This window comes from Streptomyces flavotricini (assembly GCF_020639365.1).
GTDB lineage: Bacteria > Actinomycetota > Actinomycetes > Streptomycetales > Streptomycetaceae > Streptomyces > Streptomyces flavotricini.
In genome coordinates, this window is the sequence record NZ_JAINUL010000001.1 from 1,231,265 (window position 1) to 1,278,058 (window position 46,794).

The window sequence follows — 46,794 nt, forward strand, 5'->3', positions numbered from 1 at the left end:
GGGCGGCACCTTCTCCGGTTTCGACGTGGACGTCTCGACGTACATCGCCAAGGAGCTGGGCTACAAGCCGGAGCAGATCGAGTTCAAGAAGGTCGACAGCTCCGACCGCGAGCTGCTGCTGCAGTACAACGAGGTCAAGTTCGTCGCGGCCAGCTACTCGATCAACGAGAAGCGCAAGGAGAAGGTCGACTTCGCCGGCCCGTACTTCCTCGCGCACCAGGACCTGCTGGTCCGCGCCGACGACACCACGATCACCAGGGCCGAGGACCTCAACAACAAGAAGCTCTGCTCGGTCACCGGCTCCACCTCGGCGCAGAACGTCAAGGAGAAGCTCGCCCCCAAGGCGAGCGTCCTGGAGCTCGACGGGTACTCGGAGTGCGTCGTCGCGCTCCAGGACGGCCTGGTCGACGCCCTCACCACCGACAACTCCATCCTGGCCGGGTACGCCGCCCAGAAGGCCAACGCCGGCAAGTTCAAGCTGGTCGGGCTGAGCCTGAGCAACGAGAACTACGGCATCGGCGTCAAGAAGGGCAACAAGGACCTCCAGACCAAGATCAACGCCGCCCTGCGGAAGATGGTCCAGGACGGCTCCTGGGACGCCGCGGTGAAGAAGAACTTCGGCCCGGCCAACTACAAGAACGAGCCGGCCCCGCAGATCACGACGGGCAGCTGACGATCGCACCCCAGGCCCTCGGCTCCGATCGGTCGGAGCCGAGGGCCTCGTCGGCTCTCGCGTGCGTCAGGCCAGCGGGGCCTTGGCGCGCAGCACCTTCAGGAACTCCCGCATCCAGGCGGAGTGGTCGGGCCAGGCGCGGGCCGAGACCAGTGTCCCGTCGACCACCGCCTCGGAGTCCTCGTACGCGGCCCCGGCGGCCTTCATGTCGAGTTCCAGCGCCGGGTACGCGGTCACCCGGCGGCCCTCCAGGGCGCCGCTCGCGGCCGTGATCAGCGGGCCGTGGCAGATCTGGGCGACCGGCTTGTCGGCGCCGGTGAAGGCCGCCAGGATCCGCCGCACCTCGGGATCGTTGCGCAGGTACTCCGGCGCCCGGCCGCCCGGGACGACCACGGCCGCGTACTCCTCGGGCACCACGTCGGCGAACGCCACGTCGGCGGGCCAGGTGTAGCCGGGCTTCTCCGTGTAGGTGTCGAAGCCCTCCTCGAAGTCGTGCACCACGAACCGCAGTTTCTTGACCGCCGGCGCCGCGATGTGGACCTCGTACCCCTCCTCGAGCAGGCGCTGGTACGGGTAGAGGACCTCCAGCGACTCCGCCGCGTCGCCGGTCACGATGAGGATCTTCACTGCCATGGGCTGCTCCCGATAGGGGTGTTCACGGTGTACACGGTCCACGGCCCCGGCCGGGGCCCCCGCCACCGTGCCCGCGGCGGAGCGTTCTGCCAAGGGGCACTCACCCGTTCGGCCCATTGGCCGCCGGGGTCAGAATCCGGCCTTCCGACACATGGATTTTACCTGTAGGGCACATGACAATGTGAGCCTCGGCTCTGCCACCTGACACCCCGCCAATTGCCGTGGCGGGGGCGGTGCCTGCGAAGAGGTATCCCCCACATCATGAAAATCTCCCCACGCGCCCCCTGGATCGCCGGCCTCGCCGTCGCGACCCTGACCCTCATTCCGGCCACCGCGTCGGCCGGCTCCCCGCGCACGGCGGCTCCCCACGCCGACGCTGCCGCCACCACCGGTGCTTCCGTGGACGCGTACTACGCGGCCGCCGAGGGCAAGACCGGAGCCGCGCTGAAGACCGCGCTCCACGACATCATCAAGACCCAGTCCAAGGTGACCTACGAAGGCGTGTGGAACGCGCTGAAGGTGACCGACCAGGACCCCGCGAACCCGAACAACGTCATCCTCGTCTACTCCGGCCGCTCCCAGTCCAAGTCCACCAACGGCGGCGGCGTCAACGACTGGAACCGCGAGCACGTCTGGGCCAAGAGCCACGGCGACTTCGGCACGGCCACGGGCCCGGGCACGGACCTGCACCACCTGCGCCCGGAGGACGTCACGGTCAACAGCACCCGCGGCAACAAGGACTTCGACATGGGCGGCAGCCCCGTCGCCGAGGCCCCGGGCAGCTTCACCGACTCCAACTCCTTCGAGCCGCGGGACGCGGTCAAGGGTGACGTCGCGCGCATGCTGCTCTACATGGCCGTGCGCTACGACGGCGGCGACGGCTTCGCGAACCTGGAAGTCAACGACAAGGTCGACAACGGCAGCGCCCCGGCGATCGGCCGGATCAGCGTGCTCAAGCAGTGGAACCAGCAGGACCCGCCGGACGCCTTCGAGCAGCGCCGCAACCAGGTCATATTCGACCAGTTCCAGCACAACCGGAACCCGTTTGTCGACCACCCGGAGTGGGTCAACTCCATCTGGTGACCTCCTCCCGACAGCCAGGGGACGGCCCGCGAGGGTTGGGCCGCCCCTGGTCGGGTATTCGCAGGCCAGAGGCTGTGGTGCGCGCCGCCCGGCGACGCCGGCCGATGGAGGTCGCCATGGACGGAGCCGGACTGTCCGACCACGAGCGGCGCGCCCTGTCGGCGATCGAGGCCGACCTCGAAGCGGACCGCTCCCTGCAGCGGATCCTGCGCGCCGCGCACACCCGTCCGCGCTACCGCGTCCTGGCCGCCTGTCTCCTCGCCGCGCTGACCCTGGCCCTGCTGGTGGCGGCCTCGGTCACCGTGTCGCTCCCGCTGATCTGGGGGTTCGCCGCGGCCTGGACCCTGACCGTGTTCCTGGCCCTGCCGCTGGTAGGCCGGTGGGTCCGCCGCCGCTGGCAGCGCCGGGAGCACGCAGAGCGCTCGTAGCGCGACCGCCGCGCTACTGCTCGCCGAACAGCATCCACTTCTCCGTGTCCGCCAGGGGCTCGAAGCCCACCGCGGCGTAGACGGCGTGCGCGTCGGCCGTCGCGAGCATCACCCGGCGCAGCCCGTACGGGGCCAGGTGGTCGCGGATCGCGGCGACGAGGCTCGTCCCCAGGCCCTTGCCTCGTGCGGCGCGGTCTACGTACACGTCGCACAGCCAGGCGAAGGTGGTCCGGTCGGTCACCACGCGGGCGTAGCCGAGCTGGGCGCCCGAGGCCGTGTCGTAGACGCCGAAGTTCAGGGAGTGCGCGATGGCCTCGTCCTGCTTCTCCCTGCTCCGGCCGAGGGCCCAGTACGCGTCTTGCGACAGCCAGCGGTGGATCAGCCCGGCGTCGAGCCGGGCGGGGTCGGTGGACAGCTCGCAGCCGTCCGGCAGCTCCGTGTTCATGCCGGCATCCAAGCAATGCGGACGAGGCTCTGGCCAGCGATTTTCCGGAACGTCCGGCCGGGTCAGCCCGGAGGCTGGAGCCGGTCGGCGAGCGCCTTGAACTCCGTCCAGGCGGGCTGCGGCGGGCGGGCGTCCCAGACCTTCTGGGCGAGCGCCGCGAGCGGCAGCCGTATCCCCTCGGCGACCTGCGCCTGGGTCTGGGCTCCGGCCAGGTCGGCCCACACGGCGAGCCGGGCGCCGAGGACCTGCGCCGCGTACCGTTCGGGCACCGGGGTCGTGCCGCGCAGCACGAGCGGGGTCCACTGCTCGTAGATCCGCTTGCCGGTGGGGTAGGTGAACTGGTTCGGCTGGCCGAGCACGTAGTAGAGGTACTCGTCGTTCAGGTTGACCAGTTTGCGGCCCTCACGCAGGTACTCCAGCGGCGGCCGGGCCCCGTTCTCCTTGCCCGTCCAGTACTCGACCTGGATGTCCTTGGCCGCCTGGACCACTCCCGCGGTGAAGAAGCCGTCGTTCCACGCCTTGGGCGTCTTGCCCGCCGGCCGCACCACGTCCGCGCGGTCGTTGAGCCAGCCCTCGGCCAGGTCCTGGATCCGCGCCGAAGGGCCGTACTCCTGCCGGGCGGCCCGGGCGAGCTGCGGGAAGGAGGCCTGCGGATCGCGGTAGACCAGCGCCTGGTACTCGTCGGCGCCCAGGTGCCAGAAACCGCCGGGGAACAGGGGCAGGTACTCGCGGAGCAGTTCGTCGATGAGCTTGGCCGAGGCCGGGTTCGAAATGTCCACGGCGCCCTTCACCGCCCTGCCCTGTACGTCGCGCAGCTGGAGGGCGGGGTGGGCGCGCAGCACGGCACCGAGGTGGCCCGGCGAGTCGAGCTCGGGGACGACCGCGATGTGCAGGCGGGCGGCGAGGGCCGTGATCCGCCGGACGTCGGCCTTGCTGAGGTGGGGCGTGGAGACGATCTCGGGGTGGGTGTCGGACTGGATCCGGAACGCCTGGTCGTCGGAGAAGTGCAGGCCGAGCTGGTTGAGCTTGAGGTCGGCCATGCGGCGCAGCTCGTTCTCGATCCAGCCGACGGTGAAGTTCTTGCGGGCTATGTCCAGGTTGAGGCCGCGCTGCGGCTTGGCCGGGGCGTCGCGCACGGTGCCCTCGGGGGCCGAACCCGCGGACTTCACCGCCTGTTTGAGGGTGCGCGTGCCGTAGAAGACCCCTGCCTCGTCGGGACCGGTGACCTTGACCCGGCCGCCCTGGACGGTCAGCGTGTACGACTCGGGCGGTCCGGAGTTCTTGGCGCCGAGGGCCAGCCCCACGTCTCCGGGACGCGGGTCGGCGGTCTCGGCGAAGCCCATGCCCAGTTCGTCGGCGAGCAGCTTTCCCTCGTCGGCGAGGGCGGCCGCGTGCGCGGGCGGTACGACGACACGCGCGCCGGCGGCCGGCTTCCAGCCCGGGCCGCGGGCCGGGGTGTGCTCCCGTACGGCCGGAATGGTGCGCGGGGCCGTGGACAGGGCGTACGACGGGGTCGGCGAGGGGGGCGGGGCGCTGCGCGCGGAGGCCGTGCCGGCGGGGGTGGTGGAGCCGGTGGTACCGGTGTCCCCGGGGCTGCGGGCCTCGTCGGAGGCGGCCGTGCACCCCGGCACGGCGAGGGAGACCAGCGTCGCCACGACCGCCGTGGCGATGACGTGGCCGCGCCGGACCTGCCTGGACCGGACCTGACTGGACTTTCGCATCGTGCACCCCTGTCCCCCGTACCAAAGTGGCACGGGGGACGGGGACGCGCGACCCGGGGCCGGGTCGGGAGCGTCAGACCAGCGCGTCGAGGGCGGCCGCGGCGAAGCCGTGGTCCTGGTCGGGGGCGCCGCCGCCCACGCCGATGGCACCGATGAGGCGGCCGTCGCGGTGGACCGGCAGCCCGCCCGCGATGAACAGCAGCGGCCGGTCGAGGGCGGTGGTCAGGGTGTGGAAGAGCCCGTCGGGCCGGACGGCGTCGACGAGGTCGGCGGTCGGGGCGTCGAGCTGGAGGGCGGTGAAGGCCTTGCGGGTGCTGGTCTCGCCGGATATCAGCACGGCGCGGTCGTCGCGGCGGAAGGCGAGCGGGTGCCCGCCCGCGTCGAGGACGGTGATGCTGACCGTGACCCCGGCCCGCTCGGCGGCGGCGCGCGCCGCCGAGAGGAGGAGTTCGGCGTCCTCGGTGGTCAGCGGGGTGACGGCGGTGCGGGCGGGGGTGGTGGCGGCGGACATGCGGGTTCTCCTGGATCGGGGTGCGGGGTGTGCCGTACGGGGCTGCCGTACGAGGGGTGGTTGATCAGTGGTGGGCGGGCACGGGGGCTGACGCGTGGGCTCCGGCCGTGGCGGCCCGGCCGTCGGTGCCCGGGCGGCTGGCCGTACGGCGCTCCAGCGCGCCGGAGACGAGGGCGAGGACCAGGGCGGAGGCGGCGAGCGCGGCGCCGACCCAGTTCGGGGCGGTCCAGCCGAGGCCGGCGGCGATGACGAGCCCGCCCATCCAGGCGGCGAGCGCGTTGCCGAGGTTGAAGGCGCCGATGTTCACGGCGGAGGCCAGCGTCGGGGCGCCGGCGGCCTGGTCGAGGACCCGCTTCTGCAGCGGCGGCACGGTCGCGAAGCCCAGCGCGCCGATCAGGACGATGGTGGCGGCGGCACCGATCTTGTTGTGGGCGGTGAGGGTGAACACGGCCAGGACGACGGCCAGGGCGCCCAGGGACGCGTACAGCATCGGCATCAGGGCACGGTCGGCGAACCGGCCGCCGATGAGGTTGCCCGCGACCATGCCGAGGCCGAAGAGGACGAGGAGCCAGGTGACGGAGGAGTCGGCGAATCCGGCAACGTTGGTCATCATCGGCGTGATGTAGGTGATCGCGGCGAAGACGCCGCCGAAGCCGAGGACCGTCATCGCCATCGCGAGCAGCACCTGGACGTTGCGGAAGGCGGCCAGCTCGTGGCGGATCCGGACGCCCTCGGGCCGGGGCAGCTCGGGGACCAGCTTGGCGATGCCGAGCAGACCGAGGACGCCGAGGGCGGCGACGACGAGGAAGGTGACGCGCCAGCCGAGGGTCTGGCCGACGAGGGTGCCGAGCGGGACGCCGACCACGTTGGCCACGGTCAGGCCGGTGAACATCATGGCGATCGCGCCGGCCTTCTTCTCGGGGGCGACGAGCCCGGCGGCGACCACCGAGCCGATGCCGAAGAAGGCCCCGTGGGCGAGGGAGGCGACGACGCGCCCGGCGAGCATGACGCCGAAGGCGGGGGCGAGCGCGGAGAGCACGTTGCCCGCGATGAACAGGCCCATGAGCAGCATCAGCATGCGCTTGCGGGGGACGCGGGTGCCGAGCACGGTCATGAGCGGGGCGCCGAGGACGACGCCGAGGGCGTAGCCGGTGACCAGGAAGCCGGCGGTGGGGATCGAGGTGCCGTAGTCGGCGGCGACCTCGGGGAGCAGGCCCATGATCACGAATTCGGTGGTGCCGATCCCGAAGGCCCCGATGGCCAGGGCGAGAAGTGCGAGAGGCATGAGGGGGTGCCCTTCAAGGGGGAGGTGGTGGTGCAGTCCGCGGCACTTGCCGTCGCCGCTTACGTGCGTCCACATTAATTGCAGACGCGGGCTAATTGCAAGCGCGGGCTATTGCGGCAGTGTCCTATCCTGGGAGGGCGCCCGCGGGAACGCGGGGACGGGAACACCGGAAGCGGTGTGAAGGAGCAGGGAGCAGCCATGACGGCCACCGACAGCGCACTCACCGGCCTCGCCCAGGGCTGGTGCGCCCTTTCCCTGCTGCACGGGCGGATCGAGGCGCACATCGAGCGGGCCCTGCAGGCCGGCCACGGGCTGAGCGTGCGCGAGTACTCGCTGCTGGACGTCCTGAGCCGGCAGCACAGCGGCCCGGGCGGCCACCTGCGGATGCACCAGGTGGCCGACTCGGTGGTGCTGAGCCAGAGCGCGACCACCCGGCTGGTCAGCCGGCTCGAGGACCGCGGGCTGCTGAACCGCTACATCTGCGATACGGACCGCCGGGGCATCTACACCGACGTGAGCGAGGCGGGTCTGACCCTGCTGGCCGCCGCCCGGCCGACGAACGACACCGCGCTGCGCGAGGCACTGGCCGAGGCCGGCCGCAACCCCGAACTCGCCCCGCTGGTCGCGGCGGTGGAGAACACCCGGGCTTAGGTCGTGGGCGTGGGCCCCGGGCCAGGCCCGGGTGTCCGCAAAGCAGCGCCCTAGCTCTTGGACGGTGCCGCGCTCGGCGGCGGTGAGGAGGAGGGCAGCGGCGTGGACGACGGGACGGCGGACGGGGGCCGCGACCTCGACGGCGGGGCCGCGGAGCGCCCACCCGACGGGGTCGGGGTCGGCGTCGGCTCGAGCGCCGAGCGGGTCGCGGGGGGCCGGGAGGGGAAGGGGGACGGGCTCACCGACGGATGCGGGCCGCCGGTCCCCGCACCGGAGTCCGGAGACGGCCCGGGTCCGGTGAACTCGGGCGGCGAGGCAGGCGGCACCGGGCGGGCCGGGGAGGGGTCCGGGGCCAGTACGAGGTACCCGGTCACCGCGGCGGCGGCCGCGGCCAGTCCCGCGAGCGGCAGCGCGAACCGGCGCAGGTTCAGCCGCAGCCGCGCGATGGGCAGCCGGGCGTGCAGACCCGGCGGCTCCGCGGGGCGCAGGTCGCGGACGGTGATCCCGGCCGCACGAGCGTCGAGGGCCTGGCGCAGCCGGCCTTCGACGGGGCGTTCGCCGTGCGTCATATCCGTCCCTCCAGAATCTTTTCCAGCGCGTCCAGGGCCCGGCTCGCGTTCGACTTCACCGAGCCCCGGCTGATCCCGAGGGTGGCCGCTATCTCCGCTTCGCTCAGTTCGGCCCAGTAGCGCAGTACGAGGACCTGCCTGCGGCGCGGGGTCAGCCGGCCGAGCGCGGCCAGGACCTCGCGGTGTGCCTCGTCGAGGACGACGTGGTCCTCCGCCGACGGGATGTCCGCCGCCGCGGGCGGGGTCCACGCACGGGCCGTGCGGCGGCGGCGCAGCACGGACCGCGAGGTGTTGACGACGGCGGTGCGCAGGTAGCCCAGCGCGTTGTCGACCTCGCTGATCTGCTCCCCGTGGCGCCGGTACAGGGCCGTGAAGGCGTCCTGGACCACGTCCTCGGCGGTGGCCAGGTCGTCGACGAGCAGCACCGCCAGCCGCACCATGCGCAGCCTGTGTGCGTGGTAGAGCTCGGTGACGGTGGGCTGCGGCGCCTCCCCGCGCAGGTCGCCGTCGTACGCGGCCTGCTGACCGTACGTGTGCCCGTACCCGTGCCCGTACGGCCGGGCGGGCCGCGGGGTGGCGCGCTCGCTGCGCAGCACCGACGACCACAAGGCCCGCCACGACCACGAGCCCCGCCACGCCCGGCCGAAGCCGAGCATGACGGGGCGTGCGGAAGGTGCGGGTGTTGCGAGGTGGAGCACTGGATCCCCGGGTTCTCAGCCGTTGGCGCGGCGCCGGACGGCGAACAGGGTTCCGGCGCCGGCGGCGATGAGCACGGCGGCCCCGGCCCCGATGGCGGTGTTGGTGGCGGAGGAGCCAGTATGCGCGAGCTCGTCACCGGCCGGCGAAGGGGCCGCGGTGGGCGCCCCGCTGGGCGCCGCGCTGGGCCGTCCCGTGGGCTGGACGCTCGGCTCGGCGGTCGGCGGAACGCTGCGCGAGGGCGTGGGCTTGGCACTCGGGGTCGCGGTCGGCGGAACGCTGCGCGAGGGGGTCGGCGTGGCGCTCGACGGCGCGCTGGGGACGGGCGACGGGGTGGCCGAGGCCCCCTGGGCGGCGAAGGCGGGACCGGCGAGCGCGAGGACCGCCCCGGCGGCGGCAGCGGTGACGGCCGCCCGGCGGACGGTCGAGGGGACGCGCTTCAGGTTCATCACAGTGGTTCTCCACGGTCGGGTCAGTCGGTGCAGGGCTCGGAATGCCGCCCTTCACCCCCGCACGACGCGCGACCCCCCGGGAGGTTGCCGCCGGTTCCGAAGAATTTTTTCAGGCCGTGGGCAGCGGGATCCTGCGGACCACCTCGAAGCTGAGGTTTCCGTACGTGGTGAAGAACGCGGCGGCCGCGAGTTCCGTGGCGCCGCCCGGGTCGCGGGCCAGGACCTTGGCCCGGCGGGCCGTGCGGTCGAGCTCCGGGGCGTGCCGGCGGCCGAGCCGGACGGTGCGCGTGACCCCGTCCGCCCGTACGTTCAGGAAGCAGTCCCAGGTGCCCGGCGGTATCGGCCCGCCGTCGGCCAGCGTGGCCAGGTCGAGCTCCGCAAGGAAGCCGGCCATCATCAGCTCCGGGTTCTGCTCGGTGAGCTCCGGCGCCGGTCGGGCGAGGAGGGGGACGAGGTGTTCGGCGCCCGACTCCCGCGCCCGCAGCACCAGCTCGCTCTGCATGCGGCCGGTCCCGAGGGACTGGATGTACGCGTGCCCGGTCAGCCGTACGCGGCCGCCGCCCGGCCAGGTCAGCGACGAGAGCCGGTGGTGTGTCCTGAGCTTGTCGGTCACGTCGAAGAGCACGTCCGGCAGACCCGCCGCGGGGTCCCGGAACAGCGGGTAGCAGCGGTACACGCGGCCGTCGTCCACGATTTCCCGCGCCGGTTCCAGGGCCGGGTCGTACTCCATCAGCTGCTCGAAGGCGGGCAGCGGGCCGCAGGCGAAGGCGTACAGCCGGATCCAGTCGATCGGCGGCAGCTCGCCGCCCATCTCCGGGCGCCAGTACGCCTGCACGAGCGCTCGCGCCCGCTCGTACACCTCGGCGGTGAAGCCGGGGTTCTCGTGGCGGGCCTCGACGGCCGGGCGCAGTGCCGTGCGCAGCAGGCTGCGGAAGTGCCGGCCGAGCATCCGGCGCCGTCCGAGCGGATCCTGGACCCGCTCCGCCACCAGGGCCATGACGCGCTCGATGTGCGCCACCGTCTCGCTCGCGGTGCGGGGGCGGGCGGTGATGTTCTGCCCGTCGTCGCGGCGGCGCAGGAAGTAGCAGTCGTAGTCGCCGACGACCGAGATCTTGCCGGCGGCCAGGAACACCTCGGTCACGAAGACCTGGTCCTCGCCGTACCAGAGGTCCTCCGGGTAGCGCAGGCCGGCGTCCTCGATGACCTGGCGGCGCATCAGCTTGGCCGAGTGCAGCGAACGGTAGACCTCGGAGGTGTGCAAGGCGGCCTCCTCGGCGTGCCGGTGGGCCTTCTCCGACACGGTCCGGCCGAGGCCGACCTGCTTGGCGAGCACCACGTCGCTGCCCTGCGTCTCGGCCATGTCCAGGAGCCGTTCCAGGGCCTGGGGGCCGAGGAAGTCGTCGGCGTCGAGGACGAAGACGTACCGGCCCCTGGCCAGGTCGAGGGCCCGGTTGCGGGGCCCGCCCGGGCCTCCGGAGTTCGGCTGGTGCAGGACCCGGACCTGCGGGTACCGGGCTGCGTAGCGGTCCAGCTCGGCGCCGCTGCCGTCCGTGGAGCCGTCGTCGACCGCGATGACCTCCAGCCGCTCGGCCCCCAGGCTCTGCCCGAGCGCGGAGTCGAGGCACTCGTTCAGGTAGGGCATCGCGTTGTAGACGGCGATGATCACGGTGATGTCGGGGACGGACGCGTGGTGCATGAACCTGAGCATAAAGTTCCGCTTCACCGCCTCCGGAGGGGGCCGGTCCGAACCGACCCGCCGGGTGCCCGGCGCCCGCGCTCGCGGGGCCGGGAGGCGGTGCCCGTTCCGCCGTGGTCAGCGCAGGCGGGACAGGGCGCGGCCGAGGAGGGCGACGCCTTCTTCCAGCTCGCCCGGGGGGCTCGCCGCGTAACCGAGGACCAGGCCGGGGGCGCCCGGTCGGATGCGGTGCCAGGACAGCGGGTGCGCCTTGACCCCGAGGGCCAGGGCCTCGGCCGCGAGGGCGGTGTCCTCGAAGGCCGCGCCGTCGAAGGTGACCATCAGGTGCAGACCCGCCGCCGCGCCGTGGACCCGGGCGCCCGGCAGGTGCGCGGCGACCGCCCGGAGCATGGCGTCCCGCCTGCGGCGGTGGCGGCGCCGGACGAAGCGCAGGTGGCGCTCCAGCTCGCCCGAGTCCATCAGCCGGGCCAGCACCAGCTGGGCCAGGACCGGATTGCCGAGGTCGGCGTAGCGCTTCGCGGCGATCACCGCCTCGCGCAGGCGCGGCGGGACCAGCAGCCAGCCGAGCCGCAGCGCGGGGGCGAGCAGTTTGGACACGCTCCCGGCGTAGCAGACGCCCTCGGGCAGCAGGGCACGCAGCGCGGGAACGGGTGCGCGGTCGTAGCGGTGCTCGGCGTCGTAGTCGTCCTCGACGACCAGTCCCCCGGCCGCCGCCCAGCCGAGCAGTTCCCGGCGGCGTTCGCCGTCGAGCACGACCCCGGTCGGGAACTGGTGCGCGGGGGTGAGCAGCACCGCGGGGGCTCCGCTCGCCCGGAGCGCGGCGGTGTCCAGGCCGCCCCCGTCCACCGGTACCGGCACGGTCTCCAGCCGGCCGTACTCCAGCTGCTGTCGGGCCCCGAGCGAGCCGGGATCCTCCACCGCGACCTTCCGGACGCCGCCCTCGCGCAGGACGTGCGCCACCAGGGCCAGCGCTTGGGCGACGCCCGCGACGACGACGACCTCGTCGGGATCGGCGCGGATCCCGCGGTTGCGGGCGAGCCAGCCGGTGACCGCCGTCCGCAGCGCGGGCGCGCCCTGCGGGTTCCCGTAGCCGAAGTCGCCGGGGGTGAGCGCCGCGAGCACGCGCCGCTCGGCCTGCAGCCAGGCCGTACGCGGAAAGGCGGTGAGGTCGGGCACCCCCGGCGAGAGGTCGATCCGGCACGGCACGGCCCGCAGGGCGTCGACGAGCGCCCCGCCGTCCCCCGCCCCGAACGGGCCGCCCGGGCCGTCGGAACGGGCCGCGGGCCGGGCGGGCGGGGCGGCGTCGGGGAGGTCCGGCGCCAGGGGGGCGGCCACCACCGTCGTGCCCGCGCGGCCGCTGCCCTGGATCTGGCCGGCGTCCGCCAGGCGTTGGTAGGCCTCGGTGACCAGCCCGCGGGAGACGCCCAGCTCCGCCGCCAGCACCCGGGTCGGCGGGAGCCGGCTGCCCAGCGGGAGCGTGCCGTCGGCGATCGCCGAGCGGATGCGGGCCGTCAGGCATTCCGTGCGGCCGCCCGGCGCCACCTCCCGCAGGTCCAGCTGGAGGAAGTCGGATCCGCCCGCCGGGCGGCTGCTTTCGGACCCCTCACAGTGATGTTCATTGGCCCTGTTCACAGGACCAATGCTTGCAGAGGGTGGACCGCATGAACACCTTCGCTCCTCTGGCGCCCGGCGCCCTCGGCATGGTGTTGGTCGGCAGCAGCGTCACCGTCTCGCGCTCCCTGGTCCACGCCCCGCTGTTCGCCACCCAGGCCGTCCGTTACGCGGCCGCCGCCCTGCTCCTCCTCGCCTTCGCCCGCGCCGCCCGGGTGCCGATCCTGCGTCCGCGCGGCCGGGAGTGGCTGTGGCTGGCCGGGATCGCGGCCACGGGGCTCGCGCTGTTCAACGTGGCCGTCGTCCGCGGGGTCGCGCATGCCGAACCGGCCGTCATCGCCGTCGCGGTGGCGTCCGCACCGGTCCTGCTCGGGGTGCTCGGCCCGCTGCTGGAGGGCCGCCGGCCCAGCCGCCGGATCCTGGTGGCGGCCGTCGTGGTCGTCGCCGGGGCCGTCCTCGTCGAGGGGACGGGGCGCACCGACGCCGCCGGGGTGGCCTGGGCCGCGCTGGCGCTGGCCTGCGAGGCCGCGTTCACCTTGCTCGCCGTACCCGTACTGCGGCGCCACGGTCCGTGGGGCGTCTCCGTCCACGCGGTATGGCTGGGGGCCGTGATGCTGGCGGTGCTCATGCTGATCGCCGAGCGTCCGGCCGATCTGCTCGCCCTGGGACCGGCCCGGTGGGCTGCCGCCGGGTACCTCGCCGTCATGGTCACCGCCGTGGCCTTCCTCCTCTGGTACCGCACGGTGGCCGCCGTGGGCGCCGGCCGGGCCGGGCTGCTGACCGGGGTCGCGCCCCTCGCCGCGGCCGCCATCGGGGCCCTCTCCGGCGGCGGGATGCCGGGCCCGCCGGTCTGGCTCGGCCTGGTCGTGGTGGTCGCCGGGCTGGCCCTGGGGGGTGTCTTGCCGATCAGGCCGGGCTCGCGGTGTCTGGCACGCACGCTCGCGGCGTTCTCGTCACTCGCCGACGCTCCGCGTCGACTCCCTCCTCGGCCTTGCGATCGCACGCACCAGACACCGCTCCCTGATCCGGCCCGATCGACAAGACGCCCCCTCGGGCTCCGCACCCCGCGACGGGAGACCGCAAGGACCGGGCCCCCGCGCGCCCTTGAGGGCGCCCGGCCCCGTGGATCACAATCCGCAGATGCCGACGCCCCCGTACAGCAGCCCCCCGTGCAGCAGCCCTCCGTACAGCAGTTGGATGCGCTACTTCTCCCCCACCGCCAACCACCGCAGGCTCGGCCTGGTCTGCCTCGGCGTCGGGGTCCAGCAGGGCCTGCTGCCGGTGGTCGGACCCCGGGCCCTTGACCACCACGTCGCGGTGGTCGTCACCCGGGGGCGCGGCTGGTTCAGCCACGCCGGGCGCGCGCCGCAGCCGGTGACCGCGCCCGCCCTGCTCTGGCTGGTCCCCGGCGTGGAGCACCACTACGGCCCGGACCCCGAGACCGGATGGGACGAGTGCTTCGTGGACTTCGCGGGCCGCAGCGTGGAGGCGTACACCGACCTCGGCTACGTGACCCCCGAGCACCCGCTGGTGCCGCTGAGCGGGACGGAGGGCGTACGGCACGTGGTCGACGGGATCGTACGGGCCGCCCGGCGCGGCGGCCCGCTCCTGGAGGTGGAGGCGGCCGCGGCCGTGCACGGACTGCTCGTGGCGCTGCGCTACGCCCGCGCCGAGGTGTCCCGGCACGGGGACGCGGTGATGGACGCGCTGGCCCGGGACGCGCTGCTGCCGATCTCGGTGGCCGAGCACGCGGCCCGGCTCGGGATACCCCTGCCCGAGTTGCGCGGGGCCGTCCGGCGCAGCACCGGGGAAGGGGTCAAGGAGTACCTCCTCGGGATCAGGCTCAGCCGGGCGAAGGAGCTGCTGGCCCGGACCGACCTGCCGGTCGCGGGGATCGCCCGGCGGGTCGGGTACGAGGATCCGGCGTATTTCAGCAGGCTGTTCAGCCGCCGGGTGGGCATGGCGCCCGTCCGCTTCCGCCGGCAGCAGTCGATGCCCCGGCCTCAGGGCAGATAGCCGACGTTGAGCTCCGCGACCGAGGTCCAGGGATTTCCGGCCACCTCCCTCGTGGCCCTGAGCCTGACGTAGCGGGCGGTCCTGGCGGTGAACGGGACGTCCTGCCGGGCGGTGGTGTTCGCGAAGGTGCCCGTCGCGGCGGCGACCCCCCAGTTCACTCCGTCCGTGGACGTGAACAGCTGGTAGTCGCCGATGCGACCGTTGCTCTGTGTCTGGCGGGGCAGGCAGTGCAGCGCCGAGACGTTGTAGGAGGCACCCAGATCCAGTGTGATCTCGTGCGGCATCGGCGCCGTGGCGGCGTACCACTCGGTGTGCCAGATGGTGGCGGGGTCACCGTCCAGGACGTTGGCGGCGCGGCCGTTCTCGCCGGCGGTCTCCTGGCTGTCGACGGCCTTCACCCTCATCTGCGTCTGCGGTACGAGGAGTTCACCGCCCCCGGCCGGCCCGAGGTCGTCGACGGCGAGGTCGTCGAGGATGAAGTCGGCCTCGTCGTGGGAGCCTTCGGCGGTGACCTTGCGGATGCCGATCCAGGCGTCGGCGCCGGCGGTGAAGGTCTTGGTGAAGGTGGTGGGTGTCCGCGCCTGGTTCAGCGCGGTGGCCGACTCGGTGCCACCGGAGCCGGTGACGAACTGGTAATCGCCGGAGAAGCCGTTCTCGTAACCGAAGGCGACCTTGTACGCGTGGCCGGGCGTGAGCCGCAGTGTCTGCGGGAGGGTGCGGTAGACCAGCCCCTGGCGCTCTTCGTGCGACTTGAGCGAGTTCTGCCCGGAGATCACGTCGTCGACGAGCTTTCCGTTCCAACCCGCCTGGGTGTAGGGGGCGTTGCGCTGGGCGATGTGCGTGCGCGGGTCGGTGGCCGAGCCGCCGGCGCCGCCGAAGGCGAAGGGACCCCAGCCGGCGTCCACGTTCTCGAAGTCCTCGGTGAACCAGTGGCCGGCGAGCGGGGTGCGGGCCGAGCGGACGACCCGTACGTCGTCCAGGTGGACCGTGCCGGAGCCGGTCGCCGCGGACAGTTCGAGGGTGGCCGTCGACCGCCCGGCCGGTACGTCGAAGAGCACCTTCATCCGCTGCATCTTCGTGCCGTTCTTCTCGCTGCCGCCCAGGCTGTCGGTCAGTGTCGAGGAGTCGGCGTACACGGATGCGGTGGCGCCGCCGGCCGGATCGACGGTGAGGGTGGTCGCGCGGCCGGTCGGGGTGGAGACCCAGACGGAGGCGGCGTAGGTGCCGGGGCTCAGGCCGGTGAGCTGCTGGGAGACGGCGGGGGCGGTCCCGGCGGCCAGGGTGAGCTCGTTCTGGCCCTGGGCGTTGCGGGTGACGGCGGCGCCGGTCCCGGTCACGGTCCAGGCGTTCAGCTCGCCCGCGTAGAAGGAGGGGTCCTTGACCGGGGTGCCCTCGCCCCACTCCGGGTCGGTCTGCGCGGGTGCGGCGCCGTTGGTGACGACGTACGCGGTCCTCGCCGTGGCGTTGATCGTGACCTGGCCGCCGGTGACGGCGAGGTCCCCGACCAATTGCCGTCCGGTGTCGGTCAGTCGGTACAGCCTGGGCGCGGACCAGCCGCTGGGCAGCGTCCAGGTGGTGGAGCCGCCCTTGTCGTTCCAGTGGTAGAGCTTCCCGTCGCGCGGGAGCAGATGGGTGCCGCCGCTGAGGACGGTGCGACCGTCGGTGGTGATCGTCCGGAGGCCGCCGGCGGTGGTGGCCGTGGTCCCGTTCGCGAGGGTGACCGTGTCGGAGGTCCACTTCACGATCGGGGACTCCTGGAGGTACTTGGTCGGCAGGTTGACGGCGAAGGTGGTGTTCAGGAAGGCCGTGTAGTCCTTCTGGCCCTGCCAGCCCTCGTACGCGGTGAGTTCGGCACCGCCGAGGAGCGGGTTCGCGGCGATCCAGTCGTCCTTCACGTGATTGGCGATGAAGCGGGCGATGGTGGAGTTGATGCCCTTGAGGTCGCTGCCGCCGTAGTTGATGTCGGTGGCCCAGTGGTGCCAGAGGGACTGCTCGGTCAGGGTGTTGGGGAACTCGGTGGCGAGCTGGAAGCCGAGTCCGCCGATCTCGCGCTGGAGCTTGCGCGACACGTACCCGTCCCCGTACCAGACGTCCACGTACAGGAAGTCGAGCCCGGGTGCGGCCGCCTTGAGGTCCTGGAGCCGTTTCAGCCGCTCGCCGGACTGGCCGTCCTTGCGCGTGTCCACGTAGTACGACTGGTCGAGCCAGTCCCAGCCCGTTCCCCCGCTCTGGTGGGCCGGGTCGAAGGTGGCCGAGACCGGGTACTCCTCGGTGGCGTTGACGTGGACGCCGAAGTCGGCGTTGTAGGCGTGTCCGGCGGTGGTGAGGGCGTTCAGGTCGGCCGCGCCGCCCAGCTTGGAGCCGATGTTCTTGTAGTCCATGTGCGCCGAGTCGTGGCCCTCGGAGGCGTAGCCCTTGAGGAGGACGAACTGGCCGAGGGCGTCCGTGGCGAGGCTGACGCGCTTGGTCTCGTCGAGGGTCTCGGCGAAGGGGTGGGTGGCCTGGGAGGCGAAGTTGAAGGGGATTCGCTGTACGACCCGGTCGGCGGTCCGCTGCCAGCCGGTGGGCGGGGTCCAGATGTCGCGGTAGGCGACGGCGGCGTCCTGCCAGTCGACGGCTCCGTCGCCGTTGCGGTCCCCGGTGATCGCGATCCGCACGTACGGGAGCGGCTCGGTGTCGGTGTCGGCGGCGCCCGCGGCCCGGTAGAGCCAGGCTCCGCTCCACAGTCCGGCGCGGCGGTAGGACCCCTTGTCGGTCACCCGCTTGCTGATCCGGCCGTTCTCCCGGGCGGTGCCGCCGGACGGGGTGTCGTAGAGGGAGTTGGAGTCGAGGGCGGCGGCCAGCTCGGCGGTGTTGGCGAGCCCGTACATCACCGTCGTCGCGGCGGAGTCCACGGGGGTGTTCGCGGTGACGGGGGTGAAGGTGTCCCCGGTACCGGTGGTGGCGGTGTGCATGTTCGCGGTGGCCAGCGCGGCCCCGGGCTGGTCGCTGCGGACACTGACGAGGGTGTGGTCGGGGATCGCGAGGCTGCGTACGCGCAGGGCGGCGGTGTCCTCGATCGCGGTGACCTTGAACTCCACGACCGAACCGGTCACCGAGAGGCGGGACCTGATGGTCACGCCGGAGAAGGACAGCGCGTAGTCCACGGCAGAGGCCGAGGGCGTGGCGGTCACGGCGGGGGTGTAGGTGGTGCCGTTGACGACGATCGTGGAGAGGGGGTCCTCGTTGCCGTTCAGGACGTCCCCGGTGGCCCGCCGGGTGTAGCCGACGACCCGGGGGAAGCCTCCGTCGACGCTGACGGACAGCTCGGGGGAGCTGATCGTCACGGGTGTCGCGGCGGCACTGCCGGTATCCGCGGCGGATGGAGCGGGCACGGAGAGCAGCAGGGTGGCGAGGAGACCGGCGACCGCGGCTGCGGCCGGCCGGAGGGGGGAGCGCATCGGGCCTCCGGGGGTCGGTGCTTCCTGGGCGGAAGACCGCACGGCACGGAGCCCGCGGTCCGCTCACTGACCTGTCAGCTTGCGGACCGCGCCGCCGCAGGCCCATGGACAAAGCAGAGCGCCGTCCTGGACTTACGGAAGTGGACGAAGAGGATGGGGGGATGGGCGGGGATGGGGAATCAGGAGGCGACGGGGCTGATCACCACGGCCGTCCCGTACGCGCACACCTCGGTCCCGACGTCGGCGGCCTCGGTGACGTCGAAGCGCATCATCAGGATCGCGTTCCCGCCGCGGGCCTTGGTCGCTTCGATGAGCCGTTCCATGGCCTGGTTGCGGGTCTCCACCAGGGTCTTGGTCAGGCCCTTCAGCTCGCCGCCGATCATCGACTTCAGGCCCGCGCCGATCTGGCTGCCGAGGTGGCGGGAGCGGACGGTGAGGCCGAAGACCTCGCCGATGACCCGCTCGACCCGGTACCCGGGAACGTCGTTCGTCGTCACGACCAGGACGCCGGTCTGCTGGACGCCCGGGCCGCCGCTGTAATCTTCGATTCCCATGGCAACCACTCTGGCGGCGGGCGCGGGGCCGCGCATCCGGAGGGGGCCCGATCCGGCCACCGGCCACCGGCCGCTCAGCCGACCCGGGTCCCTGCGGAGCCGAACCGGCGCCGCACCGCGAGGATCAGGGCGAGGCTCTCGTCGTGGGAGGCCGCCGCGCCGCGCAGGTTCGCGAGGGTGCTGCGGTAGTCGTCCGGGCCCGCGGTCTGGTCACGTAGTTCGCGCCGTTGATGTGCTCCACGTACGCCAGCTCGGCGTGCTCCCCTTCGCGGACCCTCAGGTGGGTGATCGGGTAGGGCGGTGCGGCCCCGTACGGACGGGCCATCGGGAGGATGCGGAGCCTCACCTTGCCGGTCTCCCTGGCCCGCAGCAGGTGGGTCAGCTGCTCGTCCATCACGGCGGCGTCCCCGCAGCGGCGGTGCAGTACGCCTTCCTCCAACAGGGCTGTCACCCGGGGCAGCGGGCGGTTCATCAGCCGCAGCTGCCGTTCGGCGCGCAGTTCGACGACCCGGTCGACCTCCTCGTGGTCGGCGCCGGGCAGGACCGCCCGCACCATGTGGCGGGCGTAGGCGGGGGTCTGGAGGATGCCGGGGACGACGAGGTTCTCGTAGACGCAGATCTCCTCGGCGTCGCCCTCCCCCTGGATGAGGCGCTTGAGGAAATCGGGGATGCCCGGTGCCACCTGCCGCAGGGTGAGGCCCCTGGCCTCACGGCACCTGCGCAGTTCCCGCCCCAGCAGGCGGTCGGCGGCCGCCCGGACCCGATCGCTGCCCATCGGCCCACCCCTCACGTTCTGGCCCGTACCGGACCGTCATCCGGTCAGGTGATCGAATTCCGCGTCTTTGGCGCCGCGGAGGAACGCCGCGATCTCCGCGGTGGTGAACACGAGCGCCGGCCTGTCTGGGAAAGCGCGAGTTCTGCCACGCCGCCGCTCGCGAGGGCGGCGACCTCCAGGCAGTTGCCGTTGCCCCCGCCGGCACCGCTCTTGGCCCACAGCGCACCCGGAATCGCGCCGGCCACCCTGCCGTTGTCGATGTGCATGACGGAAATGACAGCCAGATGTACGGGCCACGGGAGTCCCTCGAACGGATGCCAGGACCGCACGGCGTCCCGATGACCCGACCTCTGGAGCCGATGTCACTCATTGGGCATTTCGGGCTAAGCGGCGGTGAGTCATCCGGGCCCTTCGACCCGCCCTCGCCATAGTCGACCGTGGCAGCCGACTGGCTGCCGCCCCGGCCGGCGACTCACCGCGGCCGGGCGGATGTCTTCGCAGAGGAGCCTGCACATGCGGAAGCCCACCAGGACCATCCTCGCCCTCACCGCCGCAAGCCTGGTGCTCGGCGGGGTCGGCGCGGGCGCCGCCGTCGCGGACGAGGGTCCGATGGCCGACGGCCCGTCGCAGGAGCTGGTCGTTCTCGAGCCGGACGGCGACCAGGCCGGCACCTACGAGGGGCGGGAGTACTCCGTCGGCAAGGTCGTCTCGCGCGGACCGCTGTCGCTCCGCTCCAAGCCGACCAGCCGTTCGAAGTCCGTGGGGCACGTGAAGCCCGACCACAAGGTCGCCATCGTGTGCAAGGTGCGCGGCGAGAAGGTGGACGGCAACGACATCTGGTACCTCCTCCACGTCAAGGAGAAGGACGGCCGGCAGCCCGTGGCCCAGCCGGGGGTCTCGGGCGAGGAGGCCTCCCAGGGCATGGAGAACGCGGCGGACGCGATGGAGGGCAAGGACGGCAAGGAGCGCAAGAAGGCCTGGATCACCGCCCGTTACGTGAAGAACCTCAACCACGTGAAGTGGTGCGACTGACCTTCCGGCCACCGCGCCGGGCGGCGGGTCCCGCCGCCGGTCAGCCCACCGGGCGTACGGTGCGCGGCCCGACGCACCGCGCACCCTGCGCCCGGACCCGCTCGCGCAGTTCCCGGTCCGCCGTGACCACGACGCAGCCGCGCTCCGCGTAGGCGGCCGCCAGCTCCACGATCCGGTCGTCGCCGCTCCCGGGCGCCGGGTCCACCCGTACTCCGGGCACGGACTCGACGCCCCGGGCCGCACCCTCGACGACGAGGACGATCTCCTCGACCGGCCCGATCCCCTCGATCTCCCCGCCCCCGGCCGGGTCCCGCTCCGCGAGGCGGTCGCGCAGACGCTCGGCCGCGCCCCGCCGGTCCCGCCACCAGCCGTCCGGTACGGAGCCGACGACGTTCGCGCCGTCCACGATCAACACGCTCATGACCCCAGTATGGGGCGGCCCGGCAGCCGTCCGCGCTCAGAAGTCGCCGTAGTTGACCTGCCAGGTCGGCAGGCCCATCCGGCGCCAGACCGCGACCACCCGGTCCCGGTCGTCCAGGGAGACCCGCACCGCGTACCGGTGGCGTACGTGCGCGTCGAACAGCTCCGCCTTCACCACGTCGTCGCGGCGCGTGTCGCCGGGCGGTCGCATCCACAGCTCGTCGTAGGGCACCGCGTGCCGGCGCAGCCAGGCCTCCGTCTGCGGCCGGTGCTCCTCGCCGCGCCCGGACAGCAGCACGATGGTGTCGCCGTCGGCGCGCCGGAAGGCGTCCAGCGCGTACCGCACCGGCTCGTTCAGCGCGTCGATCTCGCAGCGCGAGAAGTCGTACGGGCTGCGGTCGCCGGTGAGCGCGAGGGTGCCGTCGATGTCGCACATCACCGCGGAGGGCAGCGCCGGGTCGGCCACGTACGGCTCGACCACGGGCTGGTCGTTCAGCCACTCCGCGGTGAGCCGCCAGCCGCCCTTCTTGGCGCTCATGCGCTTGTCGTTCAATATCCGGATGATCTCCTCGCCGACCGGCCGCTCCCGCGCGGCGTCCCGGCGCAGGCACTCCTCGACCGGCACGTCGGTGAAGTCGTGCACCACGAACGTCGCGCGCCCGGCCACCGCCGCCTTGAGCCGCTTGGGGATGTGCGAGGTCAGGTGCGTGTTGTCGACGACCACGTCGAAGCCGTCCTCCACGGCCGCGCGCACCGCCGCGTCCTGCACGGCCAGGACGGTCTGCTCGTGCCGGTACGAGCGTCCGCGCTCCGGGTCGGGCAGGTCGAGCATGGCCCGCAGGTCGTCCAGGTTGACGCGGCGCATCCGGCCCGCGGACTCGGCCTGCAGGGCGCGCGCGGCCGTCGTCTTCCCGGAGGCCGGCAATCCCGTCATGACGTGGACGACGGGGCGGGCGGGGTCTTCGGACACTGGTCAGTTCTCCTCATCGGTGGTGAAGGGGTCGGACGCCTCCGGCCGCACGTGCCGCCATACGACGAGCTCGGTGGACCGGCCGTCCAGGCGCAGGAACATCGCGGCGCGGATCCAGCGCTCGGGCAGGGCGTTGGCGGCGCGCGCGAACGCGCCCCGGTCGCCCGCCAGGTGGGCGAGGTCCGCGTACGCCTCGTCGATCGCGCGCTCGCGCCGCGACGCCGCGTCCTCGAGGCCCGCGACCACCGCGCGCACCCAGGCGTCGAACTCGTCGGGCACGTGCTGCAGCAGCGTCTCGAGCGGCTTGCCGCCCGAGGCCTCGATGTCGGCGGCGGTGCAGTTCAGGCCCTGCGCCAGCTCCTTGGCGGGCAGGCCGGCGAACCGCTCGACGCCGTGGGCGCGCCAGATGTCGCGCTCGGTGACTCCGGTGACCAGCTTGTGGAGGCGTACGTACTCGGACAGCTTGGCCTTCGCGCGCACGCCGGAGGCGAACCGCAGCACGAAGCCCTCGGCGTCGGTGCCCGCGGCGTTCTCACCGCCGGGCAGGGTGTTCGACTCGGCCAGCGCCTTCAGTTCGGCGAGCGGCATGGCGGGCCACACCGTGACGACGGACCCGATGCCCTGCCAGTGGCCGGCCGCCTCGGCGAGCGGGACCTCGGTGGCGTCCTGGCCGAACGCGGCGAGGAGCACCAGGTCCCGGCGGTCGCCGTAGTCGACGACGATACGGTTCTGCGGGTACAGGATCTCGGCGAGGTAGGTCACACCGGGGACGAGGGCCGAGGTGTCGCGGCCGTCGAGGTGGCGCTGGCCCCAGGTGGCCTGGGTGCTGATGAAGGATCCCTTGGACGCGACGCGCCAGCGTCCCGCGTAGTGGAAGACCACCGCGAGGCTGCCGTCGACCTTGTCGTACACCTCGAACGGCTCGTCGGGCAGGGCCGGTGCGTACGGCCGGCCGGCCTCGTGCTCGCCGACGTTGAAGAACTTCGGCAGCGGCAGCGCGACGATCGCGCCGGTGGCGTCGTCGGCGACGAGTCCGCGGCAGCGCATCGTCACCCGGTTCCACACCTGCTCGTACTGTGCCGTCCGCGTGTACGTGTAGATGGACAGCGGCAGTTCGGGGTGCGACTTGCGGGTGACGTGCCCGGCGTCGATGGCGGCCGCCAGCTCCTGCTGCGGCAGCAGGTCGTGCAGGGTCGGGTAGGCCTGGTTCTGGCCCATGGGTTCCTCCCGGTTCGAGATGGCTCATTCTCGCGTGCGGGAGGGGTGGCCCGGTACCGAATTATCGCTGGTCCGGAGGGCTCTGGCCCAGCCGGTTGATGTCCTGGGGCCGCAGGATCCGGGTGCGGACGCCGGCGTCGGGCGTGGCGACGGCGATCATCGCGCGGCCCAGGGCCTCGGTGGTGGTGACGAGGTTCGGCGCGATGCGGCGCAGCAGCGGGAAGAGCGGTGCGGTGAGCACGTAGCCGACGCGGTAGAGGAGGGTCTTGGAGGGCATGCCGCGGACGGGCTGCACCAGACCGGGGCGGAACATGTAGGCCCGGAAGGGCAGCTGGAGCAGGTCGTTCTCGGTCTCCCCCTTGACGCGGGCCCACATCGTGCGGCTCTGCTCGGTGCTGTCGGTTCCCTCGCCGGAGACGTACGCGAAGGTCAGGCGCGGGTTGGCGGCGGCGAGCGGGCGGGCCGCGGCGAGGGTGAGGTCGTGGGTGACGCGGCGGTACTCCTGCTCCTTCATGCCGACGGCGGAGACGCCGAGGCAGAAGAAGCAGGCGTCGAAGGAGGCCAGGTCCAGGTCCGGGGCGCAGAGGTCGGACGGGTCGTCCTGGATGCGTTCGCGCAGCTTGGGGTGGGAGACGCCGAGCGGGGTGCGGCCCACGCAGAGCACGGCCGTGACGGAGTCGTCGCGCAGGCATTCGCGCAGCACACCCCGACCGATCATTCCGGTTCCGCCGAAGAGGAGGACGTTCACATGGGCAGCCTAAGGGCGCCCGCCGGGGATTACGGGACCGCCCTTAGGGGGTGTCCCGTGGATCAGTGCGAGACGCAGAGTTCATTGCCCTCGGGATCGGTGAGCGTGGTCCAGGTGTACGGGCCCTGGCTGGCGTCGTGGAGGTGCCGGGCGCCCTTGGCGATCAGCCGCTCGACGACTTCCCGCGGGTCGTCGGAGCCGGTGCGGACGTCAAGGTGGACACGGTTCTTGACCGTCTTGGGCTCGGGGACGAACTGGAAGAGGACGCGGGGTGCGCGCTCGATCCCCTCGGGGTGGCGGATGGCGGCCCCGGCCTTCCAGACGAGGGCTCCGCGGTGGGTGGTGGTGTCCTCTTCGCGGGCCTGGCCCTCGGCGACCATCCTGCGGATGAATTCCTCGTCGGTGGGCTCCACTTCCCAGCCGAGGGCCTCGGCCCACCAGTCGGCGAGGCGGTGCGGGGCGGCGGAATCGACGGTCACCTGGAACGTGTATGCCATGGAGGGGACCCTACTGAGGGCCACTGACAGTCGCCGCGGAAGGCGTCCCGGGATGACGGGGCGTTCGGTCGATGCCGCTCGTTCGGCGGGTACGGTTTGCGCCGGAAGTCCCTTTCGGAACGAGGTTGGCGCATGGAATTCGGCCATGTGGGGCGGGTGGTCATCGCCGACGACGAACCCGTCGTCCGCAGGGGACTGCGGACGTCCGTCGAGTCGACGGGGGAATTCCACGTGGTGGCCCAGGCCGGGGACGGGCCCGGGGCGCCGGGCCCGGCCCGGTGACGGCCGGCGCCGCCCGGCGCGGGATCCTGCACCGGCTGGCCGGGCTGCTCTTCCCCCCGGGGCCGCGGGGCGGGAGCGGGCCGCACGGGGTGCTGCCGGCCCTGCTGGTCGCGCTGACCTTCGTGAGCGGGGTGGTCGACGCGGTGAGCTACCTCGGGCTCGACCACACCTTCGTCGCGAACATGACCGGCAATGTGGCCTTCCTCGGGTTCGCGCTCGCCGGGGACCGCCAGCTGTCGGCCACCGCCTCCCTGCTGGCGCTCGGCGCCTTCCTCGCCGGGGCGACCGCCGCCGGACGGCTGCGCCGCGGCCGGGAGCCCGCGCGGACGTTCGCGCCGCTGGTGTCGGCGCAGGCTGCTTTGGTGGCCGGGGCGCTCGCCCTGTCGGCGGGCGGGGCCGGGGCGCTGCCGGTCGTGGGACTGCTCGCGCTCGGCATGGGCCTGCAGAACGCCGTCGTGCTCCGGCTGGGCGTGCCCGATCTGACCACCACCGTGGTCACCCGGACGCTGACGGGTCTGGCCGCCGACCCGTGGGACCGGGCCAGCGTACGGCGGGCGGTCTCGGTGGCGGTCCTGTTCTGCGGCGCCCTGGCGGGCGGTCTGCTGACGATCCACCACGGATCGCGCTGGGCCCTGGCACTGGCGGCCGTCCTGCTCCTCGGGATCGCCCTGGCGGGCGCCCTGAGGGCGGCGGAGCCCCGCCACCGTCCTCCGACGGGGGCGGGGCCGCCGTGATGCCGGGGGGCGGACCGGTCGGTGACCGGGCCGACCGCTCAGCCCTGCCCGTGCACCGCGTCGAGCAGCTCGTCGGCCCAGGCGGTGCTGTAGTCGTCCAGTCGCGGGAGGCCGCCCTCGTAGGGGGACCCCGTCCACGTGAACGTGGCGCCGGGGTTGTGCGAGGCGTAGCCGCCCTCGGCGAACAGGTGCGGGCTGCCCTGGATCTGCGGCCCTTCGGCGGTCCGCCACTGTGCGTACACCTCGGCCCGTCCGCTGCCCCGGGCCAGTGCGTCCGCCAGCGCCTTGGCGTCGACGTGCTCGCACTGCTCGGCGAGGTCGAGGATCACCGCGTGGACGCTGATGCACTTGCTGTCGGTGTAGAACGCCCGCCGCAGCGCCTCGTCCAGCTCGTCGCTGCCCCGCAGCCCGCCTATGGCGGGGTCCTTCGCGGCCTGGATGGCTTCGAGGGCCGGCAGGGTCGTCACCGGGTAGGTGTGCGCCGGGCCGTCCCACATGCGCCAGCCGAGCTCGGGCAGACGGGCGGCGATCGCCATGATCTCCGGGTCCACGATGAACTTGGGGGTGGGCTCGCGGTTGAACAGCTCCAGCGGGAAGGCCCGGTGGTCGATGAGCAGCGGCAGGGACCGGCGCCGGGCCGCGGCGCGCAGCGTCTGCAGGGAGAGGGTCGCCCAGGGGCAGCCGACGTCCGACCAGACGGTCACCGTCGGGTTGTCTGTAGTGGTCACCATGTCAAATCCTCCTCAGAGCTCGACGCGGACGTCGTATTCGGTCACCCAGGTGTTGAATTCGATGAGCCGCTCCAGCACGGCGCGGGCGCTCCAGGGGCCGCCGACGGCGTAGGAGCCGACCGGCCGGTCGAGCAGCTTGCGGATGTCCGCCTCCGAGACGAGCCGGAACACCGGGGCGCCCTCGACGAGGATGCCTTCGACCTGCTCGCGCAGGGCGATCTCGTACCGGCGGTCCTGGGTGGAGGGGTACGGGTTCTTCTTGCGGTCGAGCACCGTGTCGGGCAGGACTCCGCGCATCGCCGCGCGCAGCAGGCTCTTCTCCCGGCCGTCGAAGCTCTTCATCGCCCACGGAGTGTTGTACACGTACTCGACGAGGCGGTGGTCGGTGAAGGGAACGCGCACCTCCAGGCTGGCCGCCATGCTCATGCGGTCCTTGCGGTCCAGCAGGAAGTTCTCCCAGCGGGTGAGGTTGAGGTACGTCCTCTCGCGCATCCGCTCCTCGAGGCCGCTCTCGCCCTCCAGCCGGGGCACCTCCTCCAGGGCCTGGGTGTAGCGGTCCTTCACGTACTCGGTGAGCCCGAGCCTGTCCCACAGGCCGACGTCGCGCAGCGCGCCGATGCCGCCGAGCTTCTCGAAGGGGTGGTGCCAGGGGAAGCTGTCCAGCTCGACGGCTTCCTTGTCGTGGAACCAGGTGTAGCCGCCGAAGAGTTCGTCCGCCGCCTCACCGGAGAGCGCCACGGTCATCCGCTCCTTCAGCGCACGGCACAGGATGAGCAGCGAGAACTCCATGTCGCCGGTGGAGACCGGCAGGTCCTGGGCGCGCAGCACGGTGGCGCGCACCTCGGGGTCGAGGATGTCCTCGTTGTCGAGCTCGACGATGATGTGCTCGGCGCCGACGCGCTCCGCGACCTCGACCGCGAACGGGGTGTCCGGGTCGGCCCACTGCATGTTGGTTTCGAAGCGGTTGTCGTGGCCGGTGAAGTCCACGGAGAAGGCGCGCAGGGGCTGTTCGACGCCCTGCTCGGCGAGGGCCTTGGCGGCGAGCGCGGTCACGGCGCTGGAGTCGAGGCCTCCGGAGAGCAGCGTGCCGACGGTGACGTCCGCGACGAGCTGGCGCTCGACGATGTCCTCGAGCAGATCGCGGACGGTGGCGATCGTCGTGTCGAGGTCGTCGGTGTGCGGCGCGGCCTTGAGCTCCCAGTACTTCGTGGTGCTCCGGCCCTCGCGGGTGAAGCGCACGGTCGTGGCGGGGACGACCTCGTTCATGCCGCGGAAGACCGCGTGTCCGGGGGTCTTGACGATGCTGAAGATCTCCTTCAGCCCCTCGGGGTCGACCACGGCCTCGACCTCGGGGTGGGCGAGGATCGCCTTCGCCTCGGAGCCGAAGAGCACGCCGTCGGCGGTCGGGTAGTAGTAGAGCGGCTTGACGCCCATCCGGTCGCGGACGAGGAGCAGTTCCTCGGTGCGCGGGTCCCAGATCGCGAAGGCGTAGATGCCGTTGAGGCGCTCCGCGAAGTCGGCGCCCCACTCCAGGTAGGAGCGCAGGACGACCTCGGTGTCGCTGGAGGAGCGGAACTCGTGCCCGAGCGCGCGCAGTTCCTCGCGCAGCTCCCGGAAGTTGTAGACCTCGCCGGTGTAGGTGATGACCGGCTGCGTGTCGTCGTTCTCGGCGGCGGCCATGGGCTGCCCGCCGCCCTCCAGGTCGATGATCGCCAGGCGGCGGTGGCCGAGTATCGCACGGGGTGAGGTCCACAGACCGCCCGCATCCGGGCCGCGGCACTCCATGGTGCACGTCATGGCCGACGCGGTGTCCGAGTGCGCCGTCAGATCGCGCTGAAAGCTGACCCATCCGGCAAGGCCGCACATAGGTGATCGGTTCCTCTCGATGAAGGGGGAAGGACCAGGCGACCAGGTGTTCTTGGCCGAGTGCCCAGAGTGTTCAGCGACGCGGGCCCCGGGTCCAGCCGGAGCGGCCCACTCCGTCAGGTGGCCACCGGAGCCGGGGGGCTCGGGGAGCCCGGGGACCGGGGCGGCGCGCCGACCTGACACAGGGCTCTCCCGGCGATTGCCGCGGCGCGTGCGCGGACGCACATTCCATGGAGTGACGCCCACGCCTCTCGACATCGATTCCCCGGCCGCAAGGCATCCCCTACGCGCGCCCGGGCGCCCGCCTTCCCTCCTGGTGACCGCGGTCCACGAGTTCGCGCTCACCACCGGCATGCTGTTCACCGTGGTCACGGCCGCCCGCTGGATGGCGGGACCCGGCTCCCCGCTCTCCGGCCTGGTGCCCGCCCCGCGCGGCCAACTGGTGGTGATGGGGCTGCTGGTCGGCGCGGTCGTCACTGCCGTGCTCGGGCCGTCCATGCGCCGGGAGACCGCCGGTCACCTCAATCCCGCGGTCAGCGTCGGCCTGTGGCTGCTGCGCGTCTTCCCCGGCAAGGCGGTGCTGCCGTTCGTCGCGGCGCAGCTGGCCGGCTCCCTGTGCGGGGCCGCGCTGGCGCGGCTCGTGTGGGGCGACGCGGCCGCGGCGGTCGGCGACGCCGCGCTGGCCCCGGGGCCCGGCTGGGGCGCCGGCCCCGTGTTCCTGGCCGAGGCGGGGTCCATGACCGCGATGATGCTGATCGTGGCCTGGTCCGGGACCCGCCCGGCGCTGCTGCGCCTGCTGCCGCCCGTCATGGGCGCCTGTGTCGCGGCCGTCATCGTCTTCCTCGGGCCGTACTCCGGTGGCGGCGGGAACCCCGCGCGGCAGTTCGGGCCGGCCCTCGTCTCCGGTACGACCGGCCTGCTGTGGGTCTACCTGCTCGCTCCCGTCGCCGGATCGCTCCTCGCGGGCGCGGTGTCGGCGCTGGTGCGCCGGCGCCGCTGAACCCGTCGGGGCGCCACCGCCGCGACCCGTCGGGGCGGTCACCGGTCCGGACCGGTGACCGCCCCTCTGCCGTGCCCGCGCGGCCGTGTGGCGTGCGGCCTCCTCAGACGAAGTCCGCCCCGTGGAGCCAGGCGACCTCGTCGTACATCTCCTCGGCCGAAAGGGAGGTCAGCAGCGCGTTGCGCTCGCGTGCCAGCTCGCCCGCCGGGTGGTACAGCCGGCGGCCGATCTCACGGGCGACCAGCTGGGTCCGGGCCGTGCGCTCGCGGCGCGCCGCGCTGTACTTCTCCAGCCGCTGGACGACGGTGTCCTCGCAGCAGTCCAGCGACTCGGCGAGGACCACCGCGTCCTCCAGCGCCTGGCAGGCGCCCTGGGCCGCGTACTGCAGCATCGGGTGCGCCGCGTCGCCGAGCAGCGCCACGCGCCCGTCGGTCCACACGTCGACCGGATCGCGGTCGCACAGCACCCATGACTTCCAGTCCCGGCCGAGCTCCAGCAGCCGCCGCGCCGTCTCGCCCAGCTCCGGGAACGTGGCGAGCACGTGCTCGCGTTCGGCCGGTCGGCCGACGACGGCCACCTGCGTGCCGTCGTCCCGTGTCGCGGCCAGGTTCAGGAACGCGCCGCCGCCGATCGGATAGTGGACGAAGTGCCACTTGGGGCCCGCCCACAAGGTCACGGTGTTCCACCGCAGCTCTTGCGGCACCTGCTCCACCGGGACCACCGTGCGGTAGATCGTGTGCCCGGAGATCCTCGGTTCCCCGTCGCCGACCAGCTGGCGCCGTACCGCCGAGCGGATGCCGTCGGCTCCGATCAGCGCCGCCCCGGTGAGCCGCTCTCCGTCGGCCAGTACGGCGGTCACCTCGCCCGAGCCCTGGCCGCGCTGCTCGTAGCCCACCACCGATCTGCCGCCGCGCAGTTCGATCCGCGGGTGTCTGCGGCAGCCTTCGAGCAGCGGCTCGTACACGTCGCAGCGCTGCACGACCGCGTACGGATTGCCGAAGCGGGTGCGGTAGTCGCAGGTCAGCGGCATCGAGGCGATCGGCTCGTCCGTGGTGCCGTCCATGAGCCGCAGTTCGTCGATGTAGACCGCACGGTCGCGGACCTGTGCGCCCACGCCGAGCAGGTCGAGCGCGTGGAAGGCGTTGGGGCCGAGCTGGATGCCCGCGCCGAGTTCGGTGAACTCCTCCCTGCGCTCCAGAACGGTCACCCGGTGACCGCGGCCCGCGAGCCCGAGCGCCGCGGCGAGTCCGCCGATGCCTCCGCCGGCGATGAGTATGTTCGCCATCTGTGGTTCACATCCTTTGTGTTGGTCGTGCGTTCGAGAAGAGCCGGCGGAGTGTGCCGGGGCCGGGGAGGGCCGTGGCGATCCGGTCGTCGCGGGGCGGGAGATCACGGCGCCGCCGGGCCGTCGTGGATCGTGACGGGCGCCGGCGAGCGGCGTGCCGGTGTTCGCCGCCGGCCCCGCGACCGGGGACGGTGATCACCGCCCTGCCGGACCTCAGGCCAGGCACGGTGACATCGCGCCGTGTCACCGCGGCTGCCGCGAGGACGACGACGAGGTGGAGGCGCCCGGTGCGTTCTTCAGGTCCGCCGCCGCGTGCCCGGCGGGCGCGGCCCCGGCGGTGCGTCCGGCCCCCGGCGCGGCCCCGGCGGTGCGTCCGGCGCCCGGCCCGCGCACGGCTGCAAGCGCGCGGCGGTCCCCGCGCGGCCGCGCCGCACGCGAGCGGTCGGCGTGACCGCCGACCTCCTCATGCCCGGCCACTGACCTGGCGGAGCAGGTACGCGGCCGGCGTCAGGCTCATGGCCCTCGGTGGGGTCCTCACGGTTCTGCTCAGGGCTCCTCGGCTGAAGTGCGGAACGGGGGAAGCTCGCGCGGCCACCCTCCAATGACCCGAGCGGGCGCGCGCAGGGTGCCGGGAGCAGTTCGTCAGGTGCCGGGGACCGCGTCGCGAAGCCGTCAGGTGAGCGGCGCGTCAGGGGTGGTGAGCGCGCCTGCCGGGGCGGGTGGCGACGAAGGCCGCGAAGGTCAGCAGCCAGGCGCCCACCGCGATCCACAGGAGCACCTCGCCCAGCGGGCGCAGCCAGCCCACCCCGGTGGGGGCGGCCGCCGAGAGGCAGGCGGTGGCCGTCATCCCCAGGGGGAAGACGGTCGCCCAGCGCCGGATGTCGTAGTGCGGCCGCCACTGGCGCAGCTCCGCGGCGAGCAGGAGCACGTACCAGCCGAGGGACAGGACGAGCGTCACCAGCGTGACGATGCGCAGCGCCGTGTGCACCGGACCGGTCCACAGGGGTGACGCCGTGAGCTTCGATCCGGCCAGCGCCGAGATGGCGAGCGCGCCGCCCGCCACCCAGTGGTCGCCCGCGCCCCGCAGCACCTCGCGGAAGTCGAAGCGTACGAGGGCGACCGCGTACAGCAGAAGTCCCAGGCAGAAGGCGCCGAGCGCCGCCCGGGCGAGCCAGTCGCGGTGGACGGCGGGGGCCAGGGTCGCCGCCAGGACGGCGAGTCCCTGGGTGGCGACGCAGACGAGGAACGCGGCGCCGGGCATCCGCCGTTTCCAGTGCCGTACGACGGCGATGAGCAGTCCGGGCCAGAGCACCGCCGCCAGCACGAGCAGGGCGGCCGCGGCGCCCTGTCGGCCCATCAGCGAGATCCGTGTGCCGAGCACGGTCGTGGCGGCCACGGCCGTCAGCGCGGCCGGGGTGTCGGCCTCGGCCTCGAAGCGGCCACGGTCGGCCACGAGCCGGGTGGTGAAATCGGCGGCGAGTACGAGCCACAGCGCGGTGGAGATGACCAGCGCGGCCAGGGACAGCCCGTCGAAACCAGTCAGGTGAAGGCCGACGGAAAGGATGCCGGCGGCCATGACGGCGGCGCCCGCGGCCGGGGGGAGCCCCGTCCACCACCGGCGGCCGGGCAGGGGGAGCACCTGCTTCACCCTGCCAGCGGACACCGTGCGGCCGCGGCCCGCGAGCCCGGTGGGCCAGCCGGCCCAAAACGGGTGGACGGCGCCCGTGCCTTGACTTCCCGAGGGCGCTGCCCGACCCTCTGCGCTCATGGGACAGCTCGACGGCAAGGTCGCGGTGATCACGGGCGGGTCCGCCGGCATCGGACTGGCGACGGCGCACCGGTTCGTACGAGAGGGCGCCCGGGTGTTCGTCACGGGGCGTCGAGAGGTCGAACTCGCCAAGGCGGTCGAGGAATTGGGGAGCTCCGCGGCCGGAGTGCCCGGCGATGTCACCCGGTCTGCGGACCTGGAGCGGCTGTACGCGGCGGTCGCGGCCGAAGGCAGGCCGATCGACGTCCTGGTGACCAACGCGGGCGGTGGGAAGGCGGGTGGCGTCGCCGAGTTCACCGAGGAGCAGTTCGACATCGTCTCGGACCTGAACTTCCGCGCGACCTTCTTCACCGTGCAGCGGGCGCTGCCGCTGTTCGGGGAGCGCGGTTCGGTCATCCTGGTCGGTTCGACCGCGGGCTCGTCGGGCTCCACCCGCTTCGGCGTCTACGGCGCCACGAAGGCGGCAGTCCGGTCGATGGCGCGCAGCATGGCTCTGGAGCTCGCGGGGCGCGGGATCCGGGTGAACGCGCTCAGTCCGGGCCCGATCGACACACCGGCGCTGTCACGGGCGCCCGCCGCGATCCTGGAGGAGGTCACCTCCGGGGTCCCGCTGGGCCGGACCGGGCGCCCGGAGGAAGTGGCCGCGGCGGCCCTCTTCCTCGCCTCGGAGGAGAGCAGCTACGTCACGGGCATCGAGCTGTTCGTGGACGGCGGAGCCGCCCAGGTCTGACCGGCCCGATCGACACGACACGTCCTAGGCTCGGGGCATGCGCATCGTCTCCCTGCTTCCCGCCGCCACCGACATCGTGGCCGAGCTCGGTCTTGCCGCCGATCTGGTGGGCCGTACGCACGAGTGCGACTGGCCGCCGGACGCCGTGGCCGGGGTGCCGGTGGTGACCGCCGCCGAGTTCTCCTCGGACGCGCTGAGCAGCCGGGAGATCTCGGAGGCGGTCGGCGGGGCCGCGCACAGCGGGTCCTCCCTTTACACGCTCGACGCCGGGGCGCTCGGCGCCCTCGCGCCCGACGTGGTACTGACCCAGGACCTGTGCGACGTCTGCGCGGTCTCGTACGCGGGGGTGAGCCGGGCGGTGCGCGTGCTGGACGGCGGGCCCCGCGTGCTCAGCCTCGAACCGCGCACCCTGGGCGACGTACTGGACTGCCTGGTCACCGTCGGCGAACTGCTGGGCGTACGGGAGGCCGCGACGGAGCGCCGGGCCGCGCTCGCCGCCCGGCTGGAGGCCGTACGGGCCCGGACGGCGGGCCGGGCGCGGCCGCGGGTGGTCGCCATCGAGTGGCTGGATCCCCTCTGGCCCGCCGGGCACTGGGTGCCGGAGCAGATCGCGGCCGCGGGGGGCGAGGCGCTGATCGGCGCGCCGGGCGAGCACACCCGGCCCATGGAGTGGGAGGCGGTCCGGGCGGCCCGCCCGGACGTGCTGCTCCTGCTGCCCTGCGGGTTCGGTCCGGAGCGCACCGTACGGGAGCGGGAGCTGCTGACCTCGCTGCGGGGCTGGGCGGAGCTGCCCGCGGTACGGGCCGGGGAGGTGTGGGTGCTGGACGGGCCGGCGTACTTCAACCGGCCGGGCCCGCGGGTCGTGCGCGGCGCGGAGGTCCTGGCGCACGTCCTGCACGGGGTCGCGGTGGGCGATCCGGTGACCGCGGCGGAGGCGTTCCGGCTCGATGACGGGGCGTGATCAGGGGGTCCCGGGGTCCGGGTGGGCCGTGGTGAGCGTGAACATGGCGCCCTCCGGATCGCGGAGGTTGACCCAGCGGTCGGTGGCGCTCGACAGGATCGTCGACAGCGTCGCACCGCCGGAGGCCGCGGCCGCCTCGATGGCCTCGTCGAGGTCCGGGACGCGGAAGTAGACGTGCCAGCGGGGTCTGGACTCCGGTGCGTGCGCCGAGGCCTCGGTGATCCCGCCGTTCAGGCGGGCGACGGGTTCGCCCGCCTGTCGCAGCACGACCTGGTCGTCCTCGTACGAGACCTCGCAGCACCCGGGGCGGCCGGTGGCCCACTCCAGCACCCCGCCGTAGAAGATCGCCGCCTCGAAGGCGTCCCGGGTGCGCAGCTCCAGCCAGGCGGGCGCCGGACCGCGGCCCACGCGCCAGTCGGCGGACACGCCCCCCGCCCAGATCCCGAAGACCGCGCCGTCCCGGTCGGCGACCAGCGCACCGCGGCCACCGGAGGGGAAGGAGACCGGGCCGACCGCTACGGTGCCGCTGCGCTCGCGGATCCGGTCCGCGGCCTCGTCGGCGTCGTCGACGGCGAAGTACGGGGTCCACGCCGCGGCGACCGGCAGGTCTGCCGTCAGGGTGCCGATCCCGGCCACCGGCACCCCGTCCAGGTGGGCGACGGTCCAGCCCTCGCCCAGCCGGGCGGGCCGGAACTTCCAGCCGAGGACCGCGCCGTAGAACTGCTGGGTTCCCTGGAGATCCCGGGCCATCAGGCTGACCCAGCACGGCGCGCCGAAGACCTCCCTCGTAGAAATCTCCACCGCACGCTCCATCCCTCGTCCCGCCCATCGTCCCTTCGGGGCCGTCGCCCCGCACCTCGGCCCGGCGCATCTCCGTCTGCGTCCCGGCCTGCTCAGCGGCCGCTCCCGGCGCCCTGCCCGGTGATCAGATCGGTGAGGGCGGCCATCCCGCCGTCCGCGAGCGCCCGGCGCTGGCGGTCCGCGGGCGTGCCCTCCTGGAGCAGCCGGTGCAGCAGGGCGCCGACCTCGCGCTGGTCCCCCGCCTCCTCCAGGGCGGGCGTGATGTGCCGCATCAGCAGCCACAGCACGTCGCCGGCGCTGCGCCGGGAGCCCTGCGGGTCCATCAGCACGCCGTCCAGGCCGTGCCGGGCCGCGTGCCACACGGCCGCCTGGAGCAGCTCGGGCGGGCAGCTGACGGACCGGACTCCCGCCTTCTCCTCGGCGATCGCGGTGCTGACCAGCGCGCGGACGATCCCGGTGAGCAGCACCGCGTCGGTGGCGTCCAGCTGTACGTCCAGACAGCGCACCTCCAGCGTGGGGTAGCGCTCGGAGAGTCTGGCCTGCCAGTAGAGCTGGCCCCGGTCGGCGATCAGGCCCGTCTCCACCAGCGCGTCGGCGCGCTCCTCGTAGTCCGCGAGCGTACGGAAGGACGGCGGGGGGCCGCTGACCGGCCAGCGGCCGAAGACGATCGTGCGCCAGCTGGCGAATCCCGTGTCGCGCCCGTCCCACAGCGGCGAGTTCGCCGACATGGCCAGCAGGGTCGGCAGCCAGACGCGCAACCGGTTGAGGACCGCCACGCCCATCTCCCGGTCGGGCACCCCCACGTGCACGTGCATGCCGTTGATCAGCTGCTCGTCGACGAGGCGGCGGGCTTCCTCCTGCATCCGGAGGTAGCGGGGCTTGCGGGTGACCGGTACCGGCACCGCGTCCCGCAGCGGGGCCGTGGCGGAGGCGGCGAGGAGGCAGCCGTGCTCCTCGGCGGCGGAGCCGACCGCGTGCCGCAGCCGCAGCAGGTGGCCGGCGACCTCTTCCAGGTCCGTGCACACGGGTGTGGCGACCTCGATCTGGGCCTGGAGCAGCTCGTTCTGCACCTCGCCGGCGTCCACGAACGGCCCGAGCCCGGCCGCGATCCGCACCTCCTCCGCCCGGGACACGGGCAGATGGGTGACCGGATCCAGCAGGACGTACTCCTCCTCGACCCCGACCGTGATCATTCGCGTCGGACTCCTGCCTAGAGTTCTGAAGGTCCGGCACCCACGGCGGCGGTCCGCCGGTGGTCTCCCGGGTCCTGCGCATGCCCGGCGGGGGCCGCCTCATGCAGGGGCGGCGGCCCCCGCTGCGGGCGGGGCGTTCGGCGCTTCCTTCGGGGGAATCTGGCTCCGGGTTCGTGGGCTGCCGACTCCAGCGTGGCAGTTCACAGGGAAACGCACCATCGGGCCAGCGGCAGAGGCGGTACATGACCAGGCGATCCGCAGGCCGGCAGGCGTCCCGCCCGGACGTGGCGCGCACGGGGGCCCCGCGTTCGCGGGTGGCCGCCCGGCGCGCCCTGGCCCGCGGCCGCCGGCCGGGCGGGCGGCCGGTCGACCGGCCGTACCCGTCCGTGTCGCCCCTGCTGCGGACGGCCGCGGCGTACTGCTGGCGGCTGCTGGCGGTCGGCGCGGTCGTGTACACGGTGTTCATGGTGCTGGGACGGTTCCACGAGCTCGCCGTGGCCGTCTTCCTCGGACTGGTCGGTACCGCGCTGCTCCGCCCGGTGGCCGATCTCCTGGCCCGATGGATCCCCCGATCCCTCGCAGTGGCCTGCTCGCTCCTCGGCAGCGTCGTGCTCGCCCTGGGGGCGCTCGCCTTCGTCGGGGAGACGGTCGCCGCGGAGTGGGATTCGCTGGTGGCGGAGTTCCGGGCGGGCCTGGACCGGTTGGAGCCCTTGCTGGAGCGCCCGCCGCTGCGGCTGAGCCCGCATGCGCTGAGCGATCTGCGGGACCGGATCGGCGACTACCTCTCCAGCCATCGCACGAGCCTGCTCAGCACGGCCGTGAGCGGCGCCGGGCGGCTGGTGCAGGCCCTGACCGTGGTGGCGCTGTCGGTGTTCTGCTCGGTCTTCTTCATCTACTCCGGTGACCGGCAGTGGCGCTGGGTGTGCTCCCAGTTCCCGAAGGGGGCGCAGCAGCGCGTCTCGGTCGCGGGGCGGGCCGCCTGGCGGACGTTCACCGGGTACACCCACGGGATCGTGCTGGTGGCCGCGACGAACGCCGTCCTGGTGGGCGTGGCGCTGTACGCCCTGGGCGTTCCGCTGGCGGTGCCGCTCGCGCTGCTGGAGTTCTTCGCCGCGTTCGTCCCGCTGATCGGCTCCCCCGTCGCCCTCGCGGTGGCCGTGGTGGTCGCGCTGGCGGCCAAGGGGCCGCTGGTCGCCGCGCTCGTGGTCGCCCTGATCGTGATCATCGGACAGATCGAGGGGCATCTGCTGCATCCGATGCTGATGAGCTGGGCGGTGCAGCTGCATCCGGTGGTCGTGGCCCTGTCGGTGGTCGCTGGTGCCATCGCCGCGGGCGTGCTGGGCGCGGTGGTCGCGGTACCGCTGGTCTCGGTGGTGTGGGCGGTCCGGCAGTCGCTGCGGTCCCCGGAAGCAGGGCTCTGAGCTGCCCTTCCCCCATGAGCGGCTTCAGCCCGCCCGGGAGGGGGTATATCTACCGAGGACAGCTCACGAGACGGCCGTGCCGCATCCGAGGCGGCGCGACCACCCGTCGGAGGAGCCGACATGCCGTACGCAGAGGTCATCGAAGGCATTCCGCAGGACACGCTGAGTGTGAGCACCGGCGAGGCCCGGGCGCTGTCGGGGGCCCTGTTCCACCGCCTGCGGCGCCTGAACGAGGGGAGCCCGGCGTACTCGTACGTGCGCAACACCCTGGTCGAGCTCAATCTCAGCCTGGTGAAGTACGCCGCCCGCCGTTTCCGCGGCCGGAGCGAGCCGATGGAGGACATCGTCCAGGTCGGGACGATCGGCCTGATCAAGGCGATCAACCGGTTCGACCCGGCGCGGGGGGTGGAGTTCACGACCTTCGCGATGCCGACCATCGTCGGCGAGATCAAGCGGTTCTTCCGCGACACCAGCTGGGCCGTCAAGGTGCCCCGGCGGCTCCAGGAGCTGCGGATCGACGCCGCGAAGGCGCACGACACGCTGGAGCAGGACTTGGGCCGCGAGCCCACGGACGCCGAGCTGGCGGGGCGGCTGCACGTCACGCCCGAGGAGCTCGTGGAGGGACAGAAGGCGGCGCACGCGTACTCCGCGCGCTCCCTGGACGCACCGGCGCAGGACGACGGCGACCACAACGCGTACACCGACCGGCCCTCGCTGGGCGCGGAGGAGGCGGCGTACGACACGATCGAGTGCCTGGAGTCGCTGAAACCGCTGCTGGCCGAGTTGCCCGAGCGGGAGCGCACGCTGCTCTCGCTGCGCTTCGGCGACGGGCTGACGCAGTCCGAGATCGGCGAACGGCTGGGGCTGTCGCAGATGCACGTCTCGCGGCTGCTCAACCGGACGCTGACGACCCTGCGGAGGAGCCTCCTGGAGGATCCGCCGGAGGAGTCCGCACCAGCGTGACGGCAGCCGCGCTCCCGCCCACACCGGCCGTTCGCGGGCGACGGGGGTGCTCGGGGCTCCCGTCGCCGACCGCGGTCCCCAGCCGTGCGTGCCGTCCGTGCGTTCAGGAGCCGATGGCCTGGCCGAAGGTGAAGAATCCGTCCGGGTCCACCCGCTTCTTGATCTCCACGAGCCGCGGATAGTTGGCGCCGTAGTACGCGGTGCGCCAGTCGGACAGGTCGGGGTCGATGAAGTTCTGGTACGCGCCCCTGCCCACGTACGGCGAGACCGTCTCCCCCAGCTCCGCCAGCCAGCGCAGGTTCGCCGTCACGGTGGCCGGGCTGTCGTGCTCGGCCCAGGAGGTGTCCATGCTGACCAGGAACTGCGCTTCCCGGTGGACGAAGGCGGTGTCGGCCGGGGCCACCCGGTTGATCGCGCCGCCCCAGGTGTACAGGGCCAGCCCGCAGCCGTCCGGGTTGCCGCCGGCGGGCCGGCGGGCGAGCAGGGCCATGACGGCGGCCACGGCCTCGGCGGGCAGCGGCGCGTAGGCGAAGTTGGTGCGTGTGGCGAAGGCCCCGGCGGAGGTCTCGTGCAGCAGGTAGTCCTTGGCCTCCCAGAACGTGCGGTCGGCGATGTCCTCGCGCAGGGGCCGGGTCGCCGTGAGGACGGGGGCGAGCAGTTCCCGCAGTTCGCTCGCGGGGCCGAGGTGCAGGCCGACGGCCGACACCACGGGGTCGCAGCCTTCGGCGGCGCAGACGCCGAGGCGTAGCGAGAGCGCGTCCGGTGCGTGCCGCGCGGCCTCCTGTACCGCGGCGAAGGCGTCGACGGCGTCGGCCCCGTCCCACAGCAGCAGGCAGGTGGAGACGTCCGGCACCGCGGTGGCCCGGAAGGTGAAGGAGAGGTTGATGCCGAAGTTTCCGCCCCCGCCGCCGCGGCAGGCCCAGTACAGGTCCGGGTTCTCCTGGGCGTCGCAGGTCAGCACCTGTCCGTCCGCCGTCATGAGGGTGGTCCGTACGAGGGCGTCCGCGGTGAGGCCGAGCGTGCGCGAGGTGGAGGAGGAGCCGCCGCCGAGGGTGAGGCCGGCGATGCCGACGGAGGCGCCGTTGCCCAGGGCGAACGCCATCTCGTGGGGCTGGAGCGCGGCGTAGACCTCGGCCATGCGGGCCCCGCCGGCGGCGGTGACGAGACCGGTGGCGCCGTCGGCGCGGACGGAGTTCAGCGCGCTGAGGTCGACGACGAGGCCGGTGGTGACGGAGTGGCCCGCGTAGCTGTGGCCGCCGCCGCGGGCGACGAGGCCGACGCCCGTGTCGCGGGCCCACTCGATGGCGTGCCGTACGTCCGCCTCGTTCGCGACGGACACCACGGCGTGCGGCGTGATCGAGGCGAAGCGGGTGTTGAACGCGGCGCCGGCCGCGCGGAATCCGGCGTCACCGGGGCGCAGGACGCGGCCCGCCACCGTCTTCTCCAGCCGCCGCCAGTCCGCCTCGGACGCCCCGTTCACCGCACCTCCTCGATGTACGAGATCCCGGTCGCGGCGTGCGGGCCGTAGCGCTCCCAGACCTCGCGCAGCCGCAGACGGCCGTCCTCGGCCACCTCGGGGGTGTTGACGGTGCGTCCGCAGACCACCTCGCCGGTCGCGAACACGAGGGTGTAGCCCATGGAGAGGGTGCCGTCGGGGGTGCAGGTGCCGACGGTCCAGCCGCGCCGCACCTCGCCGCCGAGGACCTCTCCCCAGACGAGGTCGCCCTGCTGGTGGTAGACGGCGACGGTACGGGCGTCGCCCTGCGGTTTGCGGAACCGGCGGCCGTCGTAGTCGATCACGTGGCATCGTCCGTGGCCGCGAGGAACTCGGCCGACATGCTCCGGCCCCACCAGATCGCGTAGTAGGAGAAGTCCTCGTCGTGTCCGTTGACGATGTGGTGCTCGATCCCGCCCTTCATCAGCGCGATGTCCCCCGCGGCGAGATGCCGGCGGCGGCCGTTGCAGACCACCTCGGCGCGGCCGGCCATGGCGATGAACATCTCGCGTTCGTGGTGGGCGTGGGCCTCGGTCACGTCACCGGGGCGCAGGACGCACCAGGCTCCGCGGAAGGGCGCGTCCAGACCGGGCCACGGGTGCAGGAGTCTGAGGTCCAGGCCGTGTTCCCGGAGCAGATGGTCCGGCTCCGCTGTGCGGATGTCCACGTCGGGCTGTTCCTGGTCGGTCAACTTTCCGCTCCGATCGACGTCTCTGGCGGCCGGAATACCGTAATTCATCCATTCCGATATCCCGGCGACGGGTGACGTCGATCAGGCTAGAAGCAGGTGACTCCCCTTCGACAGGGGAACTATTCCCCAGTCGAAAGGGAATCTGCCGGATCAGCCGTGCCCCAGACCCGCGTCCCGGGCGAGCACGATGGCCTGGGACCGATCGGCCACGCCGAGTTTTCCGAATATCGCGGAAACACGGTTGCTGATGGTCTTGGAGGCGAGCACGAGCTCCCGGGCGATGGCGGCATTCGATTTTCCGGCGGCGATGCGTTCCAGGACGTCCCGTTCCCGGTTGGTCAGCTGGGGGAAGGGGTAGCCGTACTGCCCGGCGGGCGCCGGGCCCATGAGCGCTCCGAGCCGGTTGGCGATCGACTTGTCAACGATTCCCTCACCGGCCGCCACGGCCTGGATGCCGCGCAGGATCTGGTCCGCGTCCGCGAACTTGAACAGGTATCCGCGTGCACCGGCCTGGAGCGCCGCGGTGATCACCCGGTCGTCGTCGACCGAGCTGAAGACGAGGATGCCCGTTTCGGGCCATAACCTCAGCACTTCGGATATCACCCGCATTCCGGCGCGCACGTCCATGAGCGGGTCCAGGACGAGCACGTCGGGTCGGCAGCGGGAGGTCTCCGCCATCACCTCGTCGGCCGTGGCGGCCTCCCCGACGACGGATATCCCGGCGGACCGCTCCAGCACGGAGCGCACCCCGTGGCGGATCGCCGGCTGCGCGTCGGCGAGTACGACGGTGACGGTGGCGAGCGGTCTGGCGACGAGCGCGAGGTCCCCGTCGGGCCGCCGGCCGGCGAAGTCCCTTCGCGCCTCACCCTGTGACGAGGGTGGCCAGAGCAGCCCCTTGATGTCTGTTGTCTGATGCATTTCTACCTTCCCCCCGACTCGATCTTTTACCGTGGCTCAGGGCCGACCGGCCGTTACCAGAATGGTGCACGGGCCAGTCCTACCGCAACGGTCGGGGGGATATCCGCATGGCGCGATAACCATGTCGGCAACGACATTCACATCCGGCCACGTCAGTTTTCTGTGGACTCTGCCATTCCTACCTCTTGTGCCCGGCGGAGAATTGCTTCCCGGTCCCGCCAATGCGCCCAGAACGCTCCCGTGTATCCGAGTCCGCTGAGACTGGTAAGGAACGGATTGTCCGCGTAGTTGTTGTCGTGCTCGCTCATGCCCGCCAGCGTCGGCAGCATGACCCTGTGGTGGTCGCCCGGGTCCACGAGATCCCAGAGCAGTTCCACGGACCGGCGCCGCAGCCCGGACGGGTCGTCGACCGTTTCCGCGTCCTCCAGGAGGTCCGGCGAGAAGTAGCAGACGAGGCGGAAGTTGCCCGACGCGTCGAACATGAACTGCCGCTCGTACTCCACCGGGCCCGAACACCGGGCGAGCGGCTTCAGCACGATCGGCTCGGTGGCCGTGTTCGACTGGAGTCCGGGCACCGTCCGCACCCCGTCGCACTGCTCGGCGATCGCGATGCCGAGCGGCGTGTACGGGAAGAGCCGAAGCCCCAGCGAGAAGCCGGTGACGGTGGCGTCCAGTGCCATGAACGCCTCGACGCATTCGCGCATGGTCTGCGGGGTCTCGCCCGGCATGCCGAACAGCGCCTCGACCATCGTCATCATGCCGTTGGCGTGACACAGCCGGACGAGGTTCTCGGTATCGGCGAAGGAGTAGTACGTGGTGCCCTTCTCCGTGACCTTCCAGCCGCGCAGCATCTCCTGGCGCACGTGGTCGGAGCCGACGTTCACCCCGCGGCAGCCCGCGGCCGCGAGCAGCCGCGCGAACTCCTCGTCGAACGGCGAGGGCTGGCAGTAGACCCACAGCCGCAGCGCGTTCAGCGGATTGCCGGGGTCGGCGTGCTTGCGCCGGACGATCTCGCGCAGCAGCGATTTCGCGTGGGAGATGGACAGGTTGAACTCGCTGTCGGTGGTGTGCTGGTCGAGGATTCCCTGGGCGGCGAGCGACTGCATCTCGTCGACGACGGCGGCGACGTCGCGGCGGCCGAACCGGGTGCCCTTCGCGTCCGGCTCGACGCAGTGCGAACAGCGGTACGTGCAGCCGTTCTTGGTGAGGATTCCGGCCAGCCCACCGCGCTGGTAGTACAGCAGGTTGTCCACCTTGTGCGGCGAGCCGGAGCGGCGCCGGTACGTCCCGGCCCGGTCCACCTGCCACACGCGGTCCTCGAACTGCCCGCCGGGCAGCGGCGGTGCGCCGCGCCGGACGGCCGGGTTCAGCGCCGGCGGCGGTACGCGGGTGACCCCCTCCCCCGTGTTGCGCAGCAGCCCGGACACCGTGCCCGTGTCGCGGCCGGTGACCAGCGCGTCGGCGAGGTCGCAGATGATCTGCTCGCCGGGGCCCTTGACGCCGAAATCGATGCCGAAGTAGTCGACCAGCGCGAAGGGCATGGAGGAGAAGCCGATGCCGCCGCCGACGATCGGCGCTTCGGTCAGCCGCCTGATCTCGGTGATGATCTCCTTGTGCTCCCCGATGAAGGGGCGTTGCTCGAACGCGTAGACCGTGTCGGTGTTGCGTATCGTGACGCCCACCAGCAAGGGGCTGCGCGCCGCGAAGTACTCGCAGAGGTACGACTTCCAGTCCTCCCGGTGAAACGTCAGGTCGACCACCTCGACGTCGAAGTCGGCGGCCTCCAACGAGGTGGTGAGCACGTCGAGCGCGTAGGGCGCTATCGGCGGGTGCACCTTGTTGGGATTGACCAATAACACGAGCCCTCTGCCCATCGGTTTCCTCTCTCCTTACTTGACGATGCCGAGGCAGATGCCGAATTCGGGCTTCGCGCCGAGCAGATACGCGCCGGCCGACTGGAGAATGCGGTCCTGCGCGGTGGCGTGCTGGCACATGGTGGTGGTGTCGCGCATCCACCGGTCCATGGGCGACGACTGGTGGATCGACCAGGTCTGGAGCAGGTCGAAGAGGCGGCTGACGATCGAGCGCGAGGTACGGAAGGCGTGCACCCAGGCGATCGGCGACGCGGCGCGCTCCTCGGGGGTGAGGTCGTCCAGGGTGCCCCCGGCGGCCAGCACCTCCCACTGGCGCCGCTGGCTCCCGTACACCCCGCCCCGGGTGGCGAGGAGGTCCGCCTCGCACTCGGCCAGCGTGACCTGGGTGCGGAAGTGGTCCTTCCACGCCACCCCGGTCATCCGGTCGACCCGGGTCAGGGCGATCTCCCGCGCGTGGTCCAGCGCGGCCCGTGCCACCCCGAGCGCCACCCCGCACATGCTGCGCGTGAAGGCGTCCGGCTGGGCGAGAGGGCCGGGCCGGCCCCGTACCCTCCCGAAGCTGTACGTGTGCTCCTCGGGGACGAAGACGTCGGTCATCGTGTAGTCGCAGCTGCCGGTTCCGCGCATCCCCATGGTGTGCCAGTTGTCGATGACCTCCACTTGGGCCCGGGGCACCAGGAACTGCTTCGACTCGTGCGGATTGCTGCCGTCCGGGCTCGCGTAGGGCTTGCCGTCCTCGTAGACGAACGCGCCCGAGGTCACCCAGTCGCAGTGGGTGATCCCGCTGCCGAACGACCAGCGGCCGGAGAGCCGGAACCCGCCGGGAACCCGCTCGGCGTGACCCGTCGGCTGCAGCAGTCCGGCCATGATCGTGTCCGGGGTCGGGAAGATCTCCTTGGCCACCGTCTCGTCGAGGAAGGCGCTGAAGATGCCGCCGCTCGCGCCCATCACCACGCACCAGGCCGCGGAGGCGTCCCCGTGCGCCAGCGTCTCGACGAGCTCGGTCTGCTCCATCGTGGTCAGGGCCGGGCCGCCCAGCTCGGGGCCGAAGGCCATCCGGAACACTCCGGCGTCGCGCAGCACGTCCACGACGTCCGCCGGGAGCCGCCGCGCCTCCTCGATCTCCGCCGACCGCCGCCGCAGCAGCGGCGCCAGCTCCTTCGCGCGGGCGAGTAGCTCCGCCGCGGTGGTGGGCACCTCGGCTCCCGGGGTCCGGGTCATGGTCATGTGATCGCCTTTCACTTGGCCCTACTTGACGATGCCGAGGCTCATCCGGAACTTGGGCGGCCGGCCCAGCAGGTAGGCGCCGCCGGACTCGAGGATCAGATCCGAGGCGGCGACGTGCTGGCACATGGTCGCGGTGTCGCGCATCCAGCGGTCCATCGGCGAGGACCGGTTGATCGACCAGGCCTGGAGCAGGTCGTAGAGCCGGTTCACGATCGCCCGCGAGGTGCGGAAGGCGTGCACCCATGCAAGTGAGGACGCGGCCCGTTCGGTGGCGCTGAGATCGTCCAGCGTGCCCCCGCCGGCCAGTACGTCCCAGTGCCGCTGCGAGCTGCTGCGGACGCCGCTGCGGGCCGCGTTGAACTCCGCCTCGCACTCGGCGAGGGTGACCTGCACCCGGAAGGTGTCCGCCCACACCGCGCCGGTCATCTTGTCGACCCGGGTCAGCGCGGTCTCCCGGGCGTGGTCCAGCGCGGCCCTGGCCACCCCGAGCGGCACGGCGCACAGACTGCGCATGAAGGAGTCGGGCTGGGCGATCGGGGTGTCGGTACGGCCCCGCACCTTGTAGAAGGTGTACGTGTGCTCCTCGGGCACGAACACGTCGGTGATCGTGTAGTCGCTGCTCCCGCTGCCGCACAGGCCGGTGGTGTCCCAGTTCCCGACGACCCCGACCTCGTGGGCCGGCACGAGGAACTGGCGCGACGCGTGCGCGTTGCTGCCGTCCGGACTCGCCCACGGCTTGCCGTCCTGGTAGATGAACGCCCCGGAGGTCACCCAGTCGGCATGGGTGATCCCGCTGCCGAACGACCACCGGCCGGAGAGCCGGAAGCCGCCGGGTACCCGCTCGGCGTGCCCGGCGGGCGCGATCAGCCCGGCGGTGATCATGTCCAGGCTCGGGAACACCTCCTTGACCACGGCGGGGTCCAGGAAGTTGCTGATCGCCCCGGTCATCGCGCCGATCGCGGCGCACCAGCCGGCCGAGGCGTCCCCGTAGGCCAGCGTCTCCACGACCTCGGCCTGCTGCACCGACGTCAGCTCGGGGCCGCCCCACTCGGGTCCGAAGCACATCCGGAACACCCCGGTGGCGCGCAGCATGTCCACGACGTCCGCCGGGAGTTGCCGGGCCTGCTCGATCTCCGCCGACCGCTCCCGCAACCGCGGAGCCAGTGCCTTGGCCCGCTCCAGGATCTCCGCCGCGGTGGTGGGTGCTTCGATGCCCGGGTTCCGGGTCGTACTCATGCGTTCCCCCTCAGGTGGTGGTGTGTGCCGGTCATTCGTCCACGTCGAGCAGGCCGGCCGGCATCTCGAACGGCGCCTGCGGATCCGGCGGGCCGATCGGCTCCGCGTCCAGCTCGACGAGTTCGGCGGCCGCGTCGAGCCGCTCCAGGCAGGTCCGCGTGTCGTCGGCCTCGCACACCACGAAGGAGTGGCGTGCCAGGTAGCCGCCCGGGGGCAGCCGGAGGGTGGTGCCGGGCTCGGCCATCGGCGCGGCGGCGACCAGGCCGGGCGCCCCGGCCGGCACGGTGACCGAGCGCAGCAGGCAGTCGCGCTCCGGGTAGCCGAACCGGATGCCGGCGACGGCCCGCCGGGTGGGCCGGGTGTCCGGACGCTGCCCGGTGGCCACGTCGAACAGCACCTCGCCGGGCTCGATCCCGGTGGCGGTCCGGCCCAGGAAGGGGATCAGGTCCCCGCCGAGCCGGCCGTTGATCTCGATGATCAGCGGGCCGCGGTCGGTCAGCCGGACCTCGCTGTGGGTGATGCCGTCCTCGATGCCGAGCACCTGGTGCGCCCGGGCGAGGGTGCGCATCAGCTCGGCGTCGGCCATCAGCGGGTCGGCAGCGTCGACGAGGTGCCCGACCTCCTCGAAGTACGGCTGGTCGCTGCTGTGTTTGCGGGCCACGAACAGCGGGAGGTATTCGCCCTTGTGGACGGCGCCGTCGATGCTGATCTCCGGCCCGGGCGCGTAGCCCTCGACGATGGCGCTCGCCCGGTAGGGCCCCGGGTCGACCTCGCTCGCGGCCAGCGCGATGCGGAACGCCGCGTCCAGCTCGGCCTCGTCGGCGGCGAACACGACGCCGATGCTGGCGCCCATCGCGCGCGGTTTGACGACGACGGGGTAGCCGATCCGTTCGGCCGCCGCCCGGGCCTGCGCGGCGGTGGTGGTCAGTTCGAACCCCGGCTGGTGGAGGCCGGCGGCGGACAGCTCCGCCCGGGTGAGCCGCTTGTCGCGGCAGCCGCGCACGCCGGGCACGGACAGTCCCGGCACTCCGAACTCGGCGGCGAGGAGCCCGGCGTCCAGGACCAGTGGCTCGTCCCAGCACATCAGGCCGACGATGCGACGGCGGGCGGCGACCTCGCGCGCCGCGGCGCCCATCGCCCCGGTGTCGAAGACGTTGGCGACGATGATCTCGTCGAAGTACTCGTGCTGCCAGGTGGGGTTGAGGTTGTTGAGCAGCACCATGTCCAGGCCCGCGGCGCGGGCGCGGCGGCGGATCGGTGCGACGAGGTACTCGCGGTACACCTTCAGCCCGCTGCCGATGACGAGCAGGGTGCCCTGGTCGGTGGTCATCGCGCGCTCCCGGCTTCGGTGTCGGCGCGGCGGGCGAGCAGGTCGGTGAGGATGTCGTGCGAGCGGTTCGCGAGGACGCTGATGAGGGAGTCGGCGATGCCGTGGGTCTCCTCGTTGACGCCCTGCAGGTACACGGCTCCCCAGGCCGACTCGCCGAGTTCCAC

At 72.7% G+C, this 46,794-nt stretch carries 47 protein-coding genes (1 of these 47 running past the window's edge); 14 read left to right on the top strand and 33 right to left on the bottom strand.

Features of this window, described 5'->3' with window-relative positions; genetic code table 11:
• Positions 1-673, top strand: the 3' portion of a protein-coding gene (locus K7B10_RS05885; protein ID WP_229334873.1) for a glutamate ABC transporter substrate-binding protein. 143 nt of this gene lie to the left of the window's left edge; the window shows 673 of its 816 coding nt (coding positions 144-816); its start codon lies beyond the left edge, outside the window; its stop codon occupies positions 671-673.
• A gap of 66 nt (positions 674-739) precedes the next feature.
• On the opposite strand, the gene K7B10_RS05890 is transcribed toward K7B10_RS05885, so the two are convergent.
• Positions 740-1,306, bottom strand: coding sequence for a DJ-1/PfpI family protein (locus K7B10_RS05890; RefSeq protein WP_229334874.1), 567 nt, complete (start codon positions 1,304-1,306; stop codon positions 740-742).
• Positions 1,307-1,567: 261 nt separating this feature from the next.
• Here K7B10_RS05890 and K7B10_RS05895 point away from each other — a divergent pair, with 261 nt between their 5' ends.
• Entirely contained in the window at positions 1,568-2,389 is an 822-nt protein-coding gene (locus K7B10_RS05895) for an endonuclease I family protein (RefSeq protein ID WP_229334875.1), read from the top strand.
• A 116-nt stretch (positions 2,390-2,505) separates the two neighbouring features.
• On the top strand, positions 2,506-2,817 hold the full coding sequence (locus K7B10_RS05900) for a DUF3040 domain-containing protein (protein ID WP_229334876.1): 312 nt from the start codon (positions 2,506-2,508) through the stop codon (positions 2,815-2,817).
• Between the two features lie 13 nt (positions 2,818-2,830).
• On the opposite strand, the gene K7B10_RS05905 is transcribed toward K7B10_RS05900, so the two are convergent.
• From K7B10_RS05905 to K7B10_RS05920, 4 genes are all read right to left on the bottom strand, one after another.
• Positions 2,831-3,262, bottom strand: a complete 432-nt coding sequence (locus K7B10_RS05905) for a GNAT family N-acetyltransferase (protein WP_229334877.1) — start codon at positions 3,260-3,262, stop codon at positions 2,831-2,833.
• A 62-nt stretch (positions 3,263-3,324) separates the two neighbouring features.
• Positions 3,325-4,983, bottom strand: coding sequence for a beta-N-acetylhexosaminidase (locus tag K7B10_RS05910; RefSeq protein ID WP_229334878.1), 1,659 nt, complete (start codon positions 4,981-4,983; stop codon positions 3,325-3,327).
• 73 nt (positions 4,984-5,056) lie between these two features.
• Positions 5,057-5,494 (bottom strand): GlcG/HbpS family heme-binding protein, encoded by a 438-nt coding sequence (locus tag K7B10_RS05915; protein WP_229334879.1) that lies wholly within the window; start codon positions 5,492-5,494, stop codon positions 5,057-5,059.
• Between the two features lie 64 nt (positions 5,495-5,558).
• Positions 5,559-6,779, bottom strand: a complete 1,221-nt coding sequence (locus K7B10_RS05920; protein ID WP_229334880.1) for an MFS transporter — start codon at positions 6,777-6,779, stop codon at positions 5,559-5,561.
• A gap of 198 nt (positions 6,780-6,977) precedes the next feature.
• On the opposite strand from K7B10_RS05920, the gene K7B10_RS05925 reads away from it, so the two are divergent.
• Positions 6,978-7,430: a MarR family winged helix-turn-helix transcriptional regulator gene (locus K7B10_RS05925; RefSeq protein WP_229334881.1), complete on the top strand. Its 453-nt coding sequence runs from the start codon at positions 6,978-6,980 to the stop codon at positions 7,428-7,430.
• 50 nt (positions 7,431-7,480) lie between these two features.
• On the opposite strand, the gene K7B10_RS05930 is transcribed toward K7B10_RS05925, so the two are convergent.
• From K7B10_RS05930 to pdxR, 5 genes are all read right to left on the bottom strand, one after another.
• Entirely contained in the window at positions 7,481-7,999 is a 519-nt protein-coding gene (locus K7B10_RS05930; protein ID WP_229334882.1) for a hypothetical protein, read from the bottom strand.
• Positions 7,996-8,697, bottom strand: coding sequence for an RNA polymerase sigma factor (locus K7B10_RS05935; RefSeq protein WP_229334883.1), 702 nt, complete (start codon positions 8,695-8,697; stop codon positions 7,996-7,998). Before K7B10_RS05935 ends, K7B10_RS05930 begins: the two co-directional genes overlap by 4 nt.
• 15 nt (positions 8,698-8,712) lie before the next feature.
• The gene (locus K7B10_RS05940) at positions 8,713-9,144 is read right to left on the bottom strand and encodes an LAETG motif-containing sortase-dependent surface protein (protein WP_229334884.1); all 432 of its coding nucleotides are present in this window, start codon (positions 9,142-9,144) and stop codon (positions 8,713-8,715) included.
• Between the two features lie 112 nt (positions 9,145-9,256).
• The gene (locus K7B10_RS05945) at positions 9,257-10,843 is read right to left on the bottom strand and encodes a glycosyltransferase family 2 protein (RefSeq protein WP_229334885.1); all 1,587 of its coding nucleotides are present in this window, start codon (positions 10,841-10,843) and stop codon (positions 9,257-9,259) included.
• 117 nt (positions 10,844-10,960) lie between these two features.
• Positions 10,961-12,475: a MocR-like pyridoxine biosynthesis transcription factor PdxR gene (pdxR, locus tag K7B10_RS05950; RefSeq protein WP_229334886.1), complete on the bottom strand. Its 1,515-nt coding sequence runs from the start codon at positions 12,473-12,475 to the stop codon at positions 10,961-10,963.
• 29 nt (positions 12,476-12,504) lie between these two features.
• Here pdxR and K7B10_RS05955 point away from each other — a divergent pair, with 29 nt between their 5' ends.
• On the top strand, positions 12,505-13,758 hold the full coding sequence (locus K7B10_RS05955) for a DMT family transporter (protein ID WP_229334887.1): 1,254 nt from the start codon (positions 12,505-12,507) through the stop codon (positions 13,756-13,758).
• Entirely contained in the window at positions 13,652-14,470 is an 819-nt protein-coding gene (locus K7B10_RS05960; RefSeq protein WP_229334888.1) for a helix-turn-helix domain-containing protein, read from the top strand. The genes K7B10_RS05955 and K7B10_RS05960 overlap by 107 nt, the downstream gene beginning before the upstream one ends.
• Here K7B10_RS05960 and K7B10_RS05965 read toward each other — a convergent pair.
• The 4 genes from K7B10_RS05965 to K7B10_RS05980 form a co-directional block, all read right to left on the bottom strand.
• Positions 14,458-17,910, bottom strand: a complete 3,453-nt coding sequence (locus tag K7B10_RS05965; RefSeq protein ID WP_229334889.1) for an endo-alpha-N-acetylgalactosaminidase family protein — start codon at positions 17,908-17,910, stop codon at positions 14,458-14,460. The genes K7B10_RS05960 and K7B10_RS05965 overlap by 13 nt on opposite strands.
• 179 nt (positions 17,911-18,089) lie before the next feature.
• Positions 18,090-18,464, bottom strand: a complete 375-nt coding sequence (locus K7B10_RS05970) for a YbjQ family protein (RefSeq protein WP_229334890.1) — start codon at positions 18,462-18,464, stop codon at positions 18,090-18,092.
• Between the two features lie 124 nt (positions 18,465-18,588).
• On the bottom strand, positions 18,589-19,239 hold the full coding sequence (locus K7B10_RS05975) for a DUF5753 domain-containing protein (protein WP_229334891.1): 651 nt from the start codon (positions 19,237-19,239) through the stop codon (positions 18,589-18,591).
• A 44-nt stretch (positions 19,240-19,283) separates the two neighbouring features.
• Positions 19,284-19,505, bottom strand: a complete 222-nt coding sequence (locus K7B10_RS05980) for a hypothetical protein (RefSeq protein ID WP_372481376.1) — start codon at positions 19,503-19,505, stop codon at positions 19,284-19,286.
• Positions 19,506-19,752: 247 nt separating this feature from the next.
• Here K7B10_RS05980 and K7B10_RS05985 point away from each other — a divergent pair, with 247 nt between their 5' ends.
• The gene (locus K7B10_RS05985; protein WP_229334892.1) at positions 19,753-20,271 is read left to right on the top strand and encodes a hypothetical protein; all 519 of its coding nucleotides are present in this window, start codon (positions 19,753-19,755) and stop codon (positions 20,269-20,271) included.
• A 40-nt stretch (positions 20,272-20,311) separates the two neighbouring features.
• On the opposite strand, the gene K7B10_RS05990 is transcribed toward K7B10_RS05985, so the two are convergent.
• The 5 genes from K7B10_RS05990 to K7B10_RS06010 form a co-directional block, all read right to left on the bottom strand.
• Positions 20,312-20,692: a PIN domain-containing protein gene (locus K7B10_RS05990; protein WP_229334893.1), complete on the bottom strand. Its 381-nt coding sequence runs from the start codon at positions 20,690-20,692 to the stop codon at positions 20,312-20,314.
• A 36-nt stretch (positions 20,693-20,728) separates the two neighbouring features.
• Positions 20,729-21,661, bottom strand: coding sequence for a phosphatase domain-containing protein (locus tag K7B10_RS05995; RefSeq protein ID WP_229334894.1), 933 nt, complete (start codon positions 21,659-21,661; stop codon positions 20,729-20,731).
• Positions 21,662-21,664: 3 nt separating this feature from the next.
• Positions 21,665-22,879, bottom strand: a complete 1,215-nt coding sequence (locus K7B10_RS06000) for an RNA ligase (RefSeq protein ID WP_229334895.1) — start codon at positions 22,877-22,879, stop codon at positions 21,665-21,667.
• A gap of 61 nt (positions 22,880-22,940) precedes the next feature.
• Positions 22,941-23,627 (bottom strand): Rossmann-fold NAD(P)-binding domain-containing protein, encoded by a 687-nt coding sequence (locus tag K7B10_RS06005; RefSeq protein WP_229334896.1) that lies wholly within the window; start codon positions 23,625-23,627, stop codon positions 22,941-22,943.
• Positions 23,628-23,689: 62 nt separating this feature from the next.
• Complete coding sequence (locus K7B10_RS06010) at positions 23,690-24,124, bottom strand: VOC family protein (protein ID WP_229334897.1); 435 nt, start codon at positions 24,122-24,124, stop codon at positions 23,690-23,692.
• Between the two features lie 132 nt (positions 24,125-24,256).
• On the opposite strand from K7B10_RS06010, the gene K7B10_RS06015 reads away from it, so the two are divergent.
• Together K7B10_RS06015 and K7B10_RS06020 are read left to right on the top strand one after the other, a co-directional pair.
• A complete protein-coding gene (locus tag K7B10_RS06015; protein ID WP_229334898.1) occupies positions 24,257-24,406 on the top strand; it encodes a helix-turn-helix domain-containing protein in 150 nt (49 codons plus the stop codon).
• Positions 24,403-25,140 (top strand): YoaK family protein, encoded by a 738-nt coding sequence (locus K7B10_RS06020; protein WP_229334899.1) that lies wholly within the window; start codon positions 24,403-24,405, stop codon positions 25,138-25,140. Before K7B10_RS06015 ends, K7B10_RS06020 begins: the two co-directional genes overlap by 4 nt.
• Before the next feature lie 38 nt (positions 25,141-25,178).
• Here K7B10_RS06020 and K7B10_RS06025 read toward each other — a convergent pair whose 3' ends face one another.
• Both K7B10_RS06025 and asnB read right to left on the bottom strand, forming a co-directional pair.
• Positions 25,179-25,871: a DsbA family oxidoreductase gene (locus tag K7B10_RS06025; protein WP_229334900.1), complete on the bottom strand. Its 693-nt coding sequence runs from the start codon at positions 25,869-25,871 to the stop codon at positions 25,179-25,181.
• A gap of 12 nt (positions 25,872-25,883) precedes the next feature.
• Positions 25,884-27,737: an asparagine synthase (glutamine-hydrolyzing) gene (gene asnB, locus K7B10_RS06030; protein ID WP_229334901.1), complete on the bottom strand. Its 1,854-nt coding sequence runs from the start codon at positions 27,735-27,737 to the stop codon at positions 25,884-25,886.
• Between the two features lie 316 nt (positions 27,738-28,053).
• Between asnB and K7B10_RS06035 the strand changes: the two genes are divergently transcribed.
• Positions 28,054-28,737 (top strand): aquaporin, encoded by a 684-nt coding sequence (locus tag K7B10_RS06035; RefSeq protein ID WP_229334902.1) that lies wholly within the window; start codon positions 28,054-28,056, stop codon positions 28,735-28,737.
• Between the two features lie 103 nt (positions 28,738-28,840).
• Here K7B10_RS06035 and K7B10_RS06040 read toward each other — a convergent pair whose 3' ends face one another.
• Positions 28,841-30,022 carry a 3-hydroxybenzoate 6-monooxygenase gene (locus K7B10_RS06040; RefSeq protein ID WP_229334903.1) on the bottom strand — a complete coding sequence of 394 codons (1,182 nt, stop codon included), beginning with the start codon at positions 30,020-30,022 and terminating at the stop codon, positions 28,841-28,843.
• 688 nt (positions 30,023-30,710) lie between these two features.
• Positions 30,711-31,670, bottom strand: a complete 960-nt coding sequence (locus K7B10_RS06045) for a tellurite resistance/C4-dicarboxylate transporter family protein (protein WP_308284532.1) — start codon at positions 31,668-31,670, stop codon at positions 30,711-30,713.
• A 118-nt stretch (positions 31,671-31,788) separates the two neighbouring features.
• Here K7B10_RS06045 and K7B10_RS06050 point away from each other — a divergent pair, with 118 nt between their 5' ends.
• Positions 31,789-32,520 carry an SDR family NAD(P)-dependent oxidoreductase gene (locus tag K7B10_RS06050; RefSeq protein WP_229334904.1) on the top strand — a complete coding sequence of 244 codons (732 nt, stop codon included), beginning with the start codon at positions 31,789-31,791 and terminating at the stop codon, positions 32,518-32,520.
• A gap of 37 nt (positions 32,521-32,557) precedes the next feature.
• Positions 32,558-33,481 (top strand): cobalamin-binding protein, encoded by a 924-nt coding sequence (locus K7B10_RS06055; RefSeq protein ID WP_229334905.1) that lies wholly within the window; start codon positions 32,558-32,560, stop codon positions 33,479-33,481.
• Here the strand turns inward: K7B10_RS06055 and K7B10_RS06060 are convergent, their stop codons facing one another.
• Together K7B10_RS06060 and K7B10_RS06065 are read right to left on the bottom strand one after the other, a co-directional pair.
• Positions 33,482-34,231 (bottom strand): VOC family protein, encoded by a 750-nt coding sequence (locus K7B10_RS06060; RefSeq protein ID WP_229344800.1) that lies wholly within the window; start codon positions 34,229-34,231, stop codon positions 33,482-33,484.
• A gap of 143 nt (positions 34,232-34,374) precedes the next feature.
• Positions 34,375-35,475: a carboxylate-amine ligase gene (locus K7B10_RS06065; protein WP_229334906.1), complete on the bottom strand. Its 1,101-nt coding sequence runs from the start codon at positions 35,473-35,475 to the stop codon at positions 34,375-34,377.
• Between the two features lie 242 nt (positions 35,476-35,717).
• On the opposite strand from K7B10_RS06065, the gene K7B10_RS06070 reads away from it, so the two are divergent.
• On the top strand, positions 35,718-36,896 hold the full coding sequence (locus K7B10_RS06070) for an AI-2E family transporter (RefSeq protein WP_229334907.1): 1,179 nt from the start codon (positions 35,718-35,720) through the stop codon (positions 36,894-36,896).
• Positions 36,897-37,016: 120 nt separating this feature from the next.
• On the top strand, positions 37,017-37,859 hold the full coding sequence (locus tag K7B10_RS06075) for an RNA polymerase sigma factor SigF (protein ID WP_229334908.1): 843 nt from the start codon (positions 37,017-37,019) through the stop codon (positions 37,857-37,859).
• Between the two features lie 103 nt (positions 37,860-37,962).
• On the opposite strand, the gene K7B10_RS06080 is transcribed toward K7B10_RS06075, so the two are convergent.
• The 8 genes from K7B10_RS06080 to K7B10_RS06115 form a co-directional block, all read right to left on the bottom strand.
• Positions 37,963-39,339: an FAD-binding oxidoreductase gene (locus K7B10_RS06080; RefSeq protein ID WP_229334909.1), complete on the bottom strand. Its 1,377-nt coding sequence runs from the start codon at positions 39,337-39,339 to the stop codon at positions 37,963-37,965.
• Positions 39,336-39,659, bottom strand: a complete 324-nt coding sequence (locus K7B10_RS06085; protein ID WP_229334910.1) for an avidin-fold protein — start codon at positions 39,657-39,659, stop codon at positions 39,336-39,338. The genes K7B10_RS06080 and K7B10_RS06085 overlap by 4 nt, the downstream gene beginning before the upstream one ends.
• The gene (locus tag K7B10_RS06090; RefSeq protein ID WP_229334911.1) at positions 39,656-40,045 is read right to left on the bottom strand and encodes a cupin domain-containing protein; all 390 of its coding nucleotides are present in this window, start codon (positions 40,043-40,045) and stop codon (positions 39,656-39,658) included. Before K7B10_RS06090 ends, K7B10_RS06085 begins: the two co-directional genes overlap by 4 nt.
• A gap of 150 nt (positions 40,046-40,195) precedes the next feature.
• On the bottom strand, positions 40,196-40,963 hold the full coding sequence (locus tag K7B10_RS06095) for a response regulator (RefSeq protein ID WP_229334912.1): 768 nt from the start codon (positions 40,961-40,963) through the stop codon (positions 40,196-40,198).
• Positions 40,964-41,115: 152 nt separating this feature from the next.
• Positions 41,116-42,837, bottom strand: coding sequence for a tryptophan 2-C-methyltransferase (tsrT, locus tag K7B10_RS06100; protein ID WP_229334913.1), 1,722 nt, complete (start codon positions 42,835-42,837; stop codon positions 41,116-41,118).
• Positions 42,838-42,852: 15 nt separating this feature from the next.
• On the bottom strand, positions 42,853-44,064 hold the full coding sequence (locus K7B10_RS06105; protein ID WP_229334914.1) for an acyl-CoA dehydrogenase family protein: 1,212 nt from the start codon (positions 44,062-44,064) through the stop codon (positions 42,853-42,855).
• 21 nt (positions 44,065-44,085) lie between these two features.
• Complete coding sequence (locus K7B10_RS06110; RefSeq protein WP_229334915.1) at positions 44,086-45,300, bottom strand: acyl-CoA dehydrogenase family protein; 1,215 nt, start codon at positions 45,298-45,300, stop codon at positions 44,086-44,088.
• A 31-nt stretch (positions 45,301-45,331) separates the two neighbouring features.
• Positions 45,332-46,630, bottom strand: a complete 1,299-nt coding sequence (locus K7B10_RS06115) for an ATP-grasp domain-containing protein (protein WP_229334916.1) — start codon at positions 46,628-46,630, stop codon at positions 45,332-45,334.
• Between the last annotated feature and the right edge of the window lie 164 nt (positions 46,631-46,794).

What these genes read in the sequence shown, in the direction of transcription:
- K7B10_RS05890 (WP_229334874.1), bottom strand. Translation starts at nt 1,306, where the DNA reads ATGGCAGTGAAGATCCTCATCGTGACCGGCGACGCGGCGGAGTCGCTG.
- K7B10_RS05895 (WP_229334875.1), top strand. Translation starts at nt 1,568, where the DNA reads ATGAAAATCTCCCCACGCGCCCCCTGGATCGCCGGCCTCGCCGTCGCG.
- K7B10_RS05900 (WP_229334876.1), top strand. Translation starts at nt 2,506, where the DNA reads ATGGACGGAGCCGGACTGTCCGACCACGAGCGGCGCGCCCTGTCGGCG.
- K7B10_RS05905 (WP_229334877.1), bottom strand. Translation starts at nt 3,262, where the DNA reads ATGAACACGGAGCTGCCGGACGGCTGCGAGCTGTCCACCGACCCCGCC.
- K7B10_RS05910 (WP_229334878.1), bottom strand. Translation starts at nt 4,983, where the DNA reads ATGCGAAAGTCCAGTCAGGTCCGGTCCAGGCAGGTCCGGCGCGGCCAC.
- K7B10_RS05915 (WP_229334879.1), bottom strand. Translation starts at nt 5,494, where the DNA reads ATGTCCGCCGCCACCACCCCCGCCCGCACCGCCGTCACCCCGCTGACC.
- K7B10_RS05920 (WP_229334880.1), bottom strand. Translation starts at nt 6,779, where the DNA reads ATGCCTCTCGCACTTCTCGCCCTGGCCATCGGGGCCTTCGGGATCGGC.
- K7B10_RS05925 (WP_229334881.1), top strand. Translation starts at nt 6,978, where the DNA reads ATGACGGCCACCGACAGCGCACTCACCGGCCTCGCCCAGGGCTGGTGC.
- K7B10_RS05930 (WP_229334882.1), bottom strand. Translation starts at nt 7,999, where the DNA reads ATGACGCACGGCGAACGCCCCGTCGAAGGCCGGCTGCGCCAGGCCCTC.
- K7B10_RS05940 (WP_229334884.1), bottom strand. Translation starts at nt 9,144, where the DNA reads ATGAACCTGAAGCGCGTCCCCTCGACCGTCCGCCGGGCGGCCGTCACC.
- K7B10_RS05945 (WP_229334885.1), bottom strand. Translation starts at nt 10,843, where the DNA reads ATGCACCACGCGTCCGTCCCCGACATCACCGTGATCATCGCCGTCTAC.
- K7B10_RS05955 (WP_229334887.1), top strand. Translation starts at nt 12,505, where the DNA reads ATGAACACCTTCGCTCCTCTGGCGCCCGGCGCCCTCGGCATGGTGTTG.
- K7B10_RS05960 (WP_229334888.1), top strand. Translation starts at nt 13,652, where the DNA reads ATGCGCTACTTCTCCCCCACCGCCAACCACCGCAGGCTCGGCCTGGTC.
- K7B10_RS05965 (WP_229334889.1), bottom strand. Translation starts at nt 17,910, where the DNA reads ATGCGCTCCCCCCTCCGGCCGGCCGCAGCCGCGGTCGCCGGTCTCCTC.
- K7B10_RS05970 (WP_229334890.1), bottom strand. Translation starts at nt 18,464, where the DNA reads ATGGGAATCGAAGATTACAGCGGCGGCCCGGGCGTCCAGCAGACCGGC.
- K7B10_RS05975 (WP_229334891.1), bottom strand. Translation starts at nt 19,239, where the DNA reads ATGGGCAGCGATCGGGTCCGGGCGGCCGCCGACCGCCTGCTGGGGCGG.
- K7B10_RS05980 (WP_372481376.1), bottom strand. Translation starts at nt 19,505, where the DNA reads ATGCACATCGACAACGGCAGGGTGGCCGGCGCGATTCCGGGTGCGCTG.
- K7B10_RS05985 (WP_229334892.1), top strand. Translation starts at nt 19,753, where the DNA reads ATGCGGAAGCCCACCAGGACCATCCTCGCCCTCACCGCCGCAAGCCTG.
- K7B10_RS05990 (WP_229334893.1), bottom strand. Translation starts at nt 20,692, where the DNA reads ATGAGCGTGTTGATCGTGGACGGCGCGAACGTCGTCGGCTCCGTACCG.
- K7B10_RS06000 (WP_229334895.1), bottom strand. Translation starts at nt 22,879, where the DNA reads ATGGGCCAGAACCAGGCCTACCCGACCCTGCACGACCTGCTGCCGCAG.
- K7B10_RS06010 (WP_229334897.1), bottom strand. Translation starts at nt 24,124, where the DNA reads ATGGCATACACGTTCCAGGTGACCGTCGATTCCGCCGCCCCGCACCGC.
- K7B10_RS06015 (WP_229334898.1), top strand. Translation starts at nt 24,257, where the DNA reads ATGGAATTCGGCCATGTGGGGCGGGTGGTCATCGCCGACGACGAACCC.
- K7B10_RS06025 (WP_229334900.1), bottom strand. Translation starts at nt 25,871, where the DNA reads ATGGTGACCACTACAGACAACCCGACGGTGACCGTCTGGTCGGACGTC.
- asnB (WP_229334901.1), bottom strand. Translation starts at nt 27,737, where the DNA reads ATGTGCGGCCTTGCCGGATGGGTCAGCTTTCAGCGCGATCTGACGGCG.
- K7B10_RS06040 (WP_229334903.1), bottom strand. Translation starts at nt 30,022, where the DNA reads ATGGCGAACATACTCATCGCCGGCGGAGGCATCGGCGGACTCGCCGCG.
- K7B10_RS06050 (WP_229334904.1), top strand. Translation starts at nt 31,789, where the DNA reads ATGGGACAGCTCGACGGCAAGGTCGCGGTGATCACGGGCGGGTCCGCC.
- K7B10_RS06055 (WP_229334905.1), top strand. Translation starts at nt 32,558, where the DNA reads ATGCGCATCGTCTCCCTGCTTCCCGCCGCCACCGACATCGTGGCCGAG.
- K7B10_RS06060 (WP_229344800.1), bottom strand. Translation starts at nt 34,231, where the DNA reads ATGGCCCGGGATCTCCAGGGAACCCAGCAGTTCTACGGCGCGGTCCTC.
- K7B10_RS06065 (WP_229334906.1), bottom strand. Translation starts at nt 35,475, where the DNA reads ATGATCACGGTCGGGGTCGAGGAGGAGTACGTCCTGCTGGATCCGGTC.
- K7B10_RS06070 (WP_229334907.1), top strand. Translation starts at nt 35,718, where the DNA reads ATGACCAGGCGATCCGCAGGCCGGCAGGCGTCCCGCCCGGACGTGGCG.
- K7B10_RS06075 (WP_229334908.1), top strand. Translation starts at nt 37,017, where the DNA reads ATGCCGTACGCAGAGGTCATCGAAGGCATTCCGCAGGACACGCTGAGT.
- K7B10_RS06095 (WP_229334912.1), bottom strand. Translation starts at nt 40,963, where the DNA reads ATGCATCAGACAACAGACATCAAGGGGCTGCTCTGGCCACCCTCGTCA.
- tsrT (WP_229334913.1), bottom strand. Translation starts at nt 42,837, where the DNA reads ATGGGCAGAGGGCTCGTGTTATTGGTCAATCCCAACAAGGTGCACCCG.
- K7B10_RS06105 (WP_229334914.1), bottom strand. Translation starts at nt 44,064, where the DNA reads ATGACCATGACCCGGACCCCGGGAGCCGAGGTGCCCACCACCGCGGCG.
- K7B10_RS06110 (WP_229334915.1), bottom strand. Translation starts at nt 45,300, where the DNA reads ATGAGTACGACCCGGAACCCGGGCATCGAAGCACCCACCACCGCGGCG.
- K7B10_RS06115 (WP_229334916.1), bottom strand. Translation starts at nt 46,630, where the DNA reads ATGACCACCGACCAGGGCACCCTGCTCGTCATCGGCAGCGGGCTGAAG.